This is a genomic window from Cupriavidus phytorum, from assembly GCF_003254285.1.
GTDB lineage: Bacteria > Pseudomonadota > Gammaproteobacteria > Burkholderiales > Burkholderiaceae > Cupriavidus > Cupriavidus phytorum.
On the sequence record NZ_QKZN01000008.1, the window covers coordinates 54,191 to 108,530 of the forward strand.

Consider the following 54,340-nt stretch of genomic DNA (forward strand, 5'->3'; position numbering starts at 1 on the left):
AGTCAGTCTTCCGGGGTGGCGTCGATCTGCCCCGCGCCTTCGGCGGCATCGACCGACGGTTTCGCACGTGCGCGGCCGGCGCGGGGGTGGGCCTTGTCGTAGACCTTGGCCAGGTGCTGGAAATCGAGCGCGGTGTAGACCTGCGTGGTCGAGATGCTGGCGTGGCCCAGCATCTCCTGCACCGCGCGCAGGTCGCCGGAAGACTGCAGCATGTGCGTGGCAAACGAATGCCGCAGCATGTGCGGATGGACGTCGGCCGGCACCCCGGCGCGCAGCGCCTGCTGCTTGAGCCGCAGCTGCACCGTGCGCATCGACAGGCGCCGTCCGCGCGGGCCGAGGAACAGGGCATTGGCGTCCTCGGGCGCTGCGCCCGGCCGCAGCAAGCCGTCGCGCACCGCGAGCCAGGCCTGCAGCGCGGCGACGGCCTTGCTGCCGACCGGCACCGAGCGCCGGCGCGAACCCTTGCCGGTCACGGTCACCTGGGCGCCGGCCAGGTCGAGCCAGCCGCTGGAGCGGTAGCCGTCGGCATCGGCATAGCGCAGGTCCAGCTGCACCAGCTCGGACAGCCGCAGCCCGCTCGAGTAGAACAGTTCGTAGACGGCCTGGTCGCGCAGCGCCTCGGCATCGGTGCCGGCAGGGTGCGCCACCAGTGCCACCGCGTGCTCGACCGACAGCGCCTTGGGCAACGCGTGCCCGGAGCGCGGCGCGCGCACGCCGTCGACCGGATTCACGCTCACGCCATGGCCATGGCGCGCCGCCCACAGATAGAAGCCGCGCCATGCCGACAGCGCGCGCCCGATGCTGGTGCCGACCAGCCCGGCGGCATGCAGCCGTGCGGCGAAATGGCGGATATGGTGGGTCTGCAGCGCCAGCAGCGCGACGCCCGGCGCATGCTGTGCCGCGTGCGCCTGCAGCACGCGCAGTTCGCGCGCATAGCCCGACAGCGTGTGCTCGGCCAGCTTGCGGCTGCCGCGCAGCCAGTCGAGGTAACGCGTGACCAGCGGGTCTTGTGGCGGCGCTTCGGCGGCGGCGGGAGTGGGCGGCGCGACCGCGTCGCGCGGCGGCCGGCGTGCAGTCATGGCGTCATGCTTGGAACCGCGGCTTCAGTCGCGCAGCCGCTTCAGCGCGGCACCCGCGACCTCGCCGATCTGCGACAGGTAGGCGGTGCCCATGCCGTCATGGAAGCGGCGGGGATCGGGCGAGCCCAGCACCAGCAGGCCAAAGGCGGCGCCGCGCACGTCGGCGCCGGCCTCGGCTTCGCCGGCGCGCAGCGGCACGCGCAGCGTCACCATCGCCAGCGAGGTGATATCGTCGCGCTCGAGCAGGCTGGCCGCCTCGAAGCCACTGTTGCTACCGCAGTACGGCGCACGCAGGCCCTCGGCAAAGATGCGCAGGTCTTCGCTGGCGCCCTGCGCGACTTCCATGTGCGCGTACTGTTCGGCGACATCCCACAGCCTGAGTGCCACCGCCGGCACGTCGAACACCTGCTGCAGGCCGTCCTGCACCGCATACGGCAGCGCGTGCGAATCGGCCTCGGCCAGCAGGCGCAGTTGCCAGTCGTGCAGGCGCTGCTGGGTGCGGTCGTTCTCGTGGCCATGGCGGACCAGGTCCGCCAGGCGCAGCTCCAGGCCCTTGTTCTTCTCGCGCAGGATTTCCATCTGGCGCTCCTGCAGCGACACGGCGCGATGGCTGTGCGGGCTGGTCAGCTGCACCGCGGCCAGCAGCTCGGCATGCTCTTCGAAGAATTCGGGATGGCTCTGCAGGTAGGCGGCGACGTCTTGGGCGTTCATGGGGCGTGGACCGGTAGAGGTAAAGTGGGTGGCAGTTTAGCAAAGCGGTCGTGACGGGCGCGGCGAAAACGCTCGAGCCCGCGCTGGCGGGCTCCCTCTCCCGCAAGCGTGAGAGGGGAGCAACCTTGCCTACGTCTGGATCAGCCGCTTCTGCCGCGAAATGCTCATCAAAATCCCGATGCCCGCGCCCAGCGTTACCAGCGCGGTGCCGCCGTAGCTCAGCAGCGGCAGCGGCACGCCCACCACCGGCAGGATGCCGCTGACCATGCCCATGTTGACGAAGGCATAGGTAAAGAAGATCAGCGTGATCGATCCCGCCAGCAGCCGCGAGAACAGCGTCGGCGCATTGGCGGCGATAAAGAGCCCGCGGAAGATCAGCAGCAGGTACAGCACCAGCAGCACCGCGTTGCCGATCAGGCCGAACTCTTCTGAATACACCGCGAAGATAAAGTCGGTGTGCTTCTCGGGGATGAACTCCAGGTGGGTCTGCGTTCCCTTGAGCCAGCCCTTGCCCTCGACCCCGCCCGAGCCGATCGCGATGATCGACTGGATCGTGTGGAAGCCCTTGCCGAGCGGATCGCTGGTCGGGTCCAGCAGCGTGCAGACGCGGTGCTGCTGGTAGTCATGCAGCACCGGCCAGTTCACGCCCGGCGCGCACATGTCGTTCTGGAACGTGATCAGCAGCGTGATGGCGACCACCAGGATCCCCATCAGCGGCAGGATCAGCTTCCACGACAGCCCGGCGAAATAGATCACGTACAGGCCCGCGGCCATCACCAGCAGCGCCGTGCCCAGGTCGGGCTGCTTGGCGATCAGGCCCACCGGGATCAGCAGCAGGCCCAGCGCGACGATGAAGTCGAACCAGCGGATCACGCCCTCGCGCTTCTGGAAGTACCACGCCAGCATCAGCGGCATCGAGATCTTCATGATCTCGGACGGCTGGATCACCATGCCGACATAGAGCCAGCGGCGCGCGCCCTTGCGGATCAGGCCGAACATGGCCACCGCGATCAGCAGCGCCACCCCCACCGTATAGATCGGCACCGCCACGCGCATCAGCGTCTGCGTCGGCAGGTAGGCGATCACGAACATCACCACGTACGACAGCAGGATGTTGCGCAACTGGTCCTCGACCCGGCCCGGCATGTCGATGGCGGCCGAGTACAGCGCCACGATGCCGGTGGCGAACAGCAGGAACACGATCAGCGAGAGCGGCTTGTCAAAACCGGTCAGCGCGGTCTTGACCAGGGACATGACGCGGCGTCGATCCATGCGCGTCTCCTTCAGCGAGTGGCGTCGGCCCCGCTGGCTGCCTTGGCAGCCACGGGCCTGACGCGTGGTTTGGGTGCGGGCGCCTTGGCCGGCACGGCCGCCGCCGAGGCCGGCGCGGGGGCCTGCGGCTTGCTGTGGCCCAGCGCCTGCAGCATGCGCTGGTCCAGCGTCTGCACCGCCGAGGCCGGGGCGATGGCGTCGGGGTCGAGCATCGCGGCGATCGCCTCCGGCGTCGGCACCTGCGCGGCCGAGGCCGCCGCCACCGCGCTGGCGTCGGCGCCGCTGGCCGGTGCGCCACCACTGGACATCACCGTGGCGCTGGCAATGCTGGCGGTCTGGCCGGTGGTGAACACGCTCGGCGTATCCACCGGCGCGCGGCCGGCGACACGCTCGCCTGCGGGCGGCGCGATCGCCTCGAGCTCGGCGGGCCACTTGCCGGTCAGGTAGTAGTCCATCACCTTGCGCGCGATCGGCGCTGCCACCGCGGCGCCGAAGCCGGCGTTCTCGACGATCAGCGCGATCGCGATCTTGGGGTTGTCGGCCGGCGCGAAGGCGGTGTACAGCGAGTGGTCGCGCTTGTGCTCGGCGAGCGCATGGTGGTTGTACTTCTCGCCCTTGGACAGGCTGTAGGTCTGCGCCGTGCCGGTCTTGCCGGCGGACTCATAGGCGGCGCCGGCAAACACGCGCGCGGCCGTGCCCGAGTGCGTCACCGCCACCATGGCGCGCTTGATCACGTTGATGTCGGCCTGCTTGAACGGGATGGTGTAGCTTTCCTTGGGCACGGTCAGCGTGCGCTTGCGCGTGACCGCGTCTTCGATGGCCTTGACCAGGTGCGGCTTCATCACCTTGCCGTCGTTGACGATCACCGAGGTGGCCTGCGCCAGCTGCAGGATGGTGAAGCTGTTGTAGCCCTGGCCGATGCCCAGCGAGATGGTCTCGCCCTCATACCACTTCTGCTGCTCGGGCTTGCGGTAGGCCTTGCGCTTCCATTCGGTCGACGGCAGGATGCCGCGGCTTTCGCCTTCGATGTCGATGCCGGTGATCTGGCCGAAGCCGAGCGGCTTCATGAAGTCATGGATGCCGTTGACGCCCATGTCGCGCGCCAGCGCGTAGTAATAGGTGTCGCACGAATGCACGATCGAGCTGTGCATGTCGACCCAGCCGTGGCCGCCCGGCTTGTCGTCGCGGAAGGTGTGGTTGCCCAGCGTGAAGTAGCCGGGGTCGGACATGCCCCACGCCGCGGTGCGCTTGCCGGTGGTCAGCGCGGCCAGCGCCATGAACGGCTTGTAGGTCGAGCCCGGCGGGTAGGTGCCGCGGAGGGGCCGGTTCAGCAGCGGCTTGTCGGGCGAGCCGTTGAGCTCGTTCCAGGTATTGGTGTCGATGCCCTCGACGAACAGGTTGGGGTCGAAGGTCGGCTTGGAGACGAAGGCCAGGATGTCGCCGGTGGACGGCTCGATCGCCACCAGCGCGCCACGGCGGTTGCCATAGAGCGCCTCGGCCAGCTGCTGCAGGCGGATGTCGAGCGACAGGATCAGGTTGTTGCCGGGCGTGGCGGGCGAGGTCGACAGCGTGCGGATCGGACGCCCGCCGGCGCTGACTTCCACTTCCTCGAAGCCGGTCAGCCCGTGCAGCTCGCTCTCGTAGCTCTGCTCCAGGCCGATCTTGCCGATGTAGTTGGTGCCCTTGTAGTTGTCGGCATCCTTGCGCGGGTCATACCTGGCGCCGTCGGCATCGTTGGCCACGTCCATGGCCTCGATGCGCTCCTGATCGCGCTGCGAGATCCGGCCCAGGTAGCCAACCACGTGCGAGGCCGACTCGCCCAGCGGGTATTGGCGGAACAGCCGTGCGCGCACGTCGACGCCGGGAAAGCGGAAGCGTTGCGCGGAGAAGCGCGCCACCTCGGCATCGGTCAGCTGGCTGCGGATCGGCAGGCTTTCGAAGCTGCGCGATTCCTCCATCAGCCGCTTGAAGCGGCGCCGGTCGCGCGGCTGGATCTCGACCAGGCCGGACAGGCTCTCGATGGTGTTGTCGAGCGTATCGGTCAGCTTGGACGGGGTAATCTCCAGCGTGTACGCCGAATAGTTGCGCGCCAGCACGATGCCGTTGCGGTCCATGATGATGCCGCGGTTGGGCTCGATCGGCGCCACCGAGATGCGGTTGTCCTCGGCCTTGGCCGAGTACTGGTCATGCTTGTACCACTGCAGCCACAGGAAGCGCGAGAACAGCAGGCCGAAGCAGATCACCGTAAACAGCGCCGCGGCCGCCACGCGGATGCGGAAGCGGCCGATTTCCAGTTCGACGTTGCGGATTTCGGTCATGGTACTGCGTGGCCTGGAGAAATCGGGGGTGGACGATGGCGGGCGATGGTAATGGCGAGGGCGGCGTCAGATCGGCCGGGTCTCGTCGACATCGGTCGAGCGGCGCTGCGGCGCCAGCAGCAGGCTGGTGGCGAGCGGCCACAGCAGTGCCTCGATCGCCGGCGCCAGCAGCAGCGGCCAGCCGGGCAGCGGCGCCCCCATGGCCAGCCTGATCAGCACCGGCACCGCGTGCGCGATGAACAGCAGCGGCAGCACGTGCAGCGCCTGGGTATAGACCGTGAACCACAGCACGCGGCGGTGGATGGTGATGGCGAAGTAGGCCAGCAGCGTGTACGCCAGCGCGTGTTCGCCCAGCAGCCGGGCATCGTGCACGTCCATCAGCAGGCCCAGCAGGAAGGCCACGCCCATGCCCACCTTGCGCGGCTGGTGGATATTCCAGAACACCAGCACCAGCGCCACCATGTCCGGGATCCACAGCGTGGTGCCCCACGGCATCAGGTTGAACAGGAACGCCAGCACGAAGCTGAAGGCGATGAAGGCCGGGTTGACCGGCCGCAGCAGGTATTGGGGATTGGTCACCGTGTTGCCTCCTTGGCGGGCGCGGCCTTGCCGGCCGCGGCGCTGTCGGCGGCGGCGCGCGCCGCGGCGGACTTGGCGCCCTTGACCGGCGCCTCCGGCCGGGCCTCGACCGCTTCGCGCGCCGGGATGGCGGCGTCGTAGCGCACCACCAGCAGCTGGCGGTGCGCGCGCACGCCGGCCACCGGCTCGCAATAGACGCGCGAGAACGCGGTATCGGCCTTGCGCTCGATCTGCACGATCCTGGCCACCGGCAGGCCCGGCGGATAGGTGCCGTCCAGGCCCGAGGTCACCAGCAGGTCGCCCTGCTGCAGGTCGGCGGCGGCGGCCATGAAGCGCAGGTCGAGGTGGCCGGCGCGCGCGCCGCCGAAGGCCACGCTGCGCAGGCCGTTGCGCACCACCTGCACCGGAATCGCCTGGTCCTTGTCGGTCAGCAGCGTCACCTCGGACTGGAACGGCGACACGCGCGTGACCTGCCCCACCACGCCGCGCTCGTCGATCACCGGGTAGCCGGCGCGCAGGCCGTGCTGGCTGCCCTTGTCGATCACGATGCGCTGGCTGTAAGGGTCGCGCGCGTCATACAGGATCTCGGCCGCCGTCACCGGCGTGGCCGACTGCTGCGCCAGCCCGAGCAGCTTGCGCAGCTGGTTGTTCTCGGCCTCGAGCTGCGCCTGGCGCACCGACGCCTGCGCCTGCTGCACCGCGTTCTGGCGCAGCTCGCGGTTCTCGGTGGCGAGCGTCGCCGACGACTGGGCGTAGTCGAACATGGTGCGCAGCGCGTCGCGCGGCGCCAGCACCAGGCGCTCGACCGGCATCAGCACGGTGGCGGCCACCTGCCGGCCCACGCGCAGCGCGTCGAAACGGGCGTCGACCACCAGCAGCGCCAGCGCGATGCCCACGTACAGGACCAGCCTGGCGACGGCCGAGGTGCCTTGCTTGAAGAGCGGCGGAGGGGAGTAATCCATTTACCCGAACAAAGGCCGGAGGCCACGCGGAAACGCCCCGCCGCCCGCCTTGCCGCACCCAGGCCCCTGGCGGGGACAGGCGCGGCACGGTCGGGCGGCGGGAGCTGCCAGGGCCGGGCCCCGGCGGATGCGGCGCCGCGACGCCGCCATGATCGGTCGATCCGGCAGGCCGCGCATCGCCACGTGAGCGTCCTTCTTACTCGTAGGAGAAGATGCTGCCGAGCTTGTCCATGCGTTCCAGCGCCATGCCGGAGCCGCGCACCACGCAGGTCAGCGGGTCTTCGGCGACCAGCACCGGCAGGCCCGTTTCTTCCGCCAGCAGGCGGTCCAGGTCGCGCAGCAGCGCGCCGCCGCCGGTCAGCATCATGCCGCGCTCGGCGATGTCGGCGCCCAGTTCGGGCGGGGTCTGTTCCAGCGCGATCTTGACCGCCGACACGATCTGGTTGAGCGGATCGGTCAGCGCTTCGAGGATTTCGTTGGACGACACCGTGAAGGCGCGCGGGATGCCCTCGGACAGGTTGCGGCCCTTGACTTCCATCTCGCGGACCTCGGAGCCCGGGAAGGCCGAGCCGATTTCCTTCTTGATCGCCTCGGCGGTCTGCTCGCCGATCAGCATGCCGTAGTTGCGGCGGATGTAGTTGACGATGGCCTCGTCGAACTTGTCGCCGCCGACGCGCACCGAGCCCTTGTAGACCATGCCGCCCAGCGAGATGATGCCGACCTCGGTGGTGCCGCCGCCGATATCGACCACCATCGAGCCCGACGGCTCCGACACCGGCAGGCCGGCGCCGATCGCGGCCGACATCGGCTCCTCGATCAGGTAGACCTGGCTGGCGCCGGCGCCCAGCGCCGATTCGCGGATGGCGCGGCGCTCGACCTGGGTCGAGCCGCACGGCACGCAGATGATGATGCGCGGGCTCGGGCGCAGCAGCTTGCTGTCATGCACCATCTTGATGAATTGCTTGAGCATCTGCTCGGTCACGGTGAAGTCGGCGATCACGCCGTCCTTCATCGGGCGGATCGCCTCGATATTGCCCGGCACCTTGCCCAGCATCTGCTTGGCTTCCTTGCCCACTGCCGTGATGGTCTTCTTGGCGTTGGGGCCGCCCTCCTGGCGGATCGCGACGACCGAGGGCTCGTCCAGCACGATGCCCTTGTCGCGCATGTAGATCAGCGTGTTGGCGGTGCCGAGGTCGATCGCCAGGTCGTTGGAGAAGTAGCTGCGGAGAAATCCGAACATCAGGAATCCTGTCTGTGATGGTGTTCGCGGGTAGGCGAAGCGGCCGGCGCCGCGAGCGGCCCGGCCACGAAATGGGTTGTGTTGCGTTGAATACGGAATGGTTCTCGGCTTCCCGCTCCGCCCGCCGCCCGGACCGGAGGCTGTCCGGCCGGATGGGAACGGGTTCGGCACCGCCGGCGCACCGCGCGCGCCGGCCCTACGGGAACCTTTGATTAGACCCCGCCGAAAAGTTCGCGGAAATGTGCAGGCGCCGGCGCATCATGCTGGCTGTCGCGCAGCATGCGGGGACCGGCGGCAAGGCCTAATCAGAGGACCCAGGTTTGCCCTTCGGGCGCCTTCGGACACCGGGCGCGGAGGCGCCGGCCGCAGGCCATGTGGCGTAGGCGTTGCCAAAGGTCGGTAACTCGCAATGATACCTTATAATTCTGGCGACTTCGGGCGTTTACAGCCTGAAAATACCTGCAATTCTGACGACTGCGGGGTGTCCTTCCGGCGCCTGCGGTCAGGCTGCGGGCCACACGACGCAGCGGCACCGCAAGCCAGCTGCCGGCGCAGCCCGCGCCGCCCTTCGTATCCCAGTATCCGAGCATCCGAGCATCGACCCACCACGCCATGGCCCTCGACCTATCCGACGTCAAGCGCATTGCCCACCTCGCCCGCATCGAAACCAGCGATGACGAGGCCGCCCAGACGCTTGCGCAGCTGAACAACTTTTTCTCGCTGGTCGAGCAGATGCAGGCGGTCGATACCACCGGCATCGAGCCGCTGGCGCATCCGCTGTCGGCGGTGCGCGACATGGTCCAGCGCCTGCGCGAGGACGTGGTCACCGAAGCCGACCGCCGCGCCGACTACCAGCGCCCCGCGCCGGCCACCGAAAACGGCCTGTACCTGGTGCCCAAGGTCATCGAATGACCCTTGCCCCGGCCCGTGCCGCCGCGCGCCACGGTCGCCCGCCAGTACCACACCCCTGATGCCAACCGACTGTCATGCCCTTTTCCGCTGATTCCGTGACTTCCCTGCGCCAGCTTGCCGACGCCCTGGCCGCGCGCACCGTCTCCGCCGAGGAACTCGCGCGCGAGTACCTGGCCCGCATCGAGCAGGCCGCCGCGCTCAACGCCTTTATCCACGTCGATGCCGAGCTGACCCTGGCCCAGGCCCGCGCCGCCGACGCACGCCGCGCGCGCGGCGAGGCCGCGCCGCTGACCGGCGTGCCGGTCGCGCACAAGGATGTGTTCGTCACGCGCGGCTGGCGCGCCACCGCCGGCTCGAAGATGCTGGGCAACTATGAAAGCCCGTTCGACGCCACCGTGGTCGAGCGCATGGCCGCCGCCGGCATGGTCACGCTGGGCAAGACCAACATGGACGAATTCGCGATGGGCTCGTCCAACGAGAACTCGCATTTCGGCCCGGTGCGCAACCCCTGGGACGCCAGCCGCGTGCCCGGCGGCTCGTCGGGCGGCTCGGCCGCGGCGGTCGCCGCCGGCCTCGCGCCCGCCGCCACCGGCACCGACACCGGCGGCTCGATCCGCCAGCCGGCATCGTTCTCGGGCATCACCGGCATCAAGCCGACCTACGGCCGCGTGTCGCGCTACGGCATGATCGCCTTTGCCTCGTCGCTGGACCAGGGCGGCCCGATGGCCCACACCGCCGAGGACTGCGCGCTGCTGCTCAACGCCATGGCCGGCTTCGACCCGAAGGACTCGACCAGCATCCCGCCCGCGCAGGGCGGCGTGGACGAGGACTACACCCGCCTGCTGGGCCAGCCGCGCGCCGGCGCCACCGCCGAGCGCCCGCTGGCGGGCCTGCGCATCGGCCTGCCGAAGGAGTACTTCGGCAAGGGCCTGGCGGCCGACGTCGAGCAGGCCGTGCGCGCCGCGCTGGCCGAGTACGAGAAGCTGGGCGCGACGCTGGTCGAGGTGTCGCTGCCCAAGACCGAGCTGTCGATCCCGGTGTACTACGTGATCGCGCCGGCCGAGGCCTCGTCCAACCTGTCGCGCTTCGACGGCGTGCGCTACGGCCACCGCGCCGCCGAATACCGCGACCTGCTCGACATGTACAAGAAGACCCGCGCCGAAGGCTTTGGCGCCGAGGTCAAGCGCCGCATCATGGTCGGCACCTACGTGCTGTCGCACGGCTACTACGACGCCTACTACCTGCAGGCGCAGAAGATCCGCCGCATCATCGCCGACGACTTCCAGCGCGCCTTTGCCCAGTGCGACGTGATCATGGGCCCGGTGGCGCCGACGGTGGCGTGGAAGCTGGGCGAGAAGACCTCGGACCCGGTGCAGATGTACCTGGCCGATATCTTCACGCTGTCGACCAGCCTGGCCGGGCTGCCCGGCATGAGCGTGCCGTGCGGCTTCGGCGCGGGCAACATGCCCGTGGGCCTGCAGCTGATCGGCAACTACTTCGACGAAGCGCGCCTGCTGCAGGCCGCGCATGCGTTCCAGCAGGCGACCGACTGGCACCTGCGCCGCCCGGCCAAGGCCTGACCATGACCCGCTCCCTACTCCGCCTGCTTGCCGCCGCCGCACTTGCCGCGCTGGTGGCGGGCTGCATCCAGCTGCCGATCATCGGCAAGCCCACGCCCATCGCCAGCCGCGACATCGACCTGGCCGGGGACTGCCGCCGCACCGAGGAAGACGGCTTCCGCGAAGACGCGCAGCTGCGCATTGCGGACAACAGCGTGCAGCAGTTGTCGTGGAAGCTGTGGGTCGGCAAGCGCGGCTCGTGCAGCTTCAACCTGGCGGATTTCCGCCAGGTCCAGAAGAAGCCGCATATCGAGCTGCGCGCCAACGATGGCAGCGGCTGCAAGCTGATGGTCTGGCAGGACCCGCGCCGCGTCACGCTGGCGCACGCCAACTGCCAGCAGCGCTGCACCCCCGGCATCTATGAAGAGGCCTGGCCGGTGATGTTCGAGCCGGGCACCGGCGCGTGCGCCCGCACGCGCTGAAGCTACTTCAGCCACCGAAGCCACAGCAGCCGGCCATGGTCCACGCCCACATCCCTCCGCAACACGCGCCGCGCGCCGCCCGTCCGGCGGGCGCGTGGCTGCGCGCCGCGGTGGCGCTAGGCCTTAGCGCGTGGCTGGCCGGCGCCGCGGCGCATACGCCAGACCTGCCGGCTCCCGCGCTGGACGCGCCGGCACCGCTGACGCCGGCGGGCGTGCTGGCGCCAAACGCCGTGAGCCGGGCCGCGCCCGCCTCATCGGCAGCCGCGGCCGCGGCAACCAAAGCGGCAATCGCACCCGTGCCCGCGCAACGGGTCCAGCTGCGCGGCGATGCCGCCACGCCGGCGCTGACCGCCTACTGGTTCCTGCCGCGCGAAGGCACCACGCCGCGCGCGCTGCCGGTGGTGGTGGCGCTGCATGGCTGCGGCGGCCTGCTGGCGCAGCGCGCCGCGCGCGACGGCAGCACCGCCGCAACGGGCACCGACACCACAGATGTTGCCGCGCTGCTGCAGCAACGCTACCGCGAATACGCGCACTGGCTCACCGAGCGCGGCTACGCGGTGCTGATGCCAGACAGCTTCAGCGCGCGCGGCAAGCCGCACGGCATCTGCGCCGAGCCCATCGACAACCGCGCCATCGACGACCGCACCCGCCGCGCCGACGCGCTCGCCGCGCTGCGCTGGGTGGCGCAGCAACCCGCCGTGGACGCGTCGCGCATCGTGCTGCTGGGCTGGTCGAACGGCGCGCAGGCGGTGCTGGCCACCGTCGACGCCAGCCGCCCGTGGCCGGCCGGCACGCCGCTGGTCGAGCGCGCGGTGGCGTTCTATCCGGGCTGCAAGCGCGCGGTGCAGCAGCACAGCTTCCGCCTGCGCTCGCCGCTGCTGCTGATGATCGGCGGCGCCGACGACTGGACCCCGGCGACCCGCTGCGCCATGCTGCAGAGCGCGGTGCAGGCGCGCCAGCCCGGCGCGCGCTTCCGGCTGGAGATCTACCCCGGCGCCTATCACGGCTTCGACGGCACCAGCGAGCTGCATCGGCGCACCGACGTGCCCGCCGCCGCCATGCGCAAGGGCCAGAGCGTTACCGTCGGCGGCGACGCGGTGGCGCGCGTGGCCGCGCTGGCGCAGCTCGACTCCTGGCTGGCCAGTCCCGACCCCTGACCGCCACGCAAGACCAGACAGAACACCGGGGCGGCGCTGCCGCTCCCTCGCAACAGACAACACCGAAAGAACCGAACAGGAATACCGCCATGCAATGGGAAGTGGTGATCGGCCTCGAAACGCACGCGCAGCTGTCGACGGCCTCCAAGATTTTTTCCGGCACCTCCACCGCCTTCGGCGCCGAGGCCAACACGCAGGCATCGCCGGTGGACCTGGCGCTGCCGGGCGTGCTGCCGGTGCTCAACCAGGGCGCGGTCGAGCGCGCGATCCAGTTCGGCCTGGCGATCGGCGCCACCATCGCGCCGCGCAGCGTCTTTGCGCGCAAGAACTACTTCTACCCCGACCTGCCCAAGGGCTACCAGATCAGCCAGTACGAGATCCCGGTGGTACAGGGCGGCACCATCACCATCCAGGTCGAGGGCAAGCAGGGCGAGTCCTACGAGAAGACCGTCAACCTGACGCGCGCGCACCTGGAAGAAGACGCGGGCAAGTCGCTGCACGAGGACTTTGCCGGCATGACCGGCATCGACCTGAACCGTGCCGGCACGCCGCTGCTGGAAATCGTCACCGAGCCCGACATGCGCAGCGCCGCCGAGGCGGTGGCCTACGCCAAGGCGCTGCATTCGCTGGTGGTGTGGCTGGGCATCTGCGACGGCAATATGCAGGAAGGCAGCTTCCGCTGCGACGCCAACGTGTCGGTGCGCCCGCTCGGCCAGAAGGAATTCGGCACCCGCCGCGAGATCAAGAACCTGAACTCGTTCCGCTTCCTGCAACAGGCCATCGAATACGAGGTGCAGTGGCAGATCGCCGAGATCGAGGACGGCCGCAAGATCCAGCAGGCCACCGTGCTGTTCGACCCGGATACCGGCGAAACCCGCGCCATGCGTACCAAGGAAGACGCGCACGACTACCGCTACTTCCCCGACCCGGACCTGATGCCGCTGGAGATCGACGCCGGCTGGATCGAGCGCGTGCGCGGCGAACTGCCGGAGCTGCCGGCGGCGATGCAGGCGCGCTTTGTCTCGCAATACGGCCTGTCGGCGTACGACGCCACCATGCTGACCGCGACCAAGGCCTATGCCGCCTACTTCGAAGCCGTGGTCGCCGGCGCGGGCAACGCCAGCGCCAAGCCCGCCGCCAACTGGCTGATGGGCGACGTGGCCTCGCAACTGAACCGCGAAGGCATCGCCATCGACGCGGCCCCGGTCACGCCGGCGCAACTGGCCAAGCTGCTCACGCGCATCGCCGACGGCACGGTGTCGAACAACACCGCCAAGAAGGACGTGTTCCCGGCCATGTGGGCGGGCGAGCACGGCGGCGACGCCGACGCCATCATCGCGGCCAAGGGCCTGAAGCAGATGTCCGACAGCGGCGAGCTGGAAAAGATCATCGACGACGTGCTGGCCGCCAATGCCAAGTCCGTCGAGGAATTCCGCTCCGGCAAGGAAAAGGCGTTCAACGCGCTGGTCGGGCAGGCGATGAAGGCGACCAAGGGCAAGGCGAATCCGGCGCAGGTGAATGAGTTGCTGAGGAAGAAGCTGGGGTGAGGCTCCAGTCCTGTCTATCCCGCTTGTTTGCTCCCCTCTCCCGCTTGCGGGAGAGGGGCGGGGGGAGAGGGCAGGCGCTGGCATACCACAAGCATGACTTCGTATGACGCTCCGGCCCTCTCCCCAACCCTCTCCCGCAAGCGGGAGAGGGAGCACGCCAACGGTCCACTAAGGCGTTGCATACACCGATACGCCCGTCACATCCCCGCCCTCCCCCTCACCGTCTCCTCCAGCAAAGACCTCAGCTTCGCCAGCGCCCCCGGATCCCCGTGGGCCGCGGAGCGTGCGTACCAGATCTTCGCCTGCTCGAGATCCCGGTCGACCACGCCGGGCTCGCCACGCTCATAAAAGCTGCCGACGATGTACTGCGCGCCGCCATTCCCCGCGCTCGCCGCGCGCTGGTACCACGCAAACGCCTGCGCGTAGTCGCGCGGCACGCCGCGGCCGGTGAAGTAGTTCGTCGCCAGTTCCATCTGCGCCTGCACGTGGCCGCCCTGCGCCGCGCGCTCGTACCAGCGATTCGCCTCTTCCAGCGATTTCGGCACCAGCTGGCCGCGCTCGTACAGGTCGCCCCAGGTGTATTGCGCGTGGGTCATGCCGTTGTCGGCCGCCTTGCGCAGCCACACCAGCGCCTCCTGCGGCTGCGCGGCAGTGCCCTCGCCGCGCAGCAGCATCATCGCGTAGTTGAACTGCGCGAGGCGGTTGCCCTGGCGCGCGGCGGTGGAGAAACCCCGCAGGGCCTCGTCGAAGCGGCCGGACTCGTAGGCTGCGACAGCGTCACGGGTCTGCGCCTGCGCCGGAGCGGGCGGCTGCGGTGCCGCGGCGGCGGGTGGCAACACCAGCCACGCGCAAAGCGCGCCGGCCAGCAAGGCGGCATGCGGGAAACGGGCTTTCGACATGGCGGACTCCGGCGCGGGGCCTTCTTTGCTTCAGTGTAGGAGTCCGCCGAGGTGCCCGGTAGCGACCGGATTATCTACGCGAATAATCAACCGGCGGAAAATTCCCGATCCGATCATTCGTCGCACCAATAAACCAAAACCCTGGCTCAGATCCACCCCGCGCGGTGCAGCCGCCGCCACAGCGCGCCGCAGGCCACCGCGGTCACGCCGATCACCGCCGGATAAGCGTAGTGGACCTTCAGCTCGGGCATGAAATCGAAGTTCATCCCGTACAGGCTGAACACCACCGTCGGGATCGCCAGGATCGCGCCCCAGCCGGCGAGCCGCTTGACCACTTCGTTCTGGCCGACGGTCACCAGCGCCAGGTTGACCTGCACCGCCGTGGTCAGCATTTCACGCACCACGTCGAGCGTGCGCACCAGCCGGCTGGCGTGGTCCTCGATATCGCGGAAGTAGGCGCGCAGCTCCTTCGGCACCAGTTCCTCATGCAGCCGGATCAGCTGGCCGCACATGTCCTCGACCGGGCTGACCGCATTGCGCAGGCGCAGCACCTGGCGCTTGACCTGGTACAGGCGCTCGATCGCGGCGCGGTCGAACTCGTCGCGGAAGATGCCCTGCTCGAGCGCCTCGAAGTTGTCCTCCAGGCGCGTGACGATGGGCAGGTAGTGGTCGACGACGAAGTCCATCAGCGCGTACAACACATAGCCAGGCCCGTTGGCCAGGCCGTGCGGATCGTGTTCGCAGCGCTCGCGCACCGGCGTATAGGTGCTGCTGGCCCCATGGCGAACCGAGACCACGTAGTTGGGGCCGACGAACAAGTGGGTCTCGCCGACCACGACTTCGTCCTGCACCAGCTGCGCGGTGTTGAGCACCACGAACACGGAATCGCCGTAGGCCTCGAGCTTGGGCCGCTGGTGCGCGTTGGTCGCGTCTTCGACCGCGAGGTCGTGCAGGCCGAAGGCCTGCTGCGCCTGCCGCAGCAGCGCCAGGTCGGGCTCGTGCAGGCCCAGCCAGACGAAGGTGCCAGGCACCGCCAGCACCGTCGGGATCTCCTCCATGCCCACCGTGCCGAGCCGCTTGCCCTGCCGGTAGGCCACGCAATTGACGATGGCGCCCATGGAAACTCCGCTGATCAGATGGCGCAATCGTAACAAGGCTTTGCACGATGCCCGCGCCGCGCGGTGCCGGGTCCCTGCAAGCCGCGCCGGCCACACTTGCGCCGCGCCACCGGTGCGCACATGGAGCCCACGCGCCACCTGCGGTACATATCGATCCAATTGTTACAGTTCGCGACAGATACAACGTTAGAATGTGGCATTTCCACGGTCACCCGGCTATGTACCAGAAGAAAACGCCACGCTTCGAGCTGCGCAGTGGCAACGTCGACGCCCTCCTTCTCGCCCTCCAGACCGCCGACATGGCTGCGCTGCGGGATGACCTCCTCACCCGCTTCGAAGCCACTCCCGACTTCTTCTCCAATGACGTGATCGCGCTGGACCTGCGCGCGCTCGACGACGACAGCGAAGTCGCGCTCGGCACCGTGATCGACACGCTGGCCACGCTCAAGGCCCGCGCCATCGGCGTGGTGGCCCGCGCCGGCCAGCGCGAGTGGGCCGAGCGCTTCGGCCTGCCGCTGCTCGACAGCCAGGCCCGCCGCAGCGGCGCCACCGAGCGCGCCGCCGAAGCCAAGGCCGCTGCCGCCGCGGAACAGGCCGCCGCCGAGCAGGCGGCGCGCGAGGAAGCCGCCCGCGCCGCGGCCCAGGCAGCCACCGACGCCGCCGTAGCCGCAGCCGTACGCCAGACCCAGACGCTGCTGATCGACAAGCCGCTGCGCTCCGGCCAGCAGGTCTATGCGCATGGCGACGTGGTCATCATGGACGTGGTCAGCTACGGTGCCGAGGTCATCGCCGAAGGCAACATCCATATCTATGCCCCGCTGCGCGGCCGCGCGCTGGCGGGCGTCAAGGGCAACATCGCCGCGCGCATCTTCAGCACGTGCATGGAGCCCGAACTGATTTCCATCGCCGGCATCTACCGGACCGCGGAGCAGACGCTGCCGGCCGATGTGCACGGCAAGACCGCCCAGGTGCGCCTGGCCGATGAAAAACTGATCCTCGAAGCGCTGCGGCTCAAGTAGCCGCGGCGCGCATCGAGACCGGATCATAGAGAGCGCAAGCTTCAACTTATTACTGGACCAAAGAGCCATGGCAAAAATCATCGTTGTGACCTCCGGCAAGGGAGGCGTCGGCAAGACCACCACCAGCGCCAGCTTTGCCGCCGGCCTGGCCCTGCGTGGCCACAAGACTGCCGTGATCGACTTCGACGTCGGCCTGCGCAACCTCGACCTGATCATGGGTTGCGAGCGCCGCGTGGTTTATGACCTGATCAACGTGGTGCAGGGCGAAGCCAACCTGCGCCAGGCGCTGATCAAGGACAAGAAGTGCGAGAACCTGTTCATCCTGCCGGCGTCGCAGACGCGCGACAAGGATGCGCTGACGCGCGAGGGCGTCGAAAAGGTGATCGACGGCCTGATCGAGATGGATTTCGAATACATCGTCTGCGACTCGCCCGCCGGCATCGAATCGGGCGCGCTGATGGCCATGTATTTCGCCGACGAGGCGCTGATCGTGACCAACCCGGAGGTGTCGTCGGTGCGCGATTCGGACCGCATCCTCGGCATCCTGGCGTCCAAGACCAAGCGCGCCAGCGAAGGCGGCGATCCGATCAAGGAACACCTGCTGATCACCCGCTACAACCCCAAGCGCGTGCATGGCGGCGAGATGCTGTCGCTGACCGACATCCAGGAAATCCTGCGCATCAAGCTGATCGGCGTGGTGCCGGAATCGGAAGCGGTGCTGCACGCCTCCAACCAGGGCACGCCCGCCATCCACCTGGAAGGCAGCGACGTGTCCGACGCCTACAGCGACGTGGTGGACCGCTTCCTCGGCAAGGACAAGCCGATGCGTTTCACCGACTACCAGAAGCCGGGGCTGTTCTCGCGCATCTTCGGCAACAAGTAACGGTCAAGGAGGGCTCACCCCATGTCGATCCTTTCCTTCCTGCTGGGAGAGAAGAAGAAGTCCGCGTCGGTCGCCAAGGAGCGGCTGCAGATCATCCTGGCGCACGAGCGCACCGGCCATTCCGCCCCCGCCGACTACCTGCCCGCGCTGCAGCGCGAGCTGGTGGCGGTGATCTCCAAGTACGTCAAGATCGGCGACCAGGACCTGCGCGTCAGCCTGGAACGCCAGGACAACCTCGAGGTGCTCGAGGTCAAGATCGAGATCCCGCAGCACTGAGCACGGGACCCGGCGACGCCGGGTCCATGCCCCCGCGGGGCTCTCTGCCCCGCCCCTTCTTGCGCCTTCCCGCCTGGCGCTTCCCATGCCCAGCCGCCGTGCCAGCGCGGTACCGAGGCTTCTCCGCTACGCTGCCGTATCACCCAAATGCAGAATTCTGTAGCGGCCTGACAACGGAATTGCACCAATTTCCTGCTTGAAAGCGCGGCTCCACGGAGTTTTGTGTCCTTGTTCCTTACGTTTTGTTAAATTTTCGCGGCGTTTACACGAAACGTAGACCTTATCCCCGCCGTGATCCGGCGAGGGGCACAGTACAAGACAGAAAAGGAGCACCATGAAGAAATCGGCCATCGTCCTCGCAGCCGGCAGCCTGTTGGCAGGTTCGGCTTTCGCACAAACCTCCGTCACCCTGTACGGTATCGTCGACCAGAGCATCCGCTTCCAGACGAACGCGAACGCCAACAATGACAACTCGTGGGAACTGACCAACGGCGCCGTCACCAACAGCCGCTGGGGCATCAAGGGCAGCGAAGCCCTGGGCAACAACCTGAAGGCGATCTTCCAGCTGGAAAACGGCTTCGATCCGGACACCGGCCGCGCCAACCAGAATGGCCGCCTGTTCGGTCGTCAGGCCTACGTGGGCCTGAGCGGTGACTTCGGCACGATCAAGCTGGGCCGCCAGTACACCGAAGGCTTTAATTTCTTCGGCGACTACGATCCGCTGACCATCGGCAACTACACCAACAACGCCTGGCCGTTCTTCCTGACCAACTTCCGTAACGACAACGTCATCAGCTACGGCGGCAAGTTCGGCGGCCTGGACGTCGGCGCCAGCTACGGCTTCGGTGAGCAGGCTGGCAGCATGAGCCAGAACCAGTACTGGGGCGCTCGCGCCGCGTACACCTTCGGTCCGTTCGGCATCGGCGGCGTGTACCAGGAAGTGCGTAATCTCACCGGCGAGAAGCAGCAGATGTGGGGCGCTGCCGGTAAGTACTCGATCGGGCCGGCCAAGGTGTTCCTGGGTTACATCGGCGGCAAGGACCGCACCGGTTCGGTGGATGCCTCGCTGAACTTCACGGGCGGCGCCACGCTGAACCCGATCCCGGCTGGCGGCAGCGCCGCAGCCAACCCGCGCAAGGACACCATCGGCTACATCGGCGTGACCTACCAGGCCACCCCGGCCCTGGCGCTGACCGGCGTGTTCTACGGTGACTACGTCGAAAACGTCAACGGCGTGAACGACAACAACGGCCGCCGCTACACCGGCGTGCTGCTGGCCGAGTACTCGCTGTCGAAGCGCACCCAGGTCTACGGTACGGTTGACTTCAACAAGGTTTCGGGCGGCACCATCACCGAAATGCCGGGCCGTAACAACCAGACCGGCGCTGCCATCGGTATCCGCCACATCTTCTGATCGATACCTGATCGGCAGTCCCTGGCAAAAGGCACCTTCGGGTGCCTTTTTTCATGGGCGCGGCCGGCGTCGGAGCCACAGGTACCAGCCGGCCTGCGCGGCTTCGCCCTGCATCGACTGCAGCGGCACCAGCAGCCCGCCATGGCGCGCCACCACGCGCTGCGCGCACAGCAGCGCGGGTCCGGGCCGGGCCAGTTGCGCGGCGCCCGCGTCATCGGCAGGCTGGAACACGATCGACAGCGCCACGCCACCGGCATGGCCGCGGCACGCGGTGCGCAAGGCCGTGCCCTGCGCCGCCGCGCCGATGGCACTGCTCAGCAGCCATTCCAGCGTAGCGGCGAGCATCGCCGCGTCGCCGCCCACGCGCGGCAGACGCCCGGCCGGGCGTTCGAGCCGGATCCCGGCCTCGCCGGCTTCGGTCCAGACCCGGTCCAGCGCTTCATCGAGCAGGGTTTCCATGACGATCCGCCGCATCCGGTAGGCATGCCGGGTTTCGCGCAGCAGCCGGTTCAGGTCATCGATATGGCGCAGTGAGCGGCGCGCATGGCCGCCCACCTGCGCCAGCAGCGCCGCATCGGCCTGCGAGCGGGTCTGGCGCAGCGCCAGCCACGCCAGCAGCGAGACATTGGGTTGGCGCAGGTCATGGCCCAGCACATGCAGCAGCATGTCGTGCACGGCGGCCGGGTCGCGCGCGTCGCAGCCGCTTGCTGGCGCCGGCATCGCAGCAGCGCTGCGGCTTCGTTGCACCAGCCGGCAGCCGCCCAGACACAACGCCGCGGCAACCAGCGCAAGGCGCAACTGGCGCGCCGTCATGCCGCGGCCCGTTCTGTGTGTGCCAGGCGCTCCAGCCGGTAGCCATGCGTATAGACCGGGGTCAGCCGCATGCCGTGCCCGGCCTGCAGTCCCAGCTTGCTGCGCACGCGCGACACGTGGGTATCGATGGTGCGCGACATCGGCGAGATCTCGCGGCCCCAGACCGCGGCGGTGATGTGGTCGCGCGTGACGATGCGGCCTTCGTGGCGGAACAGCAGCACCGCGAGGTCGAACTCCTTGGGCGTCAGGCCGATCGGCTGCCCGTTGCAGGTGACCCGGCGCAACGCGCAATCGAAGGCGTAGTCGCCCAGCCGCAGCGGCGCGTGCGGCGACGCCTGCGCGGGGTACGCGCGCCGCAGCAGGCAGTCGATGCGCGCGGCCAGCTCGGCCGGGCGGATCGGCTTGACCATGTAGTCATCGGCGCCGGCGGCGAGCGCGCTGACGATATCGTGCTCGGCATCGCGGCAGCTCAGGAACATGACCGGGATGCGCCGGTCCAGGTGGGTGCGCACCCAGGCCAGCACCTCGCGCCCGGACAGGTCCGGCATCTGCCAGTCCAGCAGCAGCAGGTCGAAGCCGGCGTCGCGCAGCGCCAGCAGCAGGCGCCGGCTTTCGCTGAAGCTGACGCATTCGAATCCCGCGCTGGCGACGACCTGGCGGATCAGCGCCGCATCCGCGGGCGCGTCCTCGAGCGATGCAATGCGCGATGCCGTTTTCTTTCCCATGTTGCCTCCGACGTAGCTGGCCATTAGCGGGACATTTAATCCGGTGTCGCGGCCCGCCCGAATAGGAAAGCGCTCAATCTCGCCTTTCAACAATCTTTTACTTCTCGCCTCAGCAGGCCGCTCCTACCATGGGCTTCGCTGCGGGCCGACCCGTACCCCGCAAAACCAGTTTGTCGAGCTGTGTCCATCCCGGCGGCGCACTGCGGTGCGTCCGCGCACAGGAGCCACATCCGTGAAGATCGCCGCGCTGCAGGCGGACCCCACCCTCGCCGTCAGCATCGAACAGACCCTGCGCCTGAACGGCCACCAGTGCACGCGCTACCTCAGCGGGCGCGCGCTGATCGGCGCGCTGCGCGGCCGGTCGTTCGACCTGCTGATGCTGGATTGCGATACGCCGGGCCTGCCGGCATTGGAGGTGCTCGCGTGGGTGCGCCGCACCTTGGGCCACGAGATGCCGGTGATGCTGACCGGAGCCTCGAACGAAGAAGGCTTTGTCGCGGCCTGCCTGGCGCAGGGCGCGGACAGCTACGTGCCCAAGCCGCTGCGCACCGCGGAACTGGCCGCGCGCGTGCTGGCGCTGCTGCGCCGCGCGCGGCCGGCGAGCGCGGACTGCGACCTGGAACACGGGCCGTTCCGCTTTGCCACCGCGGAGCGGCAGGTGTGGGTGCAGGGCAAGCCGGTGCTGCTGGCCCCGAAGGAATTCGACCTGGCGGTGCTGCTGTTCCGCAACCTGGGTTCGCTGGTGCTGCGCCAGACCATGGTCGATCAGGTCTGGCGCTATCACATGGACGCGGCCTCGCGCACCGTGGACAGCCACTTGTCGCGGGTGCGCACCAAGCTGGCATTGTGGCCGCACAACGGCGTGCGGCTGTCGTCGGTGTACGGGCTGGGGAGCCGGCTCGATGCGGCCTAGCGCGACCGCGGCGCCGGCACCCAGCGGGGCATTCAGTCAGCCTTGATGCCGGCTTCCTTGACGATGCGGGCGTTCTCGGCGGACTCTTCGCGGATGGCCTTGGCAAACTGCGCCGGCGTGCCGCCGGTCGGCACTTCGCCGCCCTTGAGCAGGCGCTCATGCACTTCCGGCTCGGCCAGCGCCTTGTTCAGCTCGGCGTTCAGGCGGTTGATGATGGCTGCGGGGGTCTTGCCGGGCGCGAACACACCGAAGGTGGAAGTCAGGTTGGCCTTGGGGTAGCCCAGCTCGGCCAGCGTCGGCACGGCGGGCAGGCTCTCCAGGCGCCTGGGCGCGCCCACCGCCAGCGCGCGCAGGCGGCCGGCCTGCATATGCTGGCTCAGCACCGGGCTGGCGTTGGTGCTCATCACCTCGAACTGGCCGCCGAGCGCATCGTTCATCTGCTGGCCGGCGCCCTTGTACGGGATCAGTACGATGTCGGCCTTCGACTTCTGCTTGACCTGTTCCAGCACCACATGGCCGACCGTGCCCAGGCCCGACGTGGCCCAGCGTACCGAACCCGGTTTGGCGCTGGCCTGGCCGACCACGTCGGCAAAGCTCTTGCCGCTGAACGCGGAAGTCCCGACCACCAGCACCGGCGAGTACATCACGCTCATCACCGGCGCCACGTCCTTGTGCGGATCGTAGTTGACGCGGCCGACGTGCGGATTCAGCGTCAGCGGGCTGGTGGCGGCGAAGCCCAGCGTGTAGCCGTCCGGCGCCGCCTTGGCCACCGCATCGATGCCGATGCTGCCGCCCGCGCCGGCCTTGTTCTCGACCACCACCGAGGTTCCCATCTGCGCCGACAGGCGCTCGCCGAGCGCGCGCGCGACGGTGTCGCTGATGCCGCCGGTGGGATAGGCGACGATCAGGCGGATCGGGCGGCTGGGATAGGCGTCGGCAGCGGCGGCACTGGCGGGGGCCACTGCGGCGGCACTGAATGCGCACGCTGCGGCCAGCAGCGACGAGCGGAAGGGAAAGGCCATGATGGGAACGCGGGAGAGAATCGACGGAAGCGGCCGCGCGGCGGCAACGGGCCGGCGCGGCGCGGAACAGCCGCTATCTTAGCCGATCATGCGGCGCGCTCAGCGCTCAGCGCTCCAGCGGCCGCTCCGGCACCCAGGAGACAAAGAGCTCGTTGGCACGGTCGTAGAGCCGCCAGCCCGTGCCGCAGTCGCGGCAACAGAACGACAGCATGCTGTACGGCACTCCGGCAGCACTCTGGGTGACTACCGGGGCCGTGCCGCGCAGCGCCAGGCAGGCGGGCGGCTCGCGCCGGCGCGGATCGTCGGCCAGCGCCAGGCAGCGCTCGCAGGGCGGCGTGGCGGGGGCGGCGGAAGGGTCTGGGACGGCTGGCATTGTCGGCGGCGTCGGCGGAAGCGGGGCAGGTCTGACTCGAGTGCCCGCCATGATGCCGCAAAATTCCGCGCGGCAGCAGCACCCTTCGCGGATGACATCAGGCCGCCTGCGCGCGCGCCGCCGTGGCGGGCGCCGCCGCGCGCTGGCCAAGCCACACGCTGGCCAGCACCAGCAGCGCGCCCGCCGCCTGCACCGCCGTCAGTGCCTGCCCCAGCACCAGGAAACCCAGCACTGTCGCGCTGACCGGACTGAGCAAGCCCAGCGCCGCCACCGCCGACGAGGGCATGCGCCCCACGCCGCGGAACCACAGCGCATAGCTGAAGCCGGCGCCGATTATGCTGAGCCACGCGTAGCCGAGCCAGTTGGCCAGCGTGAAATGCCCCGGCAGCGGCTCCAGCACCAGCGCGAACGGCAGCAGGAACAAGCCGCCCGCGCACAACTGCCATGCCGTCAGCACCAGCGGCGAGACCGGCGGCCGCCAGTGGCGCGTCAGCACCGTGCCCACCGCCATCGACACCGCCCCCGCGGCCGCCGCCGCCACGCCGACGGCATCGAGCCGCGCGGCCGGCCCCAGCACCAGCAGCGCCACGCCGAGCAGCCCGCCCGCGCCAGCCATCCAGGCCGCCGAACGCGGTCGCGCGCCCAGCCAGGCCCATGCCAGCACCACCACGATCAGCGGCTGGATCGCCCCTACCGTGGCCGCCACGCCGCCCGGCAGGCGGTAGGCGGCGATAAACAGCATCGCCTGGAAGAAGCCGATATTGAGCACCCCGAGCACCGCCGCGCGCCACCACCAGCCGCCCTGCGGCAACTGCCTGCCCAAGGCGAGCATCGCCAGACCGGCGGGCAGCGCGCGGATCACGCCGGACAGCAAAGGCTGCCCCGGTGGCAGCCACTGGCTGGTGACGAGATAGGTGCTGCCCCAGATCGCGGGGGCCAGGCCGGTCAGCATGATGTCCCTCAGGCCGGGGCCGGCTGCCCCGGTCGTGGAAGTGGCATTCGCCTTCATGTCGATATTCTTGACGTCAAGATAATTCACTTTACGAAGACGATCGGTTGATGTCAAGATACTTCGATCCGCTTCGTTCTGCCTGCCCTGCCCCGATGACTGTCCGCCGCAAATCCGAAGACACCCCCGACCATGTCGACGGCATCCTCGCCCAATGGGCGCGCGAACGCCCCGATCTCGATGCCTCGCCGATGGGCATCCTGGGGCGGCTGGGCCGGCTCAACCGCCATACCGGCCGGGCGATCGAAGCCGCGCTGGGCGCAACCGGGCTGCAGCCGTGGGAGTTCGATGTGCTGGCGACGCTGCGGCGGGCCGGGCCGCCCTATGCGCTGTCGCCGGGCGCGCTGATCGGTTCGCTGATGATCACCTCGGGCACCATGACCAACCGGCTCGACCATCTGGAACGGGCCGGGCTGGTACGGCGCGAGCCCAATCCGGACGACCGGCGCGGGTTGCTGGTGGCGCTGACCGACGCCGGGCGCGAGCGCGTCGACCACGCGGTGGAGCTGCACGTGGCCAACGAGCACCGCCTGCTGGAAGGGCTGACCGCGACGGAGCGCGCGCAGCTGGCCGCGCTGCTGCGCCGCTGGCTGCGCATGTTCGAGCCGCCCTTGGTCGATGGCGGCGATGGCGGCGATGGCAAGTCAGGATACTGAATCCGTCGACTGAGACGCGCATCAGGCGCGCTGCGGCCCCTCGCGCAGGTCCGGCAGGAACACCGTCAGCAGCCCCAGCAGCGGCAGGTAGGCGCAGTATTCGTACACCGCGCGGATACCGTGCGTATCGGCCATGCCGCCCAGCACCGCGGCGCCGATGCCGCCCATGCCGAAGGCAAAGCCGAAGAACAGCCCCGACACCATGCCGACCTTGCCCGGGATCAGCTCCTGCGCGAACACCAGGATCGCCGAGAACGCCGAGGCCAGGATAAAGCCGATGATGAAGGTCAGCACCGTGGTCCAGAACAGGCCCACGTGCGGCAGCAGCAGCGTGAACGGCGCCACGCCCAGGATCGAGGCCCAGATCACGCGCTTGCGGCCGATGCGGTCGCCGATCGGGCCGCCCAGGATGGTGCCGGCGGCGACCGCGAACAGGAACAGGAACAGGTGCAGCTGCGCGTCCTGGCGCGCCAGCGCAAAGCGCTCCATCAGGTAGAAGGTGTAGTACGAGGTCAGGCTGGCCATGTAGAAGTACTTGGAGAACACCAGCACCATCAGCACCACCATGGCCCGCACCACCACGCGCGTCGCCACCGGACTCGCCGCGGCGCCGGCCGCATTGCGCTTGCGCGTGCCCTGCGCCAGCTGGCGCGCGTACCAGCCGCCAATGCGCCACAGCACCACGATGCCCACCAGCGCGGCCAGCGAGAACCACGCCAGGCTGGCCTGCTGGTGCACGATCAGTGCCGCCAGCAGCGGACCCATGGCACTGCCGCCATTGCCGCCGACCTGGAAGATCGACTGCGCCAGCCCGTGCTGGCCGCCCGACGCCATGCGCGCCACGCGCGACGACTCCGGGTGGAAGATCGACGAACCGGTGCCGACCAGCGCCGCGGCCACCAGCAGCACGCCGTAGCTGGGCGCCACCGACAGCAGCAGCAGGCCGGCCAGCGTAAAGGCCATCGCCACCGACAGCGAATGCGGCCTGGGATGCTTGTCGGTGTACAGCCCCACTACCGGCTGCAGCAGCGACGCGGTGACCTGGTAGGTCATGGTCAGCAGCCCGATCTGGGTGAAGCTGAGGTTGAAGCCGCCCTTCAGCATCGGATAGATCGCCAGGATCAGCGACTGGATCATGTCGTTGAGGAAGTGGGCGAAGCTGATCGCGGACAGCACGCGGAAGCCGGTGCGTTCCGCCTGCGGGGACGGGGTAAGCGCGGGGGTCGCGGGGGCTGCGCCAGCCGGCGCGGAGTCGATGGTTGTGCTCATTGGCGGCTCTCGACAAACGGAAAGCGGCCAGCTGGGGCGCCGGCCGGGAAGGATCTGAGCATCGATGCTAGCTGGCACGCAGGCGCCTGTCCTGCGAGAATAGGTCCGCAACCTTGGAGAAAAGGACATGGCGCGCGCCCCCCGCCCTCTTTCCGCCGTGGCCCCCGCGAGTCGCCGGTCGCGGCAGCCGCTGCCCGACCCCACCCCCGAAACGCTGGCGCTGGGCGATACCTACGCCGATCCGCCGCCCTATTTCCGCTTCGACCGCAGTCCGCTGCCGGTCACCGCGATGGCGGCCGATTACCTGCCCGGCCACGTGACCCAGCCGCACCAGCATCCGCATGCACAGCTGATCCACGCAGTGCACGGCGTGATGGTGGTAGCCACCGCCGAAGGCCAGTGGATCGTGCCGCCGACGCGCGGCATGTGGATGCCGGGCGGCACCACGCACTGGATCCGCATGGTGGGCCGCGTGCAAATGCGCACCGCTTATATCCGCCCCGATGCCGCGCCCGACTTGCCGCAGCGCTGCACCGTGCTGGGCATCTCGCCGCTGCTGCGCGAGCTGATCCTGGCCGCGGTGGAGATCGCCCTGCCCTACGCGCCCGACACGCGTGACGCGCGCCTGATGCGGCTGCTGCTCGATGAAGTGATGCTGGTGCCGTCGCTGCCGCTGCACCTGCCGCGTCCGGGCGATGCCAGCCTGCGCCAGATCTGCGACACCATTGCCGGCGCGCCCGACACCGCGCTGACCCTGGCCGACTGGAGCGCGCAGCTGGGGCTGGACCCCAAGACCATCCAGCGCCGCTTTGCGCGCGAGACCGGCATGACCTTCGGCCAATGGCGCCAGCAGGCGCGCCTGCTGGCCGCGCTGGAAAAGCTCGCGGCCGGCAGCAAGGTGGTGGATGTGGCGCTGGACCTGGGCTACGACAGCCCGAGCGCGTTCGCGACCATGTTCCGGCGGCAGTTCGGCGTGGCGCCGAGCGCGTTCTTCCGTTAAGGCCCTGGAGCGCGGAACCCGCGCTCAGTTGCCCAGGTAGCGCTCCACCAGCCGGGTCCAGTAGGCCGCGCCGACGGTCAGGTTGTCGTCGTTGAAGTCGTAGCCGGCGTTGTGCAGCAGCGGCTGGTTGGCGCCGTTGCCCAGCCGCACGAAGCAGCCGGGGCGCTCTTGCAGGAAGTAGGCAAAGTCCTCGCTGCCGGCGATGCGCGCGGCCTGGTCCACCACCTTGCCGCCGCCGACCAGTTCCTCGGCCACCTGGCGCGCGAACTCGGTCTCGCGCTCGCTGTTGACCAGCACGGGGTAGCCGCGCACGTAGTCGATCTCGGCCACCGCGCCATAGCCTTCGGCGTGCGAGGTGGCGAGCTGGCGGATGCGCTGCTCCAGCGCGGCGCGCACCTCGGGGCTGAACGAACGCACGCTGAGCTCCATGCGGGCGCTGTCCGGAATCACGTTGGGCGCGTGGCCGGCGTGCAGCGTGCCGATCGTCACCACCGCGGTTTCGTTCGGGTCGACATAGCGCGACACCACCGACTGCAGCGCCATCACCAGGCTGCCCGCCACCAGGATCGGGTCGACCGACTGGTGCGGCCGCGCGGCGTGGCCGCCCTTGCCGCGGATGGTAATGGCGACGGTGTCGCACGCGGCCATGAACGGGCCCGCACGGAACAGGAATGTGCCCTGCTCCACGCCCGGATGGTTATGCAGGCCGAAGATGGCATCGCAGGGAAAGCGCTCGAACAGCCCGTCGGCCAGCATGCGCTCGGCGCCGCCGCCGGCGCCGATTTCCTCGGCCGGCTGGAAGATCAGGTGCACGGTGCCGTTGAAATTGCGCGTGCGTGCCAGCTGCCGCGCCGCGCCAAGCAGGATCGCGGTATGGCCGTCGTGGCCGCAGGCGTGCATGCGGCCCGCGTTGACGCTGGCGTACGGCAGCGCGGTGCGCTCGTGGATCGGCAGCGCATCCATGTCGGCGCGGATGCCCACGCTGTGGCCGCTCTCGCCACAGCGCAGCGTACCCACCACCCCGGTGCCGCCCACGCCGCGCGTGACCGCGTAGCCCCACCCTTCGAGCAGGGTAGCGACCAGGCCGGCGGTACGGACCTCGTCGAAAGCAAGCTCGGGATGCTGGTGGATATTGCGCCGGATGGCTTCGAGTTCGGCGCGGCTGTCGAGGGTATCGGCCAGCGCGCAGTATCGGTGCTGCAGCGGTGACTTCAGCAATGAGTCGGGGGACTGGAGGGTGGCGCCGAGGTAAGACTCGATTTCGGGGGCGTGCTCGGACATGACGTTTTGCTCTCTGGCGAAACCTGTATAACCAGTATTTCACGCAGAAAAGGCGAGCGAAACGTCAGGCCCCCGATTTCATGTAAAACCATGTAATCCGGCCGCTTTCCGCGCCAGAACTGTTGCCCTAATCGTACGCTTTGTGTGGAAACCCAACGCTTTGTATGAAAGCGTATCGACGGGGAACCCTTGCAGCGGCCACGATCAGCGCTCGCCGTACGCCACCACACGTTGCGACTGCTCGCCCAGCCCGTCCACGCCCAGCCGCATGGTGTCGCCGGCCTTGAGGAAGCGCGGCGGCTTGCAGCCCATGCCGACGCCGGGCGGCGTGCCGGTCGCGATCAGGTCGCCTGGCAGCAGTGTCATGAAGCGGCTGACATAGCTGACCAGCGTGGCCACGTCGAACACCATGGTCGCGGTGGTGCCCTGCTGCACGCGCTCGCCGTTGACCTCCAGCCACAGCCCCAGCGCCTGCGGGTCCGCCACTTCGTCGCGCGTCACCAGCCACGGGCCGGCGGGGCAGAAGGTATCGCAGCCCTTGCCCTTGTCCCAGGTGCCGCCGCGCTCGATCTGGAATTCGCGCTCCGAGACATCGTTGACCACGCAGTAGCCGGCCACGTGCTGCAGCGCCTGCTCGCGCGAGACGTTGCGCGCGGTGGTGCCGATGACCACGCCCAGCTCCACTTCCCAGTCGGTCTTGTGCGAGCCGAACGGCAGCATCACCGCGTCGTTGGGACCATTGAGCGAGCTGTTGGCCTTCAGGAACACGATCGGCTCGGCCGGCAGCGGCATGCCGGCTTCGGCAGCGTGGTCGGCATAGTTCAGGCCAATCGCGACGATCTTGCCGATACCGGTCCAGGGCACGCCAAAACGCGCGCCTTCGATGACAGGCAGGGTGTGCGGGTCGACCTGCGCCAGCGCCTGCAGCGCGGCCGGCGCCAGCTGCGCCGCATCGACATCGGGAATCACGCCGGACAGGTCGCGCACGCGGCCTGCCTCATCGATCATGCCCGGGCGCTCGGCGCCGGGGTTGCCTACTCGAACCAGTTTCATTGTCGTCGTTGGGTGGTGTGTGTTCTTGGAAGCGGTTCAGGCGGATTGCTTGAGCGCGCCGTTGCGCGCGTTGCCTTCGGCCAGCGTTTGCGCCACCACGGTCAGCACTTCCCGGGCGGTGTTCTCGGAATGGCTGCGCAGCACCTGCGCCAGCCGCGGCCGGCCGGGTTCGCGCAGCGCGGCCATGATGGCCTCGTGCTCTTCGTGCGACTCCTGCCAGCGCAGGGTATCGGCGTTGGCGGCGCCGCGCGCGCGGTGGACCTTGCTCATCAGCGCGGCGTAGACGCTGGCCAGCACCGGGTTGGCGGCGCCGTCGATGATCAGTTGGTGGATTTCCTGGTTGATGCGGAAGTAGTCGGTGCGCCGGCCCGCCGCATGGGCGTCGATCATGGCCTGGTGGCGCCGCTCCAGCTTGGCCATCGCCGCCGCACCGAGCCGCTGCGCCGCCAGTTCACCCGCCAGCGCCTCCAGCCCGTGCAGGGTCTCGAAGGTGGCGCGCAGTTCTTCCAGGTCCAGCGGCGCCACGCGGTAGCCGATGTACTGCCGGTGCAGCACCAGCCCCTCGGACACCAGCACCTTCAGCGCCTCGCGCAGCGGCGTCTTGGACACATCGAAGGTCTCGCAAAAGGCCCGTTCGTCGATGCGCGCGCCGGGCGGCAGTTCGCCCTCTTCGATCATGGTGCGCAGCCGCGCGGCGATTTCGGCCGACATGCCAAGCGTGCGCAGGCGCGCGGAAGGGGAAAGCGTTTGTGTCACAGACGTCACCAAAATGGGGAAATGCACCACAGCAAGGCTACCACACCCCTAAATTGTGCATCCGCAACATCGTAAAATCAATGACTTACACGCGTTGTAATTACAGATTACGTATCCTATACTCCGGCCTGTTGCGCGACACCCCATCAGAACTGCCTCAACCAAAGGACGAAAACAGGAGACGCCGTCATGCAGACGACAACGCGGGCAACAGCGATGACCGAGGCCAGGACCTCGGTGCGCTGGAAGATTTTTTTGATGATGCTGTTTCTTATCGCGATCAACTACATCGATCGCGCCTCGCTGTCGGTGGCGATGCCGCTGATCGCCAAGGAGTTCGATCTCAGCCCCGCCATGCAGGGCCTGATCCTCAGCTCCTTCTTCTGGACCTATGCGCTGATGCAGGTGCCGGGCGGCATGCTCGCCGACAAGTACAAGCCGCGCATCGTGATCGCGTGCGCCACCGTGTTCTGGGGCATCGCCCAGGCCGTGGCTGCCTTCACCACCAACGCCACCCAGCTGCTGCTGACGCGCCTGGGCCTGGGCGCGGCCGAAGCGCCGATCTACCCGGCCGGCGGCAAGCTCAACGCGATCTGGATGACGCAGAACGAGCGCGGCCGCGGCGCCACCCTGCTGGACGGCGGCGCCCCGCTGGGCGCGGCGCTGGGGGCGATCATCATCACCTGGCTGATCGCCGCGCTGGACTCGTGGCGCCTGGCCTTTATCGTCGCCGGCGTCGGCACGGTGCTGGCCGGCGTGGTGGCCTGGTACTACGTGCGCAACTCCCCGCGCGAACACCGCGGCGTCAACGAACTGGAAGCGCGCTACATCGAGGAAGCCCTGGCCAATGAACACCGCGCCGAGCCGGCCAACCTGTCGGGCCGCTCGCTCGACTTCTTCAAGTACCGCTCGGTGTGGTGCATGGCGATCGGCTGGATGTGCTTCAACACCGTGTTCTATGGCCTGCTGACCTGGATGCCCAACTACCTGAACAAGGTGCACGGCTTCGACATCAAGCAGATGGGCGGCGCCAGCTTCATCATCTTCTTCAGCGGCTTCGTCGGCGAACTGATCGGCGGCTGGATCGCCGACAAATGGAAGGAAGCCGGCGGCCGGCCCAACGTGGTGATGCGCACGCTGTTCGGCATCGCCGCGGTGGTGGCGACCGCGTCGATCTTCTCGGTGGCCTATGTCACCGACCCGGTGGTGGTGGTCGTGCTGCTGTCTTCCACGCTGTTCTTCCTGCGCTGGTGCGGCCTGTTCTGGTGCGTGCCGTCGATGCTGGGCACGCGCAACAAGGTCGGCTTCCTGGGCGGCGTGATGAACCTGGGCGGCAATATCGGCGGCATCTCGGTGCCGATCATCGTCGGCATGATCGTGCAGTTCACCGGCTCGTACTTCCTGGCGCTGATGTTCTTCGCCGCGGCGGGAGTGGGCCTGCTGCTGGCTTCCACCGCGATCGACTACGAGACTAAGATCCCCGTCTGAAGACCCGTCGGATCACCGAGTTCCGCAAACAGAAATCCCGCGACAGGCGCCGGCAACGTCCCGGCGCCCGCACTCACTCCTGAGACAGAACCACAATGACCAAGCAAATCCGACTCGGCATGCTGACGCCGTCTTCCAACACCGCGCTCGAGCCCATCACCAGCGCGATGGTGGCCGGCCTGCCCAATGTCAGCGCGCATTTTTCGCGCTTCACCGTGACCGAGATCTCGCTGCGCGACCAGGCGCTGGGCCAGTTCAACCTCGACAAGATCCTGGCCGCGGCGAGCCTGCTGGCCGACGCGCGCGTCGATGTCATCGCCTGGAACGGCACCTCGTCCGGCTGGCTCGGCTTCGACAAGGACGAAGCGCTGTGCAAGCAGATCACCGAAGCCACCGGCATCCCGGCCACCACCTCGGTGCTGGCGCTCAACGAGATCCTGGAAAAGACCGGCGCGCGCAACTTCGGGCTGGCCACGCCGTATCTGGACGACGTGCAGCAGCGCATCATCGCCAACTATGAGCGCAGCGGCTTCCATTGCGTGGCCGAAAGCCATCTGGACCTGCACGTGAACTACAGCTTCGCCGAAGTCGAGGAAGACACCATCCGCGAGATGGTGCGCGGGCTGGCGCAGCACCAGCCGCAGGCTATCACCACGTTCTGCACCAACCTGCGCGCCGCGCACCTGGCCGAGGAGCTGGAAGCGGAAACCGGCATCCCGCTGTACGACACCATCTCCACGGTGGTGTGGAAATCGCTGCGCCTGTGCGGCGTGGATACGCGCGAGCTGCGCGGCTGGGGCCGCCTGTTCCGCGAAGTCGAGTAAGCCAGTCCACTAAGCAGGAGCGCCATCGTCCTGTGCAGATCTGCAATGCGCGTCCGCAAGGACGCGCATTGCTGCATAAGGGGCCCGATCCTAGACTGGCTGCACGGCCGCCGCATGGCGTGGCGGCCCGGCAACCACCACAGGATCGCGATGAAGCTCTACTACACTCCGGGCGTCTGCTCGATGGCCGTCCATATCGCCCTGCGCGAAGCCGGCCTGCCGGTCATGCTGGCCAGGGTCGACCTGCACACCCACAAGCTCGCCGTGCCCGAGAACGGCACCGACGACTACTACACCATCAACCCGCGCGGCTACGTGCCGCTGCTGCAGCTGGACGACGGCTCGCGCCATACCGAGGTGGCGTCGCTGCTGCAGTACATCGCCGACCTCGTTCCCGAACGCCATCTGCTGCCCGCCGCCGGCACGCGCGAGCGTCTCGAAGCCACCGGCTGGATCACGCTGGTGTCGACGGAATTGCACAAGGTCTTCAGCCCGTGGCTGTGGCACAAGGAAACCGCGCAAAGCACGCAGGACGAATGCAAGGCGAAGCTGGCACGCCGCTTTGCGGAACTCGACCGGCACCTGCAAACCCGCCAGTTCCTGACCGGCGACACCTTCACGGTGGCCGATGCGTATTGCTTCACCATCGTCGGCTGGGCCCGCATCCTGAAGCTGCCGCTGAACGACTACCCGGCGCTGCAGCAATACCTTTCGCGCGTGGGCGCGCGACCTGCAGTCCAGGAAGCAATGCGGGCCGAAGGGCTGGTGCGCGACTGAGCCCGGCCGCACGGCGGATCGCTGCTCAGCGCGGCGCGGCGAGCAGCGATTCGATCTTCGCCACCAGCTCCTTGTCGTCCGGCGTGGTGCGGCTGCCGTAGCTGGCCACCACCTTGCCATCGCGGCCGATCAGGTACTTGTAGAAGTTCCATTTCGGCGCGGTGCCGGTCTGCTTTGCCAACAGCGCGTACATCGGGTTGGCGTCGCTGCCGCGCACATGCGACTTGCCGAGCATCGGGAACTTGACGCCGTAGGTGTTGTAGCAGAAGTCCGCGATCTCTTTCTGCGAGCCCGGCTCCTGCGAGAAGTCGTTGGACGGGAAGCCCAGCACCACCAGCCCGCGCGCGTTGTACTTCGCGTACAGTGCTTCGAGCCCTTCGTACTGCGGCGTGAAACCGCAATAGCTCGCGGTATTGACCACCAGCACCACCTTGCCCGCGTACTGGCACAGGTTCTGCGGCGCGTCGTCCTGCAGGCGCGGGAAGGTGAAGTTGAGCGACGCCGGGCACGCGCCTGCAGCGGCAGGGACGACGGCCGGCTTGTCGGCCGCGCGCAGCGGTGTTGGCAACAGTGCCGCGCTGGCGGCTGCCAGGGCGAGGGTGGCAGCCAGGGGAACGGACAGGCGGAAAGGCAGGGGGCGACGGCTCATGGCGACGGGGCTCCGGTGGTCGGCTCGCTGGTTCGGGTACGCGTTAGTTTACGCCGATGGCGGCCAGCCGGATGCGTCCCGCGTCAGTCCATCGCCAGCGTGGCGGCGTGCTCGGTGACGCTGCTGCGCAGCTCCACGTCCGGCATGCGCCGCACGATCAGCAGCGCCAGTACCGCCGCCGCCGCGCCCACCGCAAAAATCAGGTGGAAGCCGGACTCCACACCACCGGCCAGCACCGCGCGCACCGACGGCGACAGCTGCGCGAAGGCCTCGCTGCCATGGCGCAGCGCGCCCAGGTCCAGCGCCTGCGTCACCCCGGAAGCGGACAGCGCCTGGCGGAATTCCAGCGTCAGCAGCGTGCCGGCCAGCGCGCCGCCAAGGGCGCTGCCGAGCGAGCGCAGCACAAGCAGCGCGCCGGTGCCGGCGCCGGTATCGCGGCGCTCCAGCGCGTTTTGCACGCTCATCAGCGTTGCCACCATGGTGATGCCCAGGCCCACGCCGGCCAGCGACATCGCCGCCAGCACCACGGCCACCGGCACGGCCGGCGTCACCAGCGCCAGCACGATCAGGCCCAGCGCGCCGGCGATATAGCCCGCGGTCAGGATGCCGCGCATGCGGCCCACGCGCGGCGCCAGCCACGCCACGATAAAGTTGCCCGCCACCGTCGCCAGCAGGAACGGCATCACCAGCAGGCCGGAGGTCGACGCATCGGCGCCGCGCACCAGCTGGAAGTGCAGGGGCAGGGCGAAGATGCACAGGAAGATGTCGAGCGCGGCCAGCGCCGACGCGGCCACACCCAGCACATAGGCGCGGTTGGCGAACAGGCGCGGCGGCAGCATCGGGTCGGCCGCGCGGCGCTCCTGCCAGGTCAGCAGCAGCACGGCAGCGACGGCGGCCAGCAGCAGGGCGCCCAGCTCCGGCGAGAGCCAGTCATAGACATCGCCGCCCCAGCTCATCGCCAGCAGGAAGGCGACGATGGCCACCGCCAGCAGCAGCGCGCCCAGCCAGTCCACGCGCGCGCGCCCGCCGCGCGCGGGCAGCATGGCCAGCCCGCGGTAGCACATGAACATCGCCAGCAGCCCCAGCGGCACATTGACCCAGAACAGCCAGCGCCACGACATGTGGTCCGAGACCCAGCCGCCCACCAGCGGCCCGGCGATCGACGCCACCGCCCATACCGTGGCCAGGTAGCCCTGGTAGCGCCCGCGCTGGCGCGGCGCCACCACGTCGGCGATGGCGGCCTGCGCCAGCGACATCAGCCCGCCGCCGCCCACGCCCTGCAGCGCGCGGAACAGGATCAGCTGCCCCAGCGTCTGCGCCAGCGCGCATGCCACCGAGGCGCCGATAAACAGCGTGATCGCCACCATCAGCAGGCGCCGCCGCCCGAAACTGTCGGACAGCTTGCCGTACAGCGGCGTGGTCACCGTCGACACGATCAGGTAGGCCGTGACGATCCACGACAGGTGGCCGAAGCCGTTCAGGTCATTGGCGATCGCCGGCACCGCCGGGATCACCACGGTCTGGTCGAGTGCCGCCAGCAGGATGCACAGCACGATGCCGCCGATCACGCGCATCACCGCGCGGTGGTCATGGACGGGCAGGGCGTTGGCGGCAGAGGAAGCAACAGCGGAGACGGCGGGACCGGTGGAACTGGCGGAAGCGGGCGAAGACATGGGCAGCACTAGGCCGCAGCAATGTGCGGCAAAAGCAACGTCAAAAGCAGGGAATCGGGGCCGGGAACCGCGCGAGGACGGCGTGATGCCGGAGCGGATGGCCTAATTCAGCGAACGCATAATTATATGCGGCCAGCGAATATCGTGCTTGCGGAGGATCGCGATGGATTGCAAGGGACCGCGCGCGGCGCGGCCGCCTTGCCGTAAAAGGCAACGGACAAAGCGGGCCGCAACAAGGCGGCCCTGCTTCGGGCCTCAAGCGCTAGTGACCGCCGCCGGTGATGTAATGCTCCAGCTGCTCGATGATGAACTGCTGTTCCGAGATGATGTCCTTGACCAGGTCGCCGATCGACAGCATGCCGATCAGCTCGTCACCCTGCATCACCGGCAGGTGGCGCAGCCGGTGGCGGGTCATCAGCGCCATGCATTCGTCGGTGGTCTGGTTGGCGCTGACGTAGATCACCGCGGTGGTCATGATGTCGCGCACCAGCGTCTCGCGCGAGGTGCGCTGCATCAGGATCACCTTGCGCGCGTAGTCGCGCTCGCTGATGATGCCCTTGATCTCGCCATGCTCGATCACCAGCAGCGCGCCGATGCCCTTCTCGGCCATCAGCTGCAGCGCGGCGTAGACGGATGCCGTGGGCGGAATGCTGTAGATGGCCTGACTCGGCTTGGACTCCAGAACCTGGCGTGCGGTTTTCATCACCAACTCCTTTTCCGTCGAGAAAACATGCGGCTGGCGCTACCTGCCTTGCTGCCAATGGAACCAGAGTAGCAAAGGATCGCGCGGGCTTACAGGGTGACTTACGCTAATCTTTGTAAGCAAGGGTGTGGCGCCGCCACTACTGGCGCCGCCCGCACTACTCGGTCAGCATCCGCACCTTCACCTTCTTGCCCTTGACCTTGCCGGCGTTGAGCCGCTTCACCGCCTCGCGCCCGATGCTGCGCTCGACGGCAATATAGGTCGACATTTCCAGCACGTTGATCTTGCCGATCTGCTCCTTGGCAAAGCCCGCCTCGCCGGTCAGCGCGCCCAGGATGTCGCCGGGACGGATCTTCTCCTTGCGGCCGCCCAGCATCTGCAGCGTCACCATCGGCGCCAGCAGGCGCTCGGTGCTGGCCGGCGTCAGTTCGGCCAGCGGATGCCATTCGAACTCGCCGCCGTGGTGCTGCTCCAGGTTGCCCACGCGCCCCATCTCGTCCATGCTGACCAGGCTGAAGGCCCAGCCCTCCAGGTCGGCGCGGCCGGTGCGGCCGATGCGGTGCACGTGGACTTCCGGGTCGGGCGTGATCTCGACATTGATCACCGCCTCGAGCTGGGCGATATCGAGCCCGCGCGCGGCCACGTCGGTGGCCACCAGCACCGAGCAGCTGCGGTTGGCAAACTGCACCAGCACCTGGTCGCGCTCGCGCTGCTCCAGTTCGCCATGCAGCGCCAGCGCCTGGTAGCCCTGCGCGCGCAGCAGCTCCACCAGGTCGCGGCAGCGCGCCTTGGTATTGCAGAACGCCAGCGTGCTGGCCGGGCGGAAGTGGTCCAGCAGCCGCGCCACGGCGTTCAGGCGCTCGCTCTCATCCACCTCGTAGAAGCGCTGGCGGATGGTGCTGTTGTCGTGCGTCGCTTCCAGCTTGAGCGACTGCGGATTGCGCAGGAAGCGATGGCTGAGCTTGTCGATGCCGGGCGGGTAGGTCGCGGAAAACAGCAGCGTCTGCCGGTCGCGCGGGCAGCGGCTGGCCACATAGGCGATATCGTCGAAGAAGCCCATGTCGAGCATGCGGTCGGCCTCGTCCAGCACCAGCGTGTTGATGGCCGACAGGTCCAGGCTGCCCCGATCGATATGGTCCAGGATGCGCCCCGGCGTGCCGACCACGATATGCGCGCCATGGATCAGGCTGTCGACCTGCGGCCGCATCGGCGCGCCGCCGCACAGCGTCAGCACCTTGACGTTCTCCTCGGCGCGCGCCAGGCGGCGGATTTCCTGCGTGACCTGGTCGGCCAGCTCGCGCGTCGGGCACAGCACCATGGCCTGCACGTCGAAGCGGCGCGGATCGAGCCGGTGCAGCAGCGCCAGCCCGAACGCCGCGGTCTTGCCGCTGCCGGTCTTGGCCTGCGCCACCAGGTCCTGGCCGGCCAATGTGATCGGCAGGCTGGCCGCCTGGATCGGCGTCATTTCGTCATAGCCCAGCTGCGCCAGCGTGGCGAGCATCGCGGGCGACAAGGGCAGGGTGGAGAAAGCGGGGCCGGCTGGCGGCTGCGCGGGGGCTTGGACGGGGGTCGAGTTCATGCGGGATTATAGCGAGCCGGCGTCAGGCATCCGCGGCGGCGGGCGGGGTCCAGCCCAGCCGCTCCAGCAAGGCCTGGGCGGCGGCCGGCGCGCGTTCCTTGGCACCGTTGATGAAGAAGATAAAGACCTCGCGCTTGCGTGCCGCGGGCTTTCGCTCTTCGAGCAGCGGCAGGTCGTCCGGCTGCGCGCCCTGCGCCCACGACTGCGCACGGGCGGCCCATTCGTCGAGCGCCTTCGGACCATAGCCGGTGTTCAGCTTCGCGCTGCTTTCCATCAGTCGCGCGTAGACAAAATCCGCGGTCAGGTCCGCCATCGACGGGAATTTCTGCGCGTCGGTAAAGACCGTCGCGGCCTTGTACTTGCGCGCGAGCTTGAGATAGTCAGCCGACCTGAAACTGTCGTGCCGCACCTCCAGCACGTGGCGCAGTGCCACGCCTTCGACGGAGGCCGGCAGCAATTGCAGGAATGCCTCGAAATCTTCCGCGTCGAACTGCTTGGTCGGCGCGAACTGCCACACCACCGGCCCCAGCTTGCGGCCCAGCTCGGCAATGCCGCTGTCGACAAAGCGGGCGATCGAGTCGCCGGACTCCGCCAGCACGCGGCGGTTGGTGGCAAAGCGCGAGGCCTTCACCGCAAAGACGAAGTCATCCGGCGTCTCGTCGCGCCACTTGGCGAACGAGGTGCGCTTCTGCGTGCCGTGATAGGTGCTGTTGATCTCGATCGCGCTGAGGTGCCGGCTGGCGTAGGCCAGTTCGCGCGACTGCGGCAATTTGGCGGGATAGAAATTGTCGCGCCACGGCGCGTAGTTCCAGCCGCCGATGCCGACGCGCACCAGGCTGGCCGGCGCGGCGGCCTTGCGCGATGACGCGGCCGATGGGGATTTGGACGCGGCTTTGGTTGCAGCGCTGGTTGCGGCCGCAGAGGTTGCGGCAGGCGTGGATGCGGCCTTCGCCGCGGTGCGTGCTGGCATGGCGCGGTCTCCCTGAACGCGAGACTGGCAGTCTAGCGGGAAACCGCGTCATGCGGGTGGCGATGCGGCCAAGGCGATCGCCCATGAAAAAACCGGAAGAGGGCAATGCCCCCTTCCGGCCCGCTCCCCGATCCCCCGGGTTCAGAACGAGAAATTGAGCAGCACGTCCGCGATATTGACGTCCGCGGGCTGGGTCTGCACGGCTCCGCTGACGCTGGTGGCCTGGATGCTGTACTTGCCTGCCGCGGCGCCGTCCGGCGACAGCGGGATCGGCAGCGCGGCCTGGTAGGTGCCGACCACCGGCGCGGCCACCGGCAGCGCGGGTTCGGTCGCAAACAGGCTGTAGGCGCCGGTATCGCTGGCCGCCGCGGTCGCGGCGATTTCAAAGGTGCCGCCGTTGACCAGCTGCAGCGCGCGCAGCGTGGCCTCGGCCGAAGCCGGCGCCACCGCGCCCGAGACGCGGCGATAGGTCGATGCCGGCAGCGTCAGCGGCGCCGCGGCAGTCGAGATCGCCGTGGGCGTACCCACCACCACCGGCACGCCGCGCACGATGCCCGCCGCCTTGGCGTTGGCCGCACCCGGCACCACCACCACGTCGACCGGCCCGGCCGTGCTGCTTTGCTCGATCGGTGACAGGCGGAAGCTGCCGTTGGCATCGGCCACGGTCGACTTCACCACCACGCCGTTGCGTTCGGCATAGACGCGCGCACCCGGGGCCGCGGCGACTACGCCGTTGACTTCGCCGCTGACGGTCATCGGGATCGCGGTCACCACCGGCTTCAGGCCATAGGTGCCATTGCCGCGCGTCACCACCGACTTGCACGCGTCGAAGTCCAGCACCAGGTCGGTCAGCGTGTCGCGCGCCACCGTGAACGAACGATTGATCTTGATGCCCGACTGCACCGCGCTGGGCGTGTCGAGCGGCTGCTCGGCGCCACCGACGGGCACCACCGAATTGGCCAGGGCCGAGGCACCGCTGCCGCGGTTGGCGTCCAGCACCAGGCGCACCTGCTGGTAGTTGCCGGCCGGCAGGGCGGCCTGGCCCAGCACCGTCATCACGCCGTTGGTCAGCGACAGCAGGTCGATCCTGCGCGCGGGCACCACGTCGATATCGACCCAGCCCCCGGCGCTGGCCTCGGCGCTGGCGCTGCTATGCACGCGCACCTTGTTGACGGTGACGAAGACATTGTTGAAGCCGCAGGCCGGCGCATCGGTCATCGATACCTGCAGCGTGCCGCGCCCGGGGCCGTCATCGCCGCCGCCACCGCCGCAGGCGGCCAGTGCAAGCACGCCGCTCAGGGCCAGCAGTCGCAACGGTGCAGAAGGATTGGAAAGGACTGACACGGTGGGTCTCCGCATTGTTGTTTATGGGTTGATCGGAGCATATGTCGCAGTTCGCATATCCGTTGTAAATCTTTGTAATGCGTTGTGAAAAAGTTCGTGCCTTGCTTTGCATGGGCGCTCAGCAGATCGCAGACGATCCCAACGGTATGCGGTGCATTGTCTCGTCAACGCCTGACACCGCGCGCGAATGCATCACATCGCTCAAGTCGCGAGCCCACGCTCCGTATACAGCGGAGTGGAAATCCCACGCTGCAGATTCCTGCAAACGCCCCCAACGATTCCTTACGAAGGATTCCCCTTGATGTTCACTACCATCCGTGCGCGGATCGTGGCGCTGTGCGTCGCCATCGTGGTCGCCGCGCTCGCCATCAACACGGCACTGAACCAGTTCGTTGCCAATCGCCATAACGAAGACGCCATCGACAGCAGCCTGGCCGCGGTGCAAAGCGGCCACGCCAGCGCCATCGTCGACTGGGTGGCCTCGCACAGCCGGATGATCGAGTCGCTGCAGGACGCCGTGCTGCAGCCCGAACCCGATGCCGCGCTCAAACAGATCGCGCAGGCCGGCGGCTTCACCAACGTCTACGTCGGCTATGCCGACAAGACCGCGAAGTTCTCCAACCCGCAAGGCATCCCGCCCGGCTACGATCCCACCGGCCGCCCGTGGTACCAGCAGGCCGCCGCCGCCGGCAAACCCGTGGTCACGCCGCCTTACGTCGATGCCGGCACCGGCAAGCTGGTGGTGGCGTTCGCCGCGCCGGTGGTGCGCGACGGCGCGGTGCAGGCCGTGGTGTCCGGCGATGTGGCGATGGATACGGTGATCGCCAACGTCAAGGCGATCCACCCGTCGCCGGCCAGCTTCGGCATGCTGGTGGCCCGGAACGGCGACATCGTCGCCCACACCGACGACAAGCTCACGCTCAAGCCCGTCACGGAGCTCGTGCCCGCGCTGAGCGCCGACAAGCTCGCCGCATTGGCCGGCGCAAAGACGCCGCTGGAAGTCGACGTGCACGGCAGCACCAAGCTGCTCGGCGCGCGCGCCATCCCCGGCACCGACTGGCTGGTCATCGTCGCGCTCGACCAGGCCGAGGCCACCGCCGGCATGCGCTCCGTGCTGATCGCGTCGGTGATCGCGCTGGTGCTGATCGCCGCGGTGGCCGCCGCGGTGGTGTGGGGCGTGGCGACGATGTCGCTGCGCGGCCTGTCCACCGTGCGCGATGCCATGAATGCGATCGGCTCCGGCGATGGCGACCTGACCCAGCGCCTGCCCGCGCACGGCAGCGACGAGGTCGCGCAGATCGCGCGCGCCTTCAATACCTTCGCCGACAAGCTCTGCACCATCATGCGCCAGATCCGCGACGCCAGCGAATCGGTGCGCGCCGCTTCCGACGAAATCGCCGCCGGCAACATGGACCTGTCGCGCCGCACCGAGTCCGCCGCCGCCAGCCTGCAGCAGACCGCCGCGTCGATGGAACAGATCACCGCCACCGTCGGCCAGTCAGCCAGCTCGGCGCAGCACGCCAACGCATCCGTCGCCGCGGCCTCGCGCGTGGCCGGCGACGGCGGCGTGGTGATCGGCGAAGTGATCAGCACCATGGGCCAGATCGAGACCGCGTCGGTCAAGGTGTCGGACATCATCGGCGTGATCGAGGGCATCGCCTTCCAGACCAACATCCTGGCGCTGAACGCCGCCGTCGAAGCCGCGCGCGCCGGCGACCAGGGCCGGGGCTTCGCCGTCGTTGCCGGCGAGGTGCGAGCGCTGGCCCAGCGCAGCGCCCAGGCCGCGCGCGAGATCAAGACCCTGATCGAGACCACCGTGGGCAGCGTCGCCTCGGGTTCAGAGCAAGTCCGCCGCGCAGGGGACACCATGGGCGAGATCGTCAGCAACGTCTCGAAGGTGACCGGAATCATTAACGAGATCACTCACGCGACGATGGAACAGACCCGCGGCATTCAAGAGGTGAATATGGCGGTGAGCCAGCTCGACCAGATGGTGCAGCAGAACGCGGCGCTGGTGGAGCAGTCGACCGCGGCGGCTGCGGCGCTGCAGACGCAGGCCGGCAGCCTTGCCGGGGCGGTGGGGCAGTTCAGGCTGGGCTGAGATTCCCGTCCGTCATCGTGCCTTGGCGGGCGGCACGGGCGCCCGCTCGCGCCGCCCGCCGAGCGCGCCCGTGCCCGCCGCCTGCACGATGCGCCGGAACGTCGGGCATTCCATATGGCTGGGCGCCGGACACACCGACGCATGCCGCAGCCCGTCGCGCATCGCCGTCAGCTTGCGGATGGTGCGGTCCAGTTCATCGGCCTTGGCGGCCAGCATCTGGCGGTCGATGCGTGGCTGGCCCTGCGGCGAAAACATCCCCGCAATATCGTCCAGCGAGAAGCCGGCCGCGCGCCCCAGCGCGATCAGCGCCAGCCGCTCCAGCACCCCCGCGTCGAACACGCGCCGCATGCCGCGCCGGCCGATCGACACGATCAGTCCCTTTTCCTCGTAGTACCGCAGCGTCGACGCCGGCACGCCGGCCTGCCGCGCCACTTCCGCAATATCCAGGCTTTTCACCGCTTGACCTCAAGTCGACTTGAACTGGCACAGTGTAGCTTCCAGCCAAGCAAGGGGGTAAGACCATGGGTGAACATCGGCAAATCAGCGGCAACGGCGGCGAGCAGGCCGCACTGTGGAACGGCGCCTCCGGCCAGGCCTGGGTTGAACACCAGGGCCTGCTGGACGACATGTTCCGGCCTATGGAGGAACAACTGGTCCAGGCCGCAAGCCACGCCGCGGCACGGCGCATTCTCGACGTCGGCTGCGGCACCGGCAGCACCACGCTGGCGCTGGCGCGGCGCATCGGTGCGCAAGGCCACTGCACCGGCATCGACATTTCCGCGCCGATGCTCGCCGCCGCGCGCTCCCGCGCGCAACGCAAGGGCATCAACGCAAGCTTTGTCCACGCCGATGCGCAGGAGCACGCCTTCGCCCCGGCAAGCTTCGACCTGATCGTGTCGCGCCTGGGCGTGATGTTCTTCAGCGACCCGGTGCGCGCCTTCGCCAACCTGCGCTGGGCCGCGACGTCCGACGCCACGCTGCACTGCATCGCCTGGCGCAGCGCCGCCGAAAACCCCTTCATGACCACCGCCGAACGCGCCGCCGCGCCGCTGCTGGATCTGCCGCCGCGACAGCCGGGCGCGCCCGGGCAGTTTGCCTTCGGCGACCGCGAGCGCGTGTTGTCGATCCTGCAAGCGAGCGGCTGGGGCGATATCGAGATCAGTCCGACCGACGTGACGTGCACGCTGCCGGAGCCTGCGTTGGCCGGCTACCTGTCGCGGCTTGGGCCGGTCGGGCTGGCGCTGCAAGGCGCCGACGCCACCACGCGCGAGCGCGTCGCCACCATCGTGCGCGCCGCGTTCGAGCCTTACGTGCAGGGCGACGCCGTGCGCTACACCGCGGCGTGCTGGACCATCACGGCGCGCGCGACCGCGGCCGCGTTGCCCAATCGCCGGGACCCGAACCATGGCTGATCACACCACCACCATGCTGATCCACGCCACCGTCATCGGCACCGGCGCCACGCTGGTCATGGATGCGTGGGCCATGCTGCGCAAACGGCTGCTCGGCGTGCCTGCGCTGAACTATGGCATGGTCGGACGCTGGCTGGCCTGGCTACCGCGTGGACGTTTCCACCATCAACCCATCGCCGCCACGCCATCGGTGCGCGGCGAGCAGGCCATCGGCTGGATCGCGCATTACCTGACCGGCATCGCGTTCGCGGGAATACTGCTGGGGCTTTGGGGCCTGGACTGGGTACGCCAGCCGACGCTGGCGCCGGCCCTGATCGTCGGCATCGGCAGCGTCGCCGCGCCCTTCCTGCTGATGCAGCCTGCGATGGGCGCCGGCATCGCGGCCAGCCGCACGCCACGGCCGAACCTGGCGCGGCTGCATAGCCTGGTCACGCACGCGGTGTTTGGAGTGGGGATGTATGCGGCGGGTTGGGCGGCGCGGTTGATCGCCTATCCGGGTTGGTCCTTGGCGTAAGCCGCATCCGCCTGTGCCACTTACTCCGGCACCGGATACTTCCTCGCATTGATTTCCATCTTCGCCCGCACTGCGGCGTCGAGGTCCACGCCGAGCGCCGTCACCAGCTGGGCCAGATAGATGGTGATATCCGCAAGCTCCTGCTCCACGTGCCCGCGTTTGGGCGTGGACATGATGGCGCGCGATTCGTCCTCGGTCTGCCACTGGAAGATCTCGACCAGTTCCGAGACCTCGACGCTCAGTGCCATCGCGAGGTTCTTGGGGCTGTGGTACTTGCCCCAGTGACGGGCTTCGCCGAAGTCGTAGGCGGCTTGCTGCAGGTTCTTGATATCGATCAGGGGCATGGTGTTGTGGCGAATGCTTCGTCTGGCAGCACGCCGGCACCGGCGTGTATGCAATGGTTGGGTTGCCCTCGGGCAGTGAACGGATGGCTGCGGCGGCTCAAGCGCCGAGCAGCCGGCGCGCCAGCAAGGCCTGCAGGTCGCGCCGGCCATCCGCGATGACATAGATGATCACGCTGTCGTCGATCAGGCGATAGATCACGCGATACGGCTTGAACGCGGTCTGGCGATATTCCCGGATACCCAGCGCGCTCAGCTCGGCCGGGTAGTTTCCCTTCTCAGGGAAGCGCGAAATCTGGTCCACCGCTTCCAGCAACCGGTCCAGCACGTAGTCCGCGTTCTCGACACAGTCGAATTCCGCAATGTAGTCGTAGATGGACTCCAGGTCCTGTTCGGCCCCGGCGGTAAGCAGAACCTCATGGCGCTTGCCGCCCGCCGACATCAGCCGGTGGCCCGCTTGCTGCGCAGGCGCGCGACCACGTCCTTGAAAGGCTTGAGCTTGCCGGCGGCGATTTCCTGGTTGCCCAGCGCCAGGATCTTGAGCAGGGCCAGCGTTTCCTGCGTCTGCTCGAACGACGCAACGTCCTGCAGCACCGCGCGGGCCTCGCCGTTCTGGGTGATCACCAGTGGCTCGCGCCGCTCGTTGACCTGCTCCAGCACCTCGGCGGCATTGGCCTTCAGGTAGCTGATCGGCTTGACCTGGGAAGAGTAGCGCATGATGTGAGCCTGATTGTGCAATGGACCGAATATAGACTTTATTCAGTCCTGCAACAATCGCCGGCAGGCGGGCGAGTTTTCGCTAGCACGAAGCGGCGCCGCGCGCACCCCACCCATCAAATTGCCATTCACCAAGGGTTATCCCTAGGCGAGCATTCCCATTTTCCGGGACTGGTGGTTTTGATTTCCGGGAATCCGGTCCTATTCTTGGGCCCCATGTTGAATGCAGTCGACCCAACCATCGCCCCGCAGCCGGCGGCTCCCACGCCCGCCGAATCCGCCCAGCCCGCCGGCGGCGCCGATCGCGTGCTGTTCGTGCTGGCCGCGCTGGCGCACCATGGCGCCCCGATCACGGTGCGCGAGCTGGTGGCCCGGACCGGCCTGCCCAAGAGCACGCTCTACCGTCAGCTGATGCTGCTCAAGCGCTGGGGCTTCGTGCTCGAGTCCGACGGGGAATACGCGCCGGGCCCGATCAGCCTGCAGCTCGCGCTGGGGTTCGACATGGCCTCGCACCTGGCCCGCGAAGCGCTGCCCGATATGCGGCTGCTGGCACAGCAGTCCGATGAAAGCGTCGGCCTGGTGGTTGCGGTCAAGGACCACGCGGTGTGCCTGGAGATGGTGGAAAGCCGCCAGTCGCTGCGCTGCTCGTTCGAGAAGGGCCGCGGCGTGCCGCTGCGCGCGGGCGCATCAGCCAAGTCGCTGCTGGCCTTCATGCGCGACGATGCGCGCGAGCGCGTGGTCCGGGCGCAGTGTGAGCCGGCCGAAGCGGAACAACTGCTGGCGGAACTCGCTGCGATTCGCGCGACCGGCTATGCCGTCAGTGAGGGCGAAGTGGACCCCGGCGTGTGGGGCGTGAGCGCGCCGCTGTTCTCGCGGCGGGCCAAGGTCGACGCGCTGGGCGCGATCACGCTGATGGTGCCGGCCACGCGTCGGCAGGGGCGCGAAAGCGCGCTGATCGACATGACCGTGGCGGCAGCCATGCGGATTTCCGCGCGGCTGCAGTCTTACTGAAAACAGCCAAGCAATCTTTACCGCACCGTCCGCAGGCCTGCGCGACGGCAGATTTCCCGTTCCCGGAAAAAAGGAGACCCCCATGAACCTTCGTCGCAAATGCCTGATCGCCGGCCTCTCGGCCGTGGCCGGACTGACCTTCGGCGCCGCCGCGCATGCGCAGGACAGCAATGTGCTGCGCGTCGCCACCGACGCCACCTTCCCGCCGATGGAATTCATCGAGAACGGCAAGCGCACCGGCTTCGACGTCGAGCTGGTAGAGGCCATGGCCAAGACCATGGGCAAGCAGGTGGAATGGACCAACATCGACTTCAAGGGCCTGATCCCGGGCCTGGTCTCGCGCCGCTTCGACATGGCCGTGTCCGGTATCTACATCACCCCGGAGCGCCGCAAGGTGGTGGACTTTACCGAGCCGTACTACACCGGCGGCCTGGTGGCGCTGGTCAAGAGCGGCAACACCGCCATCAACAAGCCGGAAGACCTGAACGGCAAGAAGGTCAGCGTGCAGGTGGGGACCAAGTCGGTCAGCTTCCTGCGCGACACCTATCCGCAGGTACAGCGCGTGGAAGTCGAGAAGAACCAGGAGATGTTCAACCTGGTCGAGATCGGACGGGCCGATGCCGCCGTCACCGGCAAGCCGGCCGCGATGCAGTACGTGAAGACCCGCGGCGGCCTGCGCATGGTGGAGCAGCAACTGACCACCGAGGAATACGGCATGGCTGTGCGCAAGGACACGCCCGAGCTGACGCGCGCGCTGAATGCCGCGCTGGCCAAGGTCAAGGCCGATGGCACCTACGCCAAGCTGACCCAGAAGTGGTTCGGCACCGCCGCCAAGTAAGCCACGCGGACCTACACCATGGAACTGGATTTTTCTCCCGTCTTCGCCGGGTGGTCTGACATCCTGCACGGCGCCGTCATCACCGTGCAGGTAACGGCTTGCGCGCTGGTGCTGGGCTGCGTGATGGGCCTGCTGGTCGGCATCGGCCGGCTGGACCCGAAGCGCCGCGTCATCTACGGCATCTGCACCGCCTATGTCACCTTCATCCGCGGCACGCCGCTGCTGGTGCAGCTGTTCCTGCTGTTCTTCGGGCTGCCGCAGTTCAACATCCTGCTGCCGGCCTTTGTGTGCGGCGTGATCGGGCTGGGCATCTACTCCGGCGCCTACGTCTCGGAGATCGTGCGCGGCGCCATCCAGTCCGTCGACAAGGGCCAGATGGAAGCCGCGCGCTCGATCGGCATGTCGTCCGGCCAGGCCATGCGCGCGATCATCCTGCCGCAGGCCATCGTGCGCATGATCCCGCCGCTGGGCAACGAGTTCATCGCGCTGATCAAGAACTCGGCGCTGGTGTCGCTGCTGACCATCGCCGACCTGATGCACGAGGGCCAGAAGATCATCAGCGTGTCGTACCGCTCGCTGGAGGTCTACCTGGCGATCGCGCTGGTGTATCTGATCCTGACGAGCGCGGCCGGGCTGATCCTGCGCCGCGCCGAACAACGGCTGCGCATGGGAGGCATGGTGCAATGAGCGATTCCGCAATCATCCGGATCCGCAACCTGGGCAAATCGTTCGGCAGCCATACCGTGCTGCGCGGCATCGACTTCGACGTGGAACCGTCGCAGGTGGTGGTGGTGATCGGCCCCAGCGGCTCCGGCAAGAGCACCTTCCTGCGCTGCTGCAACGGCCTGGAGCAGCCCGAGGCCGGCACCATCGACATCGTTGGCAAGCGCCTGGTGACCGACGGCCAGCTGATCGACGAGCAGGGGCTGAACCAGCTGCGCACCGAAGTGGGCATGGTGTTCCAGTCGTTCAACCTGTTCCCGCACCTGTCGGTGCTGCACAACGTCACGGTGGGACCGCGCATGCTGCGCGGCGTTTCGCGCGATGACGCCGAGCGCAAGGCAATGAGCCTGCTGGAGAAAGTCGGCCTGGCGCACAAGGCGCACGCCATGCCGGCCAGCCTGTCCGGCGGCCAGAAGCAGCGCGTGGCCATTGCCCGCGCGCTGGCGATGGAGCCGCGCGTGATGCTGTTCGACGAGCCGACCTCCGCGCTGGACCCCGAGCTGGTCGGCGAAGTGCTGCAGGTGATGAAGGTGCTGGCCGCCGAAGGCATGACCATGGTCGTGGTCACCCATGAAATGGGTTTCGCCCGCGAAGTGGCCGACGTGGTGGTGGTCATGGACGGCGGCGGCATCATCGAGGCCGGGCCGCCGTCGGTGATCTTTTCCGCGCCGACGCAGGAACGCACGCGCGGCTTCCTGCAGGCGGTGCTGACGCGGGCATGAGCATGGCAGCAACGCAAAACCCCTGGCAGGGCCGTGTCGACCACGGCGAGCAGGGCGACACCACGCGGCTGTTCCGCATCGTGCAGGCGCTGGATACCGCGGACAACGCGGACACCGCGCCGCTGGAAAACGCGCCGGTCTTGCTAGGCTTCCGCTGCGATGCCGGCGTGCTGCGCAACCAGGGTCGCCCCGGCGCCGCCCATGGCCCCGACGTTATCCGCCAGGCGCTGGCCAACGTGCCGGCGCACGGCCTGCCGGCGCTGTACGACGCCGGCAATGTCAGCTGCGACGACGGCAACCTGGAATCGGCCCAGCAGGCGCTGGCCGGCGCCGTCCACGCGGTGCTGGCGCGTGGCGGCTTTCCGCTGGTGCTGGGCGGCGGCCATGAAGTGGCGTGGGGCACGTGGCAGGGACTGCGTGCGCACCTTGACGCGCAGGATGACGGCGGCCGCGTGCTGATCGTCAATATCGACGCCCACTTCGACCTGCGCACCAGCCGGCCCGCCAGCTCCGGCACGCCGTTCGACCAGATCGCCCATGCCTGCGCCGAGCGCGGCCAGCCGTTCGACTATGTCTGCCTGGGCGTCAGCCGCCTCAGCAACACGCCGGCCCTGTTCGGCCGCGCCGAGGCGCTGGGCGTGAGCTACGTCGAGGACGTCGACATGCAGGAACGCCACCTGGCAGAACGACTGGCGGAGTTGTCCGCGCGCATCGATGCCGTGGACCACGTGTACCTGACCATCGACCTCGACGCGCTGCCGGGCGCGGTGATGCCGGGCGTGTCGGCGCCCGCCGCCTACGGCGTGCCGCTGCCGGTGGTCGAGGAAGTGGCACGGCTCATCCGCCGCAGCGGCAAGCTGCGCGTGGCCGACCTGGCGGAGTACAACCCCCAGTACGACCGCGACCACCTGGGCGCGCGCGTGGCGGCGCGGCTGGCCTGGCGCGTGCTGCGCTGAAGCGCGCGCCATAGACCCTGCCGGCAGTTGGCAGCCGCCGCGCGCGGCGATAGTATTGCCCTTCGCTAGATTTAGCGATTCTGATCAGAATTGATAAAGCCAGGCAAGGGCAGTCCTGCGCCGACGCGGCCGTTGCCGCGTCCGGAGACCGCCGCTTGCCGTTTCTCGGGCGGAAGGGTCTGCGTGATCGAACAAATCGTCATCGTTGGTTTCGGCTGCATCGGCCAGGCCGTGCTGCCGCTGCTGGAGCGGGCCTGGCCGGGGGCAGCGATCACCGTGGTCGACCGCGTGCTGGACTGCGCGCGTCAGCAACTGGTTGCCCGCCACAAGCTGTACGCCATCCAGGCCACCGTCACCGCGGCCAACTACGAAACCACGCTGGCCCCGCTGCTGCGGCCCGGCGCCTTCCTGCTGAACCTGGCCCCGTCCGTCTGCAGCCGCGACCTGATCGCGCTGGCGCAGGCGCACGGTGCGTTCTATCTCGATGCTGGCATCGAGCCCTGGGACTACGCAGCCGATCCGCTGGCCTCGCACCTGAGCAACTACGCGCTGCGCCACGAGCTGCTGGCCTTCGCCCGCGGCCGCGAGACCCTGCCGACCGCGCTGGTGGCGCATGGCGCCAATCCCGGGCTGGTTTCGGTGCTGGTCAAGGCCGCACTGATGGCATTGGCCGGCAAGGCCGGATTGAACCAGCCGGAACCCGGCGATCGCGCCGCGTGGGCCGCGCTCGCGCGCACGCTGGACGTGCGCGTGATCCAGGTCGCCGAATATGACAGCCAGCAGGCTCCCGGCTACCCGCGCGACGGCGAGTTCGCCAACACCTGGTCCGCCGAAGGCTTTATCACCGAGTGCCTGCAGGACGCCGAACTCGGCTGGGGCAGCCATGAACCGCGCTTGCCGCCCAATGGCTACCGCCATGGCTACGGCAGCGGTGCGGCGATTGCGCTGGACCGGCCGGGCCATCGCACGCGCGTGCGCTCGTGGTCGCCGGTGCACGGTCCGTTCGACGCCTGCCTGATCACGCACAACGAATCGATCTCGATCGCCGAGTACCTGACCGACACCCGCGCCGGCCAGCCGCTGTATCGCCCCACCGTCTACTACGCCTACCGCCCCACCGCCGCCACGCAGGCCTCGATGCAATGGCTGGACGACCGCGCCGCCCCGCGCGTGCGCGCCGAACGCATCCTGCGCGACGAGATCCAGTGCGGCGAGGACGAACTCGGCGTGCTGCTGATGAGCGGCCGGCACGGTGCGGTCTGGCATGGCTCGCGCCTGTCGGTGCAGCGCGCGCGTGCGCTGGCGCCATACAACACCGCCACCAGCCTGCAAGTGGCATCGAGCCTGGTCGCCGGCATGCAATGGATGCTGGCCCATCCGTCGCGCGGCGTGGTGGAATCCGATGCGCTCGACTTCGGCCCCGTGCTGGCCGATGCCGCGCACTGGTGGGCGCCGCTCAGCATCGCCTTCACCGACTGGCTGCCTCGGCCCGGCGCCAACTCGCTCGCCTTCACCGACTTCCTGCTGGACGACACCACGGTCCGGCCCGATCCCTCCCTGCTGACACTCGCCTGCTGATGCAACGCATCCCGCAAACCCCGCGCCGCAACTGGCCGCGCGAACTCGAGAAGGTAGGTTTCCACTTCCATTCGCTGGACGAGTTCAACGTTCCGCGCGAAGTCGATGACCACACCTTCTTCTACTGGCGCGAAGACGCCGCCTACGCCTTCAGCAAGCAGGAAGTGGAAACGCTCTATGCCGCCGCGTACGACCTGAACCAGCGCTGCCTGGAAGCCGTGCAGCACGTGATCGACCACGACCTGTTCGCGCGCCTGGCCATGGACCAGGACTTCGCGCAACTGATCCGGACCTCGTGGGACCGCGACGAGCCCACGCTGTTCGGCCGCTTCGACATGACGCTGGACCAGCACGGCGTGCCCAAGCTGTACGAGTTCAACGCCGACACCCCGACATCGCTGATCGAATCCGCCGTCGCGCAGTGGTACTGGAAAGACGCCGTGCAGCCGCAGGCCGACCAGTTCAACAGCCTGCACGACGCCCTGGTGGCGCGCTGGCAGTGGCTGCGCAACCACTACCGTAACGCCAGCCTGCTGCACCTTGCCTGCATGTTCGACAGCCAGGAAGATGTCTGCAATACCGAGTACCTGATGGACACCGCGCTGCAGGCAGGCTGGTCCGTCAAGCTGATCGACCTGCAAGACATCGGCACCGACGGCCGCGGCAACTTCTACGACGCCGACAACGTGCCGATCGAAGTCGTGTTCAAGCTCTACCCGTGGGAATGGCTGGCCACCTCCGACTACCGCGACCAGCTGGCGCACAGCCCGGTGCGCTGGGTCGAGCCGCCGTGGAAGGCGGTGCTTTCCAACAAGGCCATCCTGCCGATCCTGTGGGAGCTGTTTCCCGGACATCCGAACCTGATCGAAGCCAGCTTCGACGCACGCCACTTCGCCGGCCGTCCGCACGCGAAAAAGCCCTTCCTGTCGCGCGAAGGCGAAAGCGTGACGCTGCTCACCCCGGAAGGCGACAGCGTCCACAACCCCGGCGAGTATGGCGAGGAAGGCTTCATCTACCAGGCCTACGAACCGGCGCGGCGCTTTGACGGGCGCTACACCACGCTCGGCGTCTGGATCGTCGACGACGTGCCCAGCGGCCTGTGCGTGCGCGAAGAGTCCGGGCCCATCGCCAAGAACACCAGCTTCTTCGTCCCTCATTACCTCACCCACGCGTAAGCCATGGCCAACAAGAAGAAGGGCACCAAACGCTCCAAGTACGGCAGCCCATACATGCCCGGCAGGGGCGGCTCCGGCGGCCCGTCGCCGCGCATCGCCGCCTACCAGGCCGAACAGAAAAAGCAGGGCGGTTCGCCCGCGCTGTGGATCGTCGGCGCCTGCGCCGTGGTCGCCGGCGTGGCAGTGCTCGGCTCCTGCAGCGACGACGCCGACGATGATCCCGGCGTGACGGTGCGCCGCGCCAGCTACGCCACACTGGAAGACTGCGAAGCCGACTGGAACACGCCCAACGATTGCGAAAGCGTGCCGATCGACGACCCCAGCACCATCTACAGCTCCAGCCTCAACGCCCCCGCCAGCGAAACGGCAGGCTCCGGCACCGCGCACAGCAGCAGCGCGTACTACGCACGCTGGTACGGTCCGTACTACACCGCCAGCGGCACCGTCTACCACCCCAACGGCACCCAGACCCAGCGCGATATGACGTCCGGCCCGCTGCGCCCGATGCAGGTCTACGACCGCAACGGCACGCCCACGCAGTCCTTCACCAACGCCACGCCACGCGCCGCCATGGTGGAAGAAGCCACGGTGCGCCGCAGTTCGCTAAGCGGCGGTCGCTCCATGGGCCTGACCATGCGCTCCGCCGCCGTATCGCGCGCACCGGTGGTATCGCGCGGCGGCTTCACCAGCCGCTTCGGCAGCTCCGGGCGCTCCGGCGGCGGCTGAACGCCCCTGCCGAACGCCATCCCGCACGCAAACCCAGACAACCGACAACGAGTCCATCCAATGGTCAATACCATGCACCCGGCGCTTGCCTACCTGATCTACATCGTCACCAGCTTTGCCATGCTGGGGCTGTTCCTGCTGGTCTATACGCGCGTCACGCCGCATCGGGAATTCACGCTGATCCGCGAGGGCAATATCGCGGCGGCATTGTCGCTGGGCGGGGCGGTGCTGGGGTTCTCGCTGACGCTGTCGTCGAGCATTCAGCACAACGCTACGTTTGCGATGTTCTTGCTGTGGGCGTTTGGGGCGTTTGCGGTGCAGGTGGTGGCTTACCTGGTGGCGGCGCGGGCCTTGGGCGGCGTCAGCCAGGCGATTGCCAGTGATAACCGGGGGGTGGGGGCCGTGATGGGGGTGATTTCGTTGTCGGTGGGGGTGGTTAATGCGGCTTGTTTGACGTGAGGCGGAACTGAGAGCATCAGAAGCCCTCCGACCAATATCGCCGCTCCGCACTAACGCAAACGCTTAGCTCCCAGGGCTCCCCGCCGGAGTCCCCTGGGGAGCGGCCACGCCGCTTACTTCGCCTTGACTACGTCGCCGGTGTAGCTCAGCGATGCCAGATCTGCCTTGGCCTTCTCAGGCGTCTCCAGTTCCAGCACGACGCGTCCCACCATCAAGCCCATCGACGGCGAACTGCGCACGTACTTCGTCTCGCCGGCGTCCAGCACGAAGCTCAGCGTCTTTTCGGTTTCGGTCGAAGCCGAGGCCACATACTTGCCGGCAGGGCGATCCACAAAGAAGAAGCCGCCGGGCTTGGACTCGCCCACTACCTCGTTGTTCAGACGCAGATCCGGTTGGATCGCCGCGCCGAACATCGATGCCGAGCGCAGGAAGTAGGCCCGGCCGTCACCCTGCTTCAGCGTCGGAATCGACGCCTCCATGTCGGCGTGTTTTACGCCGGAAGCACACCCAGCCAGCAGTGACGACACCGCCAGTCCGGCGAACAGCATGCGTGCGACCCGTTTCATTCTGATTCTCCCAAGTTCAAAGGTACTGCTGTGGATAGCAGGGAATAGTTCTGTTCCCCGGGCAAATAGAAGCCCACCAGGGTCTGGTTATGGATGACCAGGTAGGCTTCGTGTACCTGGCGGCCTTCGATGGTGAAGATGGTGCCGACAGGCCGGAAGACATCGCCCTGTGGAACGCGGCCTGCTTTCGACCAGAC

General features: G+C 68.2%; 58 protein-coding genes (2 of these 58 cut by a window edge). 28 read left to right on the forward strand and 30 right to left on the reverse strand.

What is annotated here, in order from left to right; translation table 11 throughout:
• Position 1, forward strand: partial view of a transcriptional regulator GcvA gene (locus C7416_RS20035; protein ID WP_018006681.1) — a 1-nt sliver only. 956 nt of this gene lie to the left of the window's left edge; just 1 of its 957 coding nucleotides falls inside the window; the start codon falls outside the window, past its left edge; its stop codon straddles the left edge of the window (only 1 of its three bases is visible, at position 1).
• Between the two features lies 1 nt (position 2).
• Here the strand turns inward: C7416_RS20035 and C7416_RS20040 are convergent, their stop codons facing one another.
• The 7 genes from C7416_RS20040 to C7416_RS20070 all read right to left on the reverse strand — a co-directional run bounded on the left by C7416_RS20040 (position 3) and on the right by C7416_RS20070 (position 8,161).
• Positions 3–1,079: a tyrosine recombinase XerC gene (locus tag C7416_RS20040; protein ID WP_111520550.1), complete on the reverse strand. Its 1,077-nt coding sequence runs from the start codon at positions 1,077–1,079 to the stop codon at positions 3–5.
• Positions 1,080–1,103: 24 nt separating this feature from the next.
• Positions 1,104–1,790 carry a DUF484 family protein gene (locus tag C7416_RS20045; protein WP_111520551.1) on the reverse strand — a complete coding sequence of 229 codons (687 nt, stop codon included), beginning with the start codon at positions 1,788–1,790 and terminating at the stop codon, positions 1,104–1,106.
• Positions 1,791–1,919: 129 nt separating this feature from the next.
• Entirely contained in the window at positions 1,920–3,062 is a 1,143-nt protein-coding gene (gene rodA, locus C7416_RS20050) for a rod shape-determining protein RodA (RefSeq protein ID WP_092315232.1), read from the reverse strand.
• 11 nt (positions 3,063–3,073) lie between these two features.
• Positions 3,074–5,380, reverse strand: a complete 2,307-nt coding sequence (gene mrdA / locus C7416_RS20055) for a penicillin-binding protein 2 (protein WP_111520552.1) — start codon at positions 5,378–5,380, stop codon at positions 3,074–3,076.
• 66 nt (positions 5,381–5,446) lie between these two features.
• Positions 5,447–5,959: a rod shape-determining protein MreD gene (gene mreD / locus C7416_RS20060; RefSeq protein WP_012351397.1), complete on the reverse strand. Its 513-nt coding sequence runs from the start codon at positions 5,957–5,959 to the stop codon at positions 5,447–5,449.
• Positions 5,956–6,921: a rod shape-determining protein MreC gene (gene mreC / locus C7416_RS20065; RefSeq protein ID WP_111520553.1), complete on the reverse strand. Its 966-nt coding sequence runs from the start codon at positions 6,919–6,921 to the stop codon at positions 5,956–5,958. Before mreC ends, mreD begins: the two co-directional genes overlap by 4 nt.
• Positions 6,922–7,117: 196 nt before the next feature.
• Positions 7,118–8,161, reverse strand: coding sequence for a rod shape-determining protein (locus C7416_RS20070; RefSeq protein WP_008648066.1), 1,044 nt, complete (start codon positions 8,159–8,161; stop codon positions 7,118–7,120).
• A gap of 612 nt (positions 8,162–8,773) precedes the next feature.
• On the opposite strand from C7416_RS20070, the gene gatC reads away from it, so the two are divergent.
• The 5 genes from gatC to gatB all read left to right on the forward strand — a co-directional run bounded on the left by gatC (position 8,774) and on the right by gatB (position 13,818).
• On the forward strand, positions 8,774–9,073 hold the full coding sequence (gene gatC / locus C7416_RS20075) for an Asp-tRNA(Asn)/Glu-tRNA(Gln) amidotransferase subunit GatC (protein ID WP_018006687.1): 300 nt from the start codon (positions 8,774–8,776) through the stop codon (positions 9,071–9,073).
• A gap of 74 nt (positions 9,074–9,147) precedes the next feature.
• On the forward strand, positions 9,148–10,653 hold the full coding sequence (gene gatA, locus C7416_RS20080; protein WP_111520554.1) for an Asp-tRNA(Asn)/Glu-tRNA(Gln) amidotransferase subunit GatA: 1,506 nt from the start codon (positions 9,148–9,150) through the stop codon (positions 10,651–10,653).
• A 2-nt stretch (positions 10,654–10,655) separates the two neighbouring features.
• Positions 10,656–11,114 (forward strand): hypothetical protein, encoded by a 459-nt coding sequence (locus tag C7416_RS20085; protein ID WP_111520555.1) that lies wholly within the window; start codon positions 10,656–10,658, stop codon positions 11,112–11,114.
• Between the two features lie 35 nt (positions 11,115–11,149).
• Positions 11,150–12,271 carry a dienelactone hydrolase family protein gene (locus tag C7416_RS20090; RefSeq protein WP_111520556.1) on the forward strand — a complete coding sequence of 374 codons (1,122 nt, stop codon included), beginning with the start codon at positions 11,150–11,152 and terminating at the stop codon, positions 12,269–12,271.
• Positions 12,272–12,360: 89 nt separating this feature from the next.
• Positions 12,361–13,818, forward strand: a complete 1,458-nt coding sequence (gatB, locus tag C7416_RS20095) for an Asp-tRNA(Asn)/Glu-tRNA(Gln) amidotransferase subunit GatB (protein WP_111520557.1) — start codon at positions 12,361–12,363, stop codon at positions 13,816–13,818.
• A 197-nt stretch (positions 13,819–14,015) separates the two neighbouring features.
• On the opposite strand, the gene C7416_RS20100 is transcribed toward gatB, so the two are convergent.
• Together C7416_RS20100 and C7416_RS20105 are read right to left on the reverse strand one after the other, a co-directional pair.
• Positions 14,016–14,717: a tetratricopeptide repeat protein gene (locus C7416_RS20100; protein ID WP_111520558.1), complete on the reverse strand. Its 702-nt coding sequence runs from the start codon at positions 14,715–14,717 to the stop codon at positions 14,016–14,018.
• A gap of 146 nt (positions 14,718–14,863) precedes the next feature.
• Complete coding sequence (locus C7416_RS20105) at positions 14,864–15,835, reverse strand: magnesium and cobalt transport protein CorA (protein ID WP_111520559.1); 972 nt, start codon at positions 15,833–15,835, stop codon at positions 14,864–14,866.
• A gap of 218 nt (positions 15,836–16,053) precedes the next feature.
• Here C7416_RS20105 and minC point away from each other — a divergent pair, with 218 nt between their 5' ends.
• The 4 genes from minC to C7416_RS20125 all read left to right on the forward strand — a co-directional run bounded on the left by minC (position 16,054) and on the right by C7416_RS20125 (position 19,427).
• A complete protein-coding gene (gene minC, locus C7416_RS20110) occupies positions 16,054–16,854 on the forward strand; it encodes a septum site-determining protein MinC (RefSeq protein WP_111520560.1) in 801 nt (266 codons plus the stop codon).
• Positions 16,855–16,921: 67 nt separating this feature from the next.
• Positions 16,922–17,737: a septum site-determining protein MinD gene (minD, locus tag C7416_RS20115; RefSeq protein ID WP_111520561.1), complete on the forward strand. Its 816-nt coding sequence runs from the start codon at positions 16,922–16,924 to the stop codon at positions 17,735–17,737.
• Positions 17,738–17,758: 21 nt separating this feature from the next.
• Positions 17,759–18,013 carry a cell division topological specificity factor MinE gene (minE, locus tag C7416_RS20120; RefSeq protein ID WP_012351386.1) on the forward strand — a complete coding sequence of 85 codons (255 nt, stop codon included), beginning with the start codon at positions 17,759–17,761 and terminating at the stop codon, positions 18,011–18,013.
• A gap of 334 nt (positions 18,014–18,347) precedes the next feature.
• The gene (locus C7416_RS20125; RefSeq protein WP_111520562.1) at positions 18,348–19,427 is read left to right on the forward strand and encodes a porin; all 1,080 of its coding nucleotides are present in this window, start codon (positions 18,348–18,350) and stop codon (positions 19,425–19,427) included.
• A 51-nt stretch (positions 19,428–19,478) separates the two neighbouring features.
• On the opposite strand, the gene C7416_RS20130 is transcribed toward C7416_RS20125, so the two are convergent.
• The gene (locus tag C7416_RS20130; RefSeq protein WP_111520563.1) at positions 19,479–20,240 is read right to left on the reverse strand and encodes an ATP-binding protein; all 762 of its coding nucleotides are present in this window, start codon (positions 20,238–20,240) and stop codon (positions 19,479–19,481) included.
• Complete coding sequence (locus tag C7416_RS20135; protein ID WP_111520564.1) at positions 20,237–20,965, reverse strand: response regulator transcription factor; 729 nt, start codon at positions 20,963–20,965, stop codon at positions 20,237–20,239. The genes C7416_RS20130 and C7416_RS20135 overlap by 4 nt, the downstream gene beginning before the upstream one ends.
• 232 nt (positions 20,966–21,197) lie before the next feature.
• On the opposite strand from C7416_RS20135, the gene C7416_RS20140 reads away from it, so the two are divergent.
• On the forward strand, positions 21,198–21,878 hold the full coding sequence (locus C7416_RS20140) for a response regulator transcription factor (protein ID WP_111520565.1): 681 nt from the start codon (positions 21,198–21,200) through the stop codon (positions 21,876–21,878).
• Between the two features lie 32 nt (positions 21,879–21,910).
• Here C7416_RS20140 and C7416_RS20145 read toward each other — a convergent pair whose 3' ends face one another.
• The 3 genes from C7416_RS20145 to C7416_RS20155 form a co-directional block, all read right to left on the reverse strand.
• Complete coding sequence (locus C7416_RS20145) at positions 21,911–22,900, reverse strand: Bug family tripartite tricarboxylate transporter substrate binding protein (RefSeq protein WP_111520566.1); 990 nt, start codon at positions 22,898–22,900, stop codon at positions 21,911–21,913.
• Between the two features lie 106 nt (positions 22,901–23,006).
• Positions 23,007–23,273 carry a hypothetical protein gene (locus tag C7416_RS20150; RefSeq protein ID WP_240988130.1) on the reverse strand — a complete coding sequence of 89 codons (267 nt, stop codon included), beginning with the start codon at positions 23,271–23,273 and terminating at the stop codon, positions 23,007–23,009.
• Between the two features lie 97 nt (positions 23,274–23,370).
• On the reverse strand, positions 23,371–24,282 hold the full coding sequence (locus C7416_RS20155; protein ID WP_111520709.1) for an EamA family transporter: 912 nt from the start codon (positions 24,280–24,282) through the stop codon (positions 23,371–23,373).
• Positions 24,283–24,377: 95 nt separating this feature from the next.
• Between C7416_RS20155 and C7416_RS20160 the strand changes: the two genes are divergently transcribed.
• On the forward strand, positions 24,378–24,938 hold the full coding sequence (locus C7416_RS20160) for a MarR family winged helix-turn-helix transcriptional regulator (protein ID WP_111520568.1): 561 nt from the start codon (positions 24,378–24,380) through the stop codon (positions 24,936–24,938).
• A gap of 21 nt (positions 24,939–24,959) precedes the next feature.
• Here C7416_RS20160 and C7416_RS20165 read toward each other — a convergent pair whose 3' ends face one another.
• Complete coding sequence (locus C7416_RS20165; protein WP_181461281.1) at positions 24,960–26,207, reverse strand: MFS transporter; 1,248 nt, start codon at positions 26,205–26,207, stop codon at positions 24,960–24,962.
• A 127-nt stretch (positions 26,208–26,334) separates the two neighbouring features.
• Here C7416_RS20165 and C7416_RS20170 point away from each other — a divergent pair, with 127 nt between their 5' ends.
• Positions 26,335–27,207, forward strand: coding sequence for an AraC family transcriptional regulator (locus tag C7416_RS20170; protein WP_181461282.1), 873 nt, complete (start codon positions 26,335–26,337; stop codon positions 27,205–27,207).
• A 24-nt stretch (positions 27,208–27,231) separates the two neighbouring features.
• Here the strand turns inward: C7416_RS20170 and C7416_RS20175 are convergent, their stop codons facing one another.
• From C7416_RS20175 to C7416_RS20185, 3 genes are all read right to left on the reverse strand, one after another.
• Positions 27,232–28,488 (reverse strand): M20 aminoacylase family protein, encoded by a 1,257-nt coding sequence (locus tag C7416_RS20175; RefSeq protein ID WP_111520569.1) that lies wholly within the window; start codon positions 28,486–28,488, stop codon positions 27,232–27,234.
• A 204-nt stretch (positions 28,489–28,692) separates the two neighbouring features.
• Positions 28,693–29,541, reverse strand: a complete 849-nt coding sequence (locus tag C7416_RS20180; protein WP_111520570.1) for a fumarylacetoacetate hydrolase family protein — start codon at positions 29,539–29,541, stop codon at positions 28,693–28,695.
• 36 nt (positions 29,542–29,577) lie between these two features.
• Positions 29,578–30,252 carry a GntR family transcriptional regulator gene (locus C7416_RS20185; RefSeq protein ID WP_240988197.1) on the reverse strand — a complete coding sequence of 225 codons (675 nt, stop codon included), beginning with the start codon at positions 30,250–30,252 and terminating at the stop codon, positions 29,578–29,580.
• Between the two features lie 234 nt (positions 30,253–30,486).
• Here C7416_RS20185 and C7416_RS20190 point away from each other — a divergent pair, with 234 nt between their 5' ends.
• From C7416_RS20190 to gstA, 3 genes are all read left to right on the forward strand, one after another.
• The gene (locus C7416_RS20190; RefSeq protein WP_111520572.1) at positions 30,487–31,785 is read left to right on the forward strand and encodes an MFS transporter; all 1,299 of its coding nucleotides are present in this window, start codon (positions 30,487–30,489) and stop codon (positions 31,783–31,785) included.
• Positions 31,786–31,880: 95 nt separating this feature from the next.
• Positions 31,881–32,609 carry a maleate cis-trans isomerase family protein gene (locus tag C7416_RS20195; protein WP_018314317.1) on the forward strand — a complete coding sequence of 243 codons (729 nt, stop codon included), beginning with the start codon at positions 31,881–31,883 and terminating at the stop codon, positions 32,607–32,609.
• A gap of 150 nt (positions 32,610–32,759) precedes the next feature.
• Positions 32,760–33,386, forward strand: coding sequence for a glutathione transferase GstA (gstA, locus tag C7416_RS20200; protein WP_111520712.1), 627 nt, complete (start codon positions 32,760–32,762; stop codon positions 33,384–33,386).
• Positions 33,387–33,411: 25 nt separating this feature from the next.
• On the opposite strand, the gene C7416_RS20205 is transcribed toward gstA, so the two are convergent.
• The 6 genes from C7416_RS20205 to C7416_RS20230 form a co-directional block, all read right to left on the reverse strand.
• Positions 33,412–34,035: a glutathione peroxidase gene (locus C7416_RS20205; RefSeq protein WP_111520573.1), complete on the reverse strand. Its 624-nt coding sequence runs from the start codon at positions 34,033–34,035 to the stop codon at positions 33,412–33,414.
• Between the two features lie 83 nt (positions 34,036–34,118).
• A complete protein-coding gene (locus tag C7416_RS20210; protein ID WP_111520574.1) occupies positions 34,119–35,609 on the reverse strand; it encodes an MDR family MFS transporter in 1,491 nt (496 codons plus the stop codon).
• A gap of 361 nt (positions 35,610–35,970) precedes the next feature.
• Positions 35,971–36,411, reverse strand: a complete 441-nt coding sequence (locus tag C7416_RS20215; protein ID WP_111520575.1) for a CBS domain-containing protein — start codon at positions 36,409–36,411, stop codon at positions 35,971–35,973.
• A 157-nt stretch (positions 36,412–36,568) separates the two neighbouring features.
• On the reverse strand, positions 36,569–37,990 hold the full coding sequence (dbpA, locus tag C7416_RS20220; protein WP_111520576.1) for an ATP-dependent RNA helicase DbpA: 1,422 nt from the start codon (positions 37,988–37,990) through the stop codon (positions 36,569–36,571).
• Between the two features lie 22 nt (positions 37,991–38,012).
• On the reverse strand, positions 38,013–38,960 hold the full coding sequence (locus tag C7416_RS20225; RefSeq protein ID WP_111520577.1) for a DUF72 domain-containing protein: 948 nt from the start codon (positions 38,958–38,960) through the stop codon (positions 38,013–38,015).
• Positions 38,961–39,101: 141 nt separating this feature from the next.
• Positions 39,102–40,304, reverse strand: coding sequence for a DUF4382 domain-containing protein (locus tag C7416_RS20230; RefSeq protein ID WP_111520578.1), 1,203 nt, complete (start codon positions 40,302–40,304; stop codon positions 39,102–39,104).
• A 301-nt stretch (positions 40,305–40,605) separates the two neighbouring features.
• On the opposite strand from C7416_RS20230, the gene C7416_RS20235 reads away from it, so the two are divergent.
• A complete protein-coding gene (locus C7416_RS20235) occupies positions 40,606–42,405 on the forward strand; it encodes a methyl-accepting chemotaxis protein (RefSeq protein ID WP_111520579.1) in 1,800 nt (599 codons plus the stop codon).
• Positions 42,406–42,417: 12 nt separating this feature from the next.
• Here the strand turns inward: C7416_RS20235 and C7416_RS20240 are convergent, their stop codons facing one another.
• Positions 42,418–42,861: a helix-turn-helix domain-containing protein gene (locus C7416_RS20240; RefSeq protein WP_111520580.1), complete on the reverse strand. Its 444-nt coding sequence runs from the start codon at positions 42,859–42,861 to the stop codon at positions 42,418–42,420.
• 65 nt (positions 42,862–42,926) lie between these two features.
• Between C7416_RS20240 and C7416_RS20245 the strand changes: the two genes are divergently transcribed.
• Together C7416_RS20245 and C7416_RS20250 are read left to right on the forward strand one after the other, a co-directional pair.
• Positions 42,927–43,817: a class I SAM-dependent methyltransferase gene (locus C7416_RS20245; RefSeq protein ID WP_111520581.1), complete on the forward strand. Its 891-nt coding sequence runs from the start codon at positions 42,927–42,929 to the stop codon at positions 43,815–43,817.
• Positions 43,810–44,331 (forward strand): DUF2938 domain-containing protein, encoded by a 522-nt coding sequence (locus tag C7416_RS20250; protein ID WP_111520582.1) that lies wholly within the window; start codon positions 43,810–43,812, stop codon positions 44,329–44,331. The genes C7416_RS20245 and C7416_RS20250 overlap by 8 nt, the downstream gene beginning before the upstream one ends.
• A 20-nt stretch (positions 44,332–44,351) precedes the next feature.
• On the opposite strand, the gene C7416_RS20255 is transcribed toward C7416_RS20250, so the two are convergent.
• The 3 genes from C7416_RS20255 to C7416_RS20265 form a co-directional block, all read right to left on the reverse strand.
• The gene (locus tag C7416_RS20255; RefSeq protein WP_111520583.1) at positions 44,352–44,675 is read right to left on the reverse strand and encodes a nucleotide pyrophosphohydrolase; all 324 of its coding nucleotides are present in this window, start codon (positions 44,673–44,675) and stop codon (positions 44,352–44,354) included.
• Between the two features lie 97 nt (positions 44,676–44,772).
• Positions 44,773–45,114 carry a type II toxin-antitoxin system RelE/ParE family toxin gene (locus C7416_RS20260; RefSeq protein WP_111520584.1) on the reverse strand — a complete coding sequence of 114 codons (342 nt, stop codon included), beginning with the start codon at positions 45,112–45,114 and terminating at the stop codon, positions 44,773–44,775.
• Entirely contained in the window at positions 45,114–45,389 is a 276-nt protein-coding gene (locus C7416_RS20265) for a type II toxin-antitoxin system Phd/YefM family antitoxin (protein WP_111520585.1), read from the reverse strand. Before C7416_RS20265 ends, C7416_RS20260 begins: the two co-directional genes overlap by 1 nt.
• 216 nt (positions 45,390–45,605) lie before the next feature.
• Between C7416_RS20265 and C7416_RS20270 the strand changes: the two genes are divergently transcribed.
• From C7416_RS20270 to C7416_RS20310, 9 genes are all read left to right on the forward strand, one after another.
• Positions 45,606–46,400, forward strand: a complete 795-nt coding sequence (locus tag C7416_RS20270; protein ID WP_111520586.1) for an IclR family transcriptional regulator — start codon at positions 45,606–45,608, stop codon at positions 46,398–46,400.
• Between the two features lie 82 nt (positions 46,401–46,482).
• Complete coding sequence (locus C7416_RS20275) at positions 46,483–47,238, forward strand: glutamine ABC transporter substrate-binding protein (protein ID WP_111520587.1); 756 nt, start codon at positions 46,483–46,485, stop codon at positions 47,236–47,238.
• An 18-nt stretch (positions 47,239–47,256) separates the two neighbouring features.
• Positions 47,257–47,925, forward strand: coding sequence for an amino acid ABC transporter permease (locus C7416_RS20280; protein ID WP_111520588.1), 669 nt, complete (start codon positions 47,257–47,259; stop codon positions 47,923–47,925).
• Positions 47,922–48,683, forward strand: coding sequence for an amino acid ABC transporter ATP-binding protein (locus C7416_RS20285; protein ID WP_018006726.1), 762 nt, complete (start codon positions 47,922–47,924; stop codon positions 48,681–48,683). The genes C7416_RS20280 and C7416_RS20285 overlap by 4 nt, the downstream gene beginning before the upstream one ends.
• Entirely contained in the window at positions 48,680–49,639 is a 960-nt protein-coding gene (gene hutG, locus C7416_RS20290; protein ID WP_111520589.1) for a formimidoylglutamase, read from the forward strand. The genes C7416_RS20285 and hutG overlap by 4 nt, the downstream gene beginning before the upstream one ends.
• A gap of 183 nt (positions 49,640–49,822) precedes the next feature.
• Complete coding sequence (locus C7416_RS20295; RefSeq protein ID WP_111520590.1) at positions 49,823–51,217, forward strand: saccharopine dehydrogenase NADP-binding domain-containing protein; 1,395 nt, start codon at positions 49,823–49,825, stop codon at positions 51,215–51,217.
• On the forward strand, positions 51,217–52,392 hold the full coding sequence (locus C7416_RS20300; RefSeq protein WP_111520591.1) for a glutathionylspermidine synthase family protein: 1,176 nt from the start codon (positions 51,217–51,219) through the stop codon (positions 52,390–52,392). The genes C7416_RS20295 and C7416_RS20300 overlap by 1 nt, the downstream gene beginning before the upstream one ends.
• Positions 52,393–52,395: 3 nt before the next feature.
• Positions 52,396–53,118 (forward strand): hypothetical protein, encoded by a 723-nt coding sequence (locus C7416_RS20305; RefSeq protein WP_111520592.1) that lies wholly within the window; start codon positions 52,396–52,398, stop codon positions 53,116–53,118.
• Positions 53,119–53,178: 60 nt separating this feature from the next.
• Positions 53,179–53,577 carry a DUF350 domain-containing protein gene (locus C7416_RS20310; protein WP_111520593.1) on the forward strand — a complete coding sequence of 133 codons (399 nt, stop codon included), beginning with the start codon at positions 53,179–53,181 and terminating at the stop codon, positions 53,575–53,577.
• Positions 53,578–53,690: 113 nt separating this feature from the next.
• Here the strand turns inward: C7416_RS20310 and C7416_RS20315 are convergent, their stop codons facing one another.
• On the reverse strand, positions 53,691–54,143 hold the full coding sequence (locus tag C7416_RS20315; RefSeq protein ID WP_111520594.1) for a DUF2846 domain-containing protein: 453 nt from the start codon (positions 54,141–54,143) through the stop codon (positions 53,691–53,693).
• On the reverse strand, positions 54,140–54,340 hold the final stretch of the coding sequence (locus C7416_RS20320; RefSeq protein WP_111520595.1) for a hypothetical protein. It continues 210 nt past the right edge of the window; the window shows 201 of its 411 coding nt (coding positions 211–411); its start codon lies beyond the right edge, outside the window; the stop codon is at positions 54,140–54,142. The genes C7416_RS20315 and C7416_RS20320 overlap by 4 nt, the downstream gene beginning before the upstream one ends.

Excerpts from the sequence above, each read along its gene's own strand:
- C7416_RS20105 (WP_111520559.1), bottom strand. The coding sequence starts at position 15,835 with ATGGGCGCCATCGTCAATTGCGTGGCCTACCGGCAGGGCAAGCGGCTC.
- C7416_RS20260 (WP_111520584.1), bottom strand. The coding sequence starts at position 45,114 with ATGTCGGCGGGCGGCAAGCGCCATGAGGTTCTGCTTACCGCCGGGGCC.
- C7416_RS20265 (WP_111520585.1), bottom strand. The coding sequence starts at position 45,389 with ATGCGCTACTCTTCCCAGGTCAAGCCGATCAGCTACCTGAAGGCCAAT.
- gatB (WP_111520557.1), top strand. The coding sequence starts at position 12,361 with ATGCAATGGGAAGTGGTGATCGGCCTCGAAACGCACGCGCAGCTGTCG.
- gstA (WP_111520712.1), top strand. The coding sequence starts at position 32,760 with ATGAAGCTCTACTACACTCCGGGCGTCTGCTCGATGGCCGTCCATATC.
- C7416_RS20255 (WP_111520583.1), bottom strand. The coding sequence starts at position 44,675 with ATGCCCCTGATCGATATCAAGAACCTGCAGCAAGCCGCCTACGACTTC.
- C7416_RS20190 (WP_111520572.1), top strand. The coding sequence starts at position 30,487 with ATGCAGACGACAACGCGGGCAACAGCGATGACCGAGGCCAGGACCTCG.
- C7416_RS20145 (WP_111520566.1), bottom strand. The coding sequence starts at position 22,900 with ATGGCCTTTCCCTTCCGCTCGTCGCTGCTGGCCGCAGCGTGCGCATTC.
- C7416_RS20070 (WP_008648066.1), bottom strand. The coding sequence starts at position 8,161 with ATGTTCGGATTTCTCCGCAGCTACTTCTCCAACGACCTGGCGATCGAC.
- C7416_RS20205 (WP_111520573.1), bottom strand. The coding sequence starts at position 34,035 with ATGAGCCGTCGCCCCCTGCCTTTCCGCCTGTCCGTTCCCCTGGCTGCC.
- C7416_RS20045 (WP_111520551.1), bottom strand. The coding sequence starts at position 1,790 with ATGAACGCCCAAGACGTCGCCGCCTACCTGCAGAGCCATCCCGAATTC.
- C7416_RS20150 (WP_240988130.1), bottom strand. The coding sequence starts at position 23,273 with ATGCCAGCCGTCCCAGACCCTTCCGCCGCCCCCGCCACGCCGCCCTGC.
- hutG (WP_111520589.1), top strand. The coding sequence starts at position 48,680 with ATGAGCATGGCAGCAACGCAAAACCCCTGGCAGGGCCGTGTCGACCAC.
- C7416_RS20090 (WP_111520556.1), top strand. The coding sequence starts at position 11,150 with ATGGTCCACGCCCACATCCCTCCGCAACACGCGCCGCGCGCCGCCCGT.
- C7416_RS20310 (WP_111520593.1), top strand. The coding sequence starts at position 53,179 with ATGGTCAATACCATGCACCCGGCGCTTGCCTACCTGATCTACATCGTC.
- mrdA (WP_111520552.1), bottom strand. The coding sequence starts at position 5,380 with ATGACCGAAATCCGCAACGTCGAACTGGAAATCGGCCGCTTCCGCATC.
- C7416_RS20275 (WP_111520587.1), top strand. The coding sequence starts at position 46,483 with ATGAACCTTCGTCGCAAATGCCTGATCGCCGGCCTCTCGGCCGTGGCC.
- minE (WP_012351386.1), top strand. The coding sequence starts at position 17,759 with ATGTCGATCCTTTCCTTCCTGCTGGGAGAGAAGAAGAAGTCCGCGTCG.
- C7416_RS20130 (WP_111520563.1), bottom strand. The coding sequence starts at position 20,240 with ATGACGGCGCGCCAGTTGCGCCTTGCGCTGGTTGCCGCGGCGTTGTGT.
- C7416_RS20210 (WP_111520574.1), bottom strand. The coding sequence starts at position 35,609 with ATGCGCGTGATCGGCGGCATCGTGCTGTGCATCCTGCTGGCGGCACTC.
- minD (WP_111520561.1), top strand. The coding sequence starts at position 16,922 with ATGGCAAAAATCATCGTTGTGACCTCCGGCAAGGGAGGCGTCGGCAAG.
- C7416_RS20100 (WP_111520558.1), bottom strand. The coding sequence starts at position 14,717 with ATGTCGAAAGCCCGTTTCCCGCATGCCGCCTTGCTGGCCGGCGCGCTT.
- C7416_RS20155 (WP_111520709.1), bottom strand. The coding sequence starts at position 24,282 with ATGAAGGCGAATGCCACTTCCACGACCGGGGCAGCCGGCCCCGGCCTG.
- C7416_RS20175 (WP_111520569.1), bottom strand. The coding sequence starts at position 28,488 with ATGTCCGAGCACGCCCCCGAAATCGAGTCTTACCTCGGCGCCACCCTC.
- C7416_RS20085 (WP_111520555.1), top strand. The coding sequence starts at position 10,656 with ATGACCCGCTCCCTACTCCGCCTGCTTGCCGCCGCCGCACTTGCCGCG.
- C7416_RS20160 (WP_111520568.1), top strand. The coding sequence starts at position 24,378 with ATGACTGTCCGCCGCAAATCCGAAGACACCCCCGACCATGTCGACGGC.
- mreC (WP_111520553.1), bottom strand. The coding sequence starts at position 6,921 with ATGGATTACTCCCCTCCGCCGCTCTTCAAGCAAGGCACCTCGGCCGTC.
- C7416_RS20315 (WP_111520594.1), bottom strand. The coding sequence starts at position 54,143 with ATGAAACGGGTCGCACGCATGCTGTTCGCCGGACTGGCGGTGTCGTCA.
- C7416_RS20225 (WP_111520577.1), bottom strand. The coding sequence starts at position 38,960 with ATGCCAGCACGCACCGCGGCGAAGGCCGCATCCACGCCTGCCGCAACC.
- C7416_RS20300 (WP_111520591.1), top strand. The coding sequence starts at position 51,217 with ATGCAACGCATCCCGCAAACCCCGCGCCGCAACTGGCCGCGCGAACTC.
- C7416_RS20270 (WP_111520586.1), top strand. The coding sequence starts at position 45,606 with ATGTTGAATGCAGTCGACCCAACCATCGCCCCGCAGCCGGCGGCTCCC.
- C7416_RS20245 (WP_111520581.1), top strand. The coding sequence starts at position 42,927 with ATGGGTGAACATCGGCAAATCAGCGGCAACGGCGGCGAGCAGGCCGCA.
- C7416_RS20235 (WP_111520579.1), top strand. The coding sequence starts at position 40,606 with ATGTTCACTACCATCCGTGCGCGGATCGTGGCGCTGTGCGTCGCCATC.
- gatA (WP_111520554.1), top strand. The coding sequence starts at position 9,148 with ATGCCCTTTTCCGCTGATTCCGTGACTTCCCTGCGCCAGCTTGCCGAC.
- C7416_RS20185 (WP_240988197.1), bottom strand. The coding sequence starts at position 30,252 with ATGTCGGCCGAAATCGCCGCGCGGCTGCGCACCATGATCGAAGAGGGC.
- C7416_RS20250 (WP_111520582.1), top strand. The coding sequence starts at position 43,810 with ATGGCTGATCACACCACCACCATGCTGATCCACGCCACCGTCATCGGC.
- C7416_RS20180 (WP_111520570.1), bottom strand. The coding sequence starts at position 29,541 with ATGAAACTGGTTCGAGTAGGCAACCCCGGCGCCGAGCGCCCGGGCATG.
- gatC (WP_018006687.1), top strand. The coding sequence starts at position 8,774 with ATGGCCCTCGACCTATCCGACGTCAAGCGCATTGCCCACCTCGCCCGC.
- rodA (WP_092315232.1), bottom strand. The coding sequence starts at position 3,062 with ATGGATCGACGCCGCGTCATGTCCCTGGTCAAGACCGCGCTGACCGGT.
- C7416_RS20305 (WP_111520592.1), top strand. The coding sequence starts at position 52,396 with ATGGCCAACAAGAAGAAGGGCACCAAACGCTCCAAGTACGGCAGCCCA.
- C7416_RS20285 (WP_018006726.1), top strand. The coding sequence starts at position 47,922 with ATGAGCGATTCCGCAATCATCCGGATCCGCAACCTGGGCAAATCGTTC.
- C7416_RS20125 (WP_111520562.1), top strand. The coding sequence starts at position 18,348 with ATGAAGAAATCGGCCATCGTCCTCGCAGCCGGCAGCCTGTTGGCAGGT.
- C7416_RS20195 (WP_018314317.1), top strand. The coding sequence starts at position 31,881 with ATGACCAAGCAAATCCGACTCGGCATGCTGACGCCGTCTTCCAACACC.
- dbpA (WP_111520576.1), bottom strand. The coding sequence starts at position 37,990 with ATGAACTCGACCCCCGTCCAAGCCCCCGCGCAGCCGCCAGCCGGCCCC.
- C7416_RS20135 (WP_111520564.1), bottom strand. The coding sequence starts at position 20,965 with ATGGGAAAGAAAACGGCATCGCGCATTGCATCGCTCGAGGACGCGCCC.
- C7416_RS20170 (WP_181461282.1), top strand. The coding sequence starts at position 26,335 with ATGGCGCGCGCCCCCCGCCCTCTTTCCGCCGTGGCCCCCGCGAGTCGC.
- C7416_RS20280 (WP_111520588.1), top strand. The coding sequence starts at position 47,257 with ATGGAACTGGATTTTTCTCCCGTCTTCGCCGGGTGGTCTGACATCCTG.
- C7416_RS20165 (WP_181461281.1), bottom strand. The coding sequence starts at position 26,207 with ATGAGCACAACCATCGACTCCGCGCCGGCTGGCGCAGCCCCCGCGACC.
- C7416_RS20215 (WP_111520575.1), bottom strand. The coding sequence starts at position 36,411 with ATGAAAACCGCACGCCAGGTTCTGGAGTCCAAGCCGAGTCAGGCCATC.
- C7416_RS20040 (WP_111520550.1), bottom strand. The coding sequence starts at position 1,079 with ATGACTGCACGCCGGCCGCCGCGCGACGCGGTCGCGCCGCCCACTCCC.
- minC (WP_111520560.1), top strand. The coding sequence starts at position 16,054 with ATGTACCAGAAGAAAACGCCACGCTTCGAGCTGCGCAGTGGCAACGTC.